Below are 56,237 nucleotides of genomic sequence, written 5' to 3'. Positions count from 1 at the left end.
GGGGACGAGGTCGTCGGTCCGATCGAGGGCGTCTCGGTGCCCGTGGTCGGGGCGGCCGGGCAGGCGAGCGAACCGCCGCCCGACAAGGAACTGACGCTGTAGCGATGGCTCGAATGGATTAGTGAGGTTGTCATGGCCGAGACGGCGAACTTCGCGGGCGTGTACTTCGACCCGGCGGCGGCTACCGATGCGGCCGCCCGCCTGGACGCCCTGGCGCAACGGCTGGAAGACGAACTGCGGGAGAACCAGACGGCGCTGACGGTTCCGGCTGCCGGCGCCGACGAGGTGTCCGGGCGCGCCGCGCAGACGATGAACGGGGTCGCGGACTCGTTCGCCGAGAGCGTGAGCGCGGGCATCCTCGAACTGCGCAAGCTGGCCGCGTCGCTGCGTGCCCAGGTGAACCACGTCGGCCGCGTCGAGAGCGACACCGCCGCCGCCGTCGGCGGCACGCGATCGGCCTGAGCGAGCCCGGGACAATCGACATGATCGAACCACCGAAGCCCGGATTCACCGGGGTGGTCTGGGAGGCGCGCGAGGCCGGGAAACTGGCCACCGACCTCACGACCGGCCCCGGTCCGGTGCCCATGGCCGAGGCGGGTGCGGCATGGGCCCGCCTGGCCGCGGCCTTCGGCGCGGCGGTGGTCGAATACGAGGTGATCCTCACGGCGTTGCGCGGGGCCTGGCAGTCCAGCGCGAGTGACGCGGTGCACGAACGCATCACGACCCTGCGGGACTGGCTGGGCGATACGGCCGGTGCGGCCGCGAACAATTCGGCGCGCGCCGAGGCGCAGGCCGCGGCCTACGAACTCGCGCGGCTGACCATGCCCAACGCCGGGGAGATCGCCGCGCTCGAGGCGGTGCAGCGCTCGATCGAGCAGATCGGCACGGCGATGGGCGCGCCGATCAAGGCCGTGGCGGCGGCGACCGACACCGAGGCCGACGCGGCCAAGGCGACCGCCTCCCGCGTGATGCGCACCTACGAGGCCGCCACCGAACCGCTCGCGACGCCGTGGACGCACGTCGATCCGCCGGAACTGACCGCGGGTACCTCGCTCGCCGCCGAGCAGGCGGGCGCCCCCGCCGCCGGGCCCGCCGCGATCACCGGCATGAGCGGTATGCCGACGCTGCCCACCGGCGGCTTCCCCGCGGGCGGCTTCGCGATGCCCGCGCCGATCAAGACCGCCTACCGCGCCCCGCTGCCGGTGCAGGCGGTCGAGACCACCGAAGTGCCCGTCACCCAACAGGTTTCGACATCCTCGCCGTATTCCTCCACCATGCCCGGCGCGATGGGCGGTCCCGCCGGGGCCGCCGCGTCCGCGCAGGGCGAGGAGGAACACCGCGCCGGACTCGCGCTCGAGGGCGCGGACGAGATCGGCCTCGAGGGCGGAATCGTCAGCGCCCCGGCGGTATTGGGCGCGCCCGCCACCGACACCGCCGCGCCGCGCGCGACCGGATCGGGGGCGGCCTGATGGCGACCCTGACCAATGACGAACTGTTCGCGGTGGCCCAGCGGCTCGGGGTGCAGACCCTGCCGCTGGTGCTGGCCGTCGCGCCCGCGCACGAATCGTTCGACGACTGGACCGCGGCGCAGGAGCGGGCCGTGACCACGCTGACCGACACCGGCGTGTTCGACTCCTACGGTGAGGTCGAATCCGATCTGGCCCTCGCCCTGCACGCGCTGACCCAGCCCGAGCGGGAGCTGGTCGCTCGAATCTTCCTGGCGGGCAACGACTCCGGCGAACCCGCCCGGGTCGTGCGGGTGTGCGTGGTGCGGCGCGGGGAACAGCACGCGTTCGCGGTGCGCACCGGCGACAGCTTCGCCATCGAGCCGGTGTGGGCGGACGGATCCGGCGCCGCGCTGGCCCGGCCGATCCTGACCGCGCTGGGCGCGTGCGCCCCCGCCGAGGTGGCCAACTTCAGCGCGCCCGCCGACGAACTGAGCGAGCGGCTCGACGCCGCGGCGACCGCGAGCGACTACGCCGACACGTTCTACGCCCTCGGCGTGCCCGACCGCGACGCCACCGTGCTGGGTTCGGCCTTCGCGTCGTGTCACGCCTTCGCCGAGATCGTGGCCTACGCCCACGACGACGGCATCGCCACCGGATCCTCCGGCGCGGTCGCGGTGTACGACACCGACCGCGGCCGGATCGTCGCCGCCCCGGGGCTGGCTCCGGATCAGCGGATCTGGTCCACCGTCACACCGGGCACGGATCACCGGATCGCGCAGGCGATTTCGGCCCTGATCGAAATGCTGCCCGGGGGGAGGTGGCTGCAACCGTAATTGTCGCGAATCCAGACGTGATTTCCCCGATTCGGTGGAAACGCACCGACCATTCGAAAAGTACATCCATGACGAAAGGGTCTGAAAAATGGCAGGCGCAGTAGGTGTAGAAGCTGGTGGCGTAGACAAAGTCGTCAGCAATATGGAGTCCTCGATCAACAACCTTCGCACCTCGGTGAAGGCGATCGACGACGCCGCTCAGGCGGTTCGGCGTGGCTGGAAGGGCGACGCCAACGACGAGTTCATGAAGGTTTCGGCGGACTGGCACGACGAGGCCGAGGCGCTGAACAAGAAGCTCGACCAGCTGCAGGACGCGGTCAACTCGGGCAAGAACACCATCGTCAGCATGGACCAGCAGGGCCTCAGCGGCGCCGGGGCCAGCAGCGGCGGCGGCTACACCAACCTGTAAATCGCTGCCCCGGTAGCGGTTCGGTCAACCATCGACAGAAGGAACTGAGCATGACGATTCTCTACGATCCGGGCGCGATGAACGAGCTGTTCAGCGACCTGCAGAACCACGGCGGCAAGATGCGCGGCGAGATCGACGCGCTCGAGGGCGCCGCCAACGATTTCCGCGCGAACCTGCAGGGTGACAACGCCATCGAGAACTTCAACACGGCGCACAAGAACACGTCGACGGAGTTGGGCGACACCCTGGACAAGCTGGACCGGCTGGCCGCCGCGGTCGAGAACGCGCTGCACCGCGCGCTCGAGGCCGACGGCAAGGTCGGTGACGGCTTCGCCGGTTTCTGAGTTCGCCGAACCACTCGGCGGCCCGGTCGGAGGAGACTCCGGCCGGGCCGCTGTCGTTCCCGGGTTACCGTGTGGCAACCAGGGATTCGCCGATGTACTGCATCTCGTCGGGCGTGGTGACCATGTAGACGGTCGCGGCCGCGGCGGGGGTGCGCACGGTGATGAGGTTCGGCGTGGCCGCGTCTTGGGTCAGCGTCACATCCGCCTCGAACGGGGCGGCGGCGTCGTGCGGGCCGCGCACGTAGAGGATTGTCGCTCCGCCGGGCAGGGCGGTGGGCGCGATCCCGTCGAACACCACCACCGTGGTCTGCGGATAGGGCGAACCGGGCTGCGCGGGCGGGGTGGGTGGCCGCTGGCTCGCCGCCGCCGAGCGTGGCGCGATCGAAAGGGCGTGCGGCGCCGCCACTCCCGAGACCATGGTGTGCCACGCCTCGGGACGCACGGTGTGTACGACGGTGGTGGCGCCCAGCGCGATCGCCCGCAGCACCACCTGCTGCGCGAGGTCCAGCGCGCCGACGACCTCCAGGTGGCGGGTGCCCTCACCGATCAGCGGCACCGCGATGGCGCGACCGGTCTGGTCGGCGCCGATGAGCTGGCCGCAGCCCGCGGTGGGCACGGTGATGTCGGCGAGCGCGTCCAGGGGACCGCGATTCTCGTCGCCCTGGGCGCGGCCCGGGGTGCCGGTGGGCAGCGTGTCCAGCAGGGCGCGCAGCTGCTGGCCGGGCAGGCGGCGCAGGCCCGGCAGCGGCGGGCCGTCCGGGGCGGCCACGGTGTCGAAGCGGACCACGGCGGTGAGGGCGATCAGGGTGCGCTCGTCCTCGCGGTGGCCGGGCCGCGGCTCGATCGGCCGCAGCCGCAACGTGATCGTCGTCGACAGGCTCGGGGTCGCCCAGATCTCGGCGAAGCCCCGCGAGGTGATCAGCTCCTTGCCGATGGCGTAGCTGGTGAGATGCATTCCCTCCGAACGCAATGAGCCCGGGGTCTCGGTGAGCCGGTCCAGCGCGACCGCGCGGGTCATCTGGCGCACCGCGGAGTTGATCTCGCCCGCGGTCAGGACCGCGGTGGTGATGTCGCGGGCGGCCAGCCGGTTGGCCACGCGGCGGGTCGCGATGATGGCCGTGCGCAGCGCCCCGCCGCCGCCCCCGCCGCGGTTGTCCACGGCCTCGGCGTTGGCGAGCGGGTCCAGCCGCAGCACCAGCCACACCGTGCGCCGGGCGACGGCGGGCAGCGGGCCGAGGATGCGGTCGTAGAGCCAGGCCACCGGGCCGTTGCTCGCGGTCCGCGCGCCGGTGCTGATGATGTCGATCGACGACAGCGTGATGTCGAATTGGGTGAGGCTGCCGGCGATCTCGGTGAGCGGCAGCATCTGCTCGGTGCCCAGCGAACCGGGCCGCAGGAACGTCATGGTGTCCGGCGGCGGCTCGATGCGCAGCATGGTCACCACGTGGTCGCCGTCCCAGCGCACGCCGTAGCTGCCGCCCTCGGGCAGCGGCACGTCGAAGGCCGGGGCCGGTTCGGCGCCCGGATCGTGTTGCAGCCGGTACCAGCGGAAGGCCAAGGCGGCGGCCACCATTCCGGCCAGTGACCGAGGGGCCTTGCGGCGCACCGGAACCAGGCCCAGCGCCACCACCACGACGCCGATCGCGGCGATCGCCCACAGCGGCAGGTCGAAAACCGTTGCCACCCAGGTGGCCAGGGCCGCCAGCAGCAGCACCGGCAGCACCACGTGCAGCGGGAAGTCGCGGAACAGCCAGAAGTCCTCGTCGCGCAACGCCGCCTGTGATCGTGCGGCGCGACCCGGGCCCTCGGGCGATCCGGCGGGGGGAATGGGATCTGCGGCGCGCGGGCCGGTGTACACGATCGCTTCTTCGACCACGGTTACCGGTCTTTCACAGTGTCGTTCAGAGGGTTCGCGAATACGTTACCCGTTCCCGCCGCGGGTGGCGGGGTGGCTCCGGGACCACATAGTCTGATCCCGTGCCCGCACAGTTGACCACTCGTCAGCAGGTCAACGGCTACCGTTTCCTGTTGCGACGGCTCGATCACGCTCTGGTCCGCCGGGATGTGCGCATGTTGCACGACCCGATGCGGTCCCATTCCCGTTCCCTGATCATCGGCGCGATCCTGGGCCTGCTCGTGGTGGCGGGCGCGGCGATCCTGGCATTCCTGCGCCCGCAGGGTGCGATCGGCGACGCGCACATCGTGATGGGCAAGGACAGCGGCGCGCTCTACGTCGTCATCAAGGACAAGAGCGGCAACACCACGCTGCATCCGGTGCTCAATCTGGCCTCGGCGCGGTTGATCAGCGGCAGCAACGAATCGCCGACCTCGGTGAAGGACAACAAGCTCGGTTCGCTGGCGCGCGGCCCGCTGCTCGGCATTCCCGGTGCGCCCGTGGCACTTCCGGGTTCCGGGCAGGGCGCGCGATCGGACTGGACGCTGTGCGAATCGGTGAAGCTGTCGGCGACCGGGTCGCTCACCAGCGGCGCGGGCACCACCACGACGGTGCTGGCGGGATCGCCGGAGTTGGGTCAGCGCTCGCGCGCGGCGAATCCGGGCGAGGCGGTGCTGGTGCGCCACAACGACAAGACCTATCTGGTCTACGACGGCAAGCGGGCCGAGATCGACACCGCCAACTCGGTGGTGGCCCGCACGCTGAACCTGGGCGCGCGGGCGGCCCGGCCGGGCGGCACGGGGCTGCTCGACGCGGCGGTCGCGGTGCCGCCGATCGCGCCGCCCGCGATCCCCCGGGCCGGGGAGCCGGGGCCGGGCAAGTTGTCGAATGTGCCTGTCGGCGGGGTCGTTTCGGTGGCCGCGGTCGAGGGCGGCGGGCGTCCGGACCTGTTCGTGGTGCTGGCCGGCGGGGTGCAGCGCGTCGGGCCGTTCACCGCGCAGCTGCTCCGCAACGCCGACTCGCACGGGATGAGCGAGATCAAGACGGTGCCGCCGGACGCGCTCGACGGGGTGCCCACGATCTCCGACCTGCCGATCGCCCACTTCCCGACCGAGGTCCCCAAGGTGATCACGGCCGAGGAGGCGCCCGTGGCGTGTGTGGCGTGGGGCAAGAGCGCGGGCACGGTCTCGCCGCAGGCGCAGACCGCCGATCCGACCGATCGCGCGGAGGTGCGCCTGCTCGTGGGTTCGCGTCTGCCGCTGCCGGATTCGGCCAAGCCGGTCGAGCTGGCCTCGTCCTCCGGTTCCGGCGAGCACGTCGACAACGTCTACATCCGCCCGTCCACCGGCGAATTCGTGCAGACCACGGGCATGGAGTCGGGCAGCGTCCGCCGCGACAGCCTGTTCTACATCGGCGACAACGGCGTCCGCTACGGCGTCCCCGACATGAAGACCGCGCAGGTCCTCGGTCTGGGCACCAGCCCGCACCTGGCCCCGTGGGCCATCGTCGGCCAACTCGTCCCGGGCCCCACCCTGTCCCCCCAGGACGCGTTGACCAGCTACGACACCCTGCCCGCGAGCCGCTGAGGGCCTACCCCCGGCCTTTCGGTCCCAAGCCCCTGGTCCTGGACCGCTCCTCCTGGTCCTGGACCGCCCCTTCTGGTCTTGGACCGGGCGAAGCCCGGTTCAGGAACGGTTCCCCAAACCCAAAGAGGTGAGGACGGTTTCGAGGGCCGTGCGCATATCGGGCTCCTCGATGCGCATGAGGACGGATTCGTCGACCTGACTCAGGTCGAGGGATTCGTCGTTGGCCAGGCGGAATTCGCGTTCCTCCTCGGCGGCCTCGATGACGTTGCGGACGAAGCGGCCGTTGCCCGCGAGGTCGACGCCGCGCCGGGGCTGGCCGCTCTGGTCGGTGCTCTCCATCGCGTAGAGGCGGGAGCAGACCTCGACGAGGGCCGACTGGGCCTCGGCGGACAGTTCGGAGTCGCGGGCCTTCGCGATGACCTGACCGATCCGGCCCAGCTCCTCGGCGGTGTAGGAGGGGAATTGCAGGCGCTTCGAAAAGCGGGACGCCAGACCGTCGTTGGCGGCCAGCAGGCGATCGATCTCGCCGTCGTATCCGGCGATGATCACCACCAGGCGGTCGCGGTCGTTCTCCATCCGGGCCAGCAGGGTGTCGACGGCCTCGCGGCCGAACGCGTCCCCGCCGGAGAGGCCGGTCTGGATCAGCGTGTACGCCTCGTCGATGAACAGCACGCCGTCGATGGCGCTGTCGATGAGCTTGTCGGTCTTGATGGCCGTGCTGCCCAGGTGCTCGCCGACGAAGTCCATGCGCTTGGCCTCGACGACTTTGTCGGTCTTGAGCAGGCCCACGCCGCAGTAGATCTTGGCGACGATGCGGGCGATGGTGGTCTTACCGGTACCGGGCGGGCCGGTGAACGCCAGGTGCTGGCCGCGCGGCGCGCTGGCCAACCCCTTCTCGGCGCGGATCTTCGCCAGCGTCGCCGACGATTGCAGCTTGGCCACCTGGGTTTTCACCGCTTGCAGGCCGATCTGCCGGTCGAGTTCGGCGCGGGCCTCCTCGAGGATGCGCTTGGCGCGGTCCTGGGTCTCGGCCTGTTCGATCGACTCCAGCGACGGCGCGGACGCGGGATCCCAACGGTCGGTGCGGGATTCGATCGACTCCTTGGTGGTGACGGTCAAGCGGTAGGTCCGGTCGCGCATGGCCTCGGTGTTCGCGGCGAAGTCCGGCGCCTGCGAGTACACCTTCTCGAACAGTCGCTGCGCCTCGTCCTCGTTGCCCATCTCGCGCAGGCACAGACCGCGGCAGAACATGGCCGTGGTGCGCGCGGCCGGAATCGGGCCCTGCTCGGCCAGTTCCATGCGGCGGATCGCCTCGGCGAACAGGCCCAGCTGCGCGCAGGCCGAACCGACCATGACGTGCGCGCCCGCCGCCATGTACGGATCGTCCCAGTCGGCCGAACCCGACAGCACGCTCATCACGTCGGGCCAGCGCTGGGTGTTGTAGTGCAGCACGCCGCGCACGTACGCGGCGATGCGGCCGTCGGCGACCGCGTCGGCCCCGCCGCCCGCCCGGCGCTGGTACTCGGCCAGCTCGTCGAGGACCCGCACGGCCTCGTCGTATTCCTTGTCCGCGATCAGCTGCGCGGCCTGGGCGACCCAGATCTCGGTGTAGTTGGACAGCGGGTAGTCGATGTAGAGCCCGGTCATGAAGCGCCCGGCCAACTCTCGCGGGCGCAGCCCGAGGCGGCGCTGCTCGCGGTACAGCGACGAGCCGCTGGTGCGGAAGAGGTTGCCCAGCACCTCCCTGGTTACCTCACCGGCCGCCGCCCGGCCGAGCCAGGCGTCGCACATCGTGGGATCCCATTCGGTCGCCCGTTGGAAGGCGAGCTTCGCGTAGTCGAGATCGCGCGTCGACTCCTGCCCGTCGATGGCCAGACCCAGCGACAGGACTCCCGCGTCGAAGGCGCGTTGTGCTTGGCGGTTGCCGGTCATTGCTGTCGATCCCCGAATTTTTCTGTTGTCGGAACGATTTCCTACACCTACCGACCAGCCTACCGATAGCGCAGGTCCGGGCTGTCCGATACAGTAGTTTTCGCGGCCGGAGGGTGGCAATGTGAGATCGTCGACGGGGTGAAAGTGATTCTGCCGGTACGGAGATCGTTCAGCGCACGACAAGGGTCGGTCGAGACTCCGGAGTTGGCGCGGAATTGACCACGCCAGCCATCGGCGGCCGAGCCGCCGTCGAACCCGAATTGTGCCGAGTTTCCGTCATCGGTGGGAATACCCAGCTCGATGTCGGTTTGCCCGCGTCGGTGCCGATTGCCACATTCATCGGTGAGCTTGTCGCGCTGATCGATTCGCGCAATCCCGATCCCACCGAGGCCGACGAGGACTCGGCGACGCTGCGGACCGAGCACTGGACGCTGGCCCGGCTGGGCCGCGAACCGATTCCCCCGCACCGCACCCTGACCGAGGCCGAGGTCTACGACGGCGAGCTGCTGGTGCTGCGGTCGGTGTCGGCCAAGGAATCTCCCGCGCTGTTCGACGACGTCATCGACGCGGTGTCGCGGCTGACCTCCGATTCGTTCCGCGGCTGGTCGCCCGCGTCGGCGCGGTGGACCGGCCTGGTGGCCGCGGTGGTCGCGGCCGTGCTGGCGGTGCTGCTGCTGGCGGCGAGCCGCGGGGACGGCCAGGAACTGGTTCCGGCGCTGCTGGCCACGGGCGTCGGCATCGGCGCGATGGTCGCGGCCGCGATCGCCGCCCGGCGCTACGCCGATGCGCTCACCGGCACCTGGCTCGCGCTCGCCGCGCTGGTGCTGCTGTTCGCGGGCGGCGGATTGTTCGCGCCCGGGGCGTTGGGCAGTCCCCATCTGCTGCTGGGCTTTTCGGTGCTGCTGGTCGCAGGGGTGGTGGGTTACCGCGCGACCGGGGTGGGCGCGACGCTGTTCGCGATGGCCGTCACCGGATCGGTGTTCGGCGCGGTGGCCGCAGCGGTCCGGATGATCTGGGAGCCCGCGTTCCCGCGCATCGCGGCCGGGCTGTTGGTCGGCGCGCTGATCGTGATCTCGTCGGTGCCGCGGCTGGCCGCGGTGCTCGCCCGGCTGCCCGTGCCGCCGGTGCCGACCGCGGGCGCGGCCATCGATCCGGCCGACCACGAACCGCGTCCGACCATCGAGGGCATCGGCGCGATCGGCGCCACCGCGCTGCCGTCGGCGGTCGGCCTGGGCCGACGTGCGGAGGCCGCCAACCGATTCCAGTCCGGCATCCTCGCGGGCGCGACCGTGGCGGCCGTCGTCGGGGCGGTCGGCGCGGCCGATCCGCTGGGCGAGGCCCGTTGGCAGGGCGTCGCGCTGGCCGTCATCACCGCGATCATCCTCGCGCTGCGCGGGCGCGCGTTCGCCGATCTCACCCAGGCGGGCACGCTGATCGCCGGGGGCGCGGTCACTTTCGCGGGGGTGTTCACCGGGCTCGCGCTCGGGGACTCGCGCATGCTGGTGCCCGCGGCGGCGGTGTTGCTCGCGTTCGCGGCCGCGGTGGTGTTCTTCGGCGTGGTGGGACCGCACATCGAGATCTCGCCCGTGCAGCGCCGCGCCGGGGAGCTGTTCGAGTATTTCCTGATCATCCTGGTGATCCCGCTGGTGCTGTGGATCATGGGCGTGTACGCGATGGCCCGCAACATATGACCGTGCCGGTCCGCGGTTGGGGGAGGATCGGCTGTGCGGCAGCGGTTCTCGCGGTCGCGTTGCTCGGCTCACCGAATCCGGCGGTCGCGGTCGCGCCCCCGGCGGTGGATCCCGGCGCGCTCGGTCCCGCGCTGGGCCTGAGCGGGCGGCCCGCCCCGCTCGAACCGACCGAGCAGCGGCTCATCTGCGCCGAGCCGATTCTGGTGGGCGGCCCGCCGCAGGAACCGCCGATCGCCCAACGCGTGCTGGATCTTCCGGCCGCGTGGCAGTTCAGCCGGGGCGCGGGGCAGAAGGTGGCGGTCATCGACACCGGCGTGAACCGGCATCCGCGGCTGGCCGCGTTGCAGTCCGGCGGCGACTACGTGGCCGACACCGACGGAACCGTCGACTGCGACGGGCACGGCACGATCGTCGCCGGGATCATCGCCGCGAGACCCGCTCCCGAGGACGGATTCGCGGGGGTCGCGCCCGACGCGGAGATCCTCAGCATCCGTCAGCTGAGTCTGGCGTATCAGCCGAAGAACCGCGGCGGCGGCCAAACCCCCGGCGCCATCACCGATTCCGGCTACGGCAATGTGCTCACCCTCGCCGCGGCGGTGGTGCGGGCCACCGACATGGGCGCCTCGGTCATCAACATCTCCGAGGTCGCCTGTTCGCCCGCCGGGGCCGACACCGCGGACGGCGCGCTCGGCGCGGCGGTGCAATACGCCTACGATCACAATGTGGTCGTCGTGGCGGCCGCGGGCAATCTACAGTCCGACGGGCCCTGTAAGACGCAGAACGAATCGACGGGATGGGCTGGGGTACAGACCATCCCGAGTCCCGCCTGGTTCGACAAGTACGTGCTGACCGTCGCCTCGGTCGATCCGGACGGCAGCCCCTCGGAACTCACGTTGCGCGGGCCGTGGATCGGGGTATCGGCGGTGGGCCGCCAGATCACCTCGCTCGACAGCAAGCCCGGCGGCGCGGGCCTGGTCAACGGCGTGCAGACCAGCGACGGCATCCGGCCCATCGAGGGCACCAGTTTCGCGGCCCCGTACGTGGCCGGGCTGGCCGCGCTCGTGCGGGCGCGGTTCCCCGAGCTGAACGCCGGACAGGTCATCGATCGGATCGTGCGCACCTCGCACGGTCCGGGTCGCGGTCGCGACGACGGCGTCGGGCACGGCATGATCGATCCGCTGGCCGCGCTGACCGCCCAGTTGCCCGCGCGCCCGGTGGACGCCGACGCCGACAAGCCCCGGGCCATCGCCGCGCCGTACGCGCCGCCGCCGCCGGACCCGCGCCCGCGCCGCTACGCGATCATCGGATCGATCACCTGCCTGGCCGCGTTGGGAATCGGTCTGGCCGTGGCGATTCCGTACCGCCGCCGGCGCGACGACGAGCCCGACACCCAGCTGTAGCACCAGAGGAGCCATGGTTACCGAAGGTTATGTGCGCCGCCCCCGGATCGCCCCGCCGCGGGCGCCCGGCGGTGAGGTGACGCTGAGCCCGCCTCCGGAGATCAGCCGCCCGATGCCCGCCCCGCTGCTGGCCCGGCTGATGCCGGTGGTGATGGTCGTGGCCGTGGTCGGCATGCTCGCCATGTTCGTGATGATGGGGAAGTCGTTGCTGGCCAACCCCTTCATGATGATGTTCCCGATGATGATGCTCATGTCGATGGTCGGCATGATGATGGGTTTCGGCCGGGCGGGCGGCCCGAAGTCGGCGGCCGAACTCAACGAGGAACGCAAGGACTACTTCCGCTATCTGGACCAGGTGCGCCGGGATGTGCGCCGCACCGGGCAGAAACAGCTCGAGGCCCTGTCGTGGAGTCATCCCGAACCCGCGGACCTGGAATCGGTGGTGGGCACGCGGCGGATGTGGGAGCGGCGGCCCAACGATCCCGATTTCGGCCACGTCCGGGTGGGGGTCGGCAGTCATCGCCTGGCCACCAAGCTGGCCCGGCCGGAGACCGGGCCGCTCGAGGATCTGGAACCGGTCTCGACCGTGGCGTTGCGCCGGTTCGTGCGCACGCATTCGGTGGTGCACGGGCTGCCGACGGCGGTGTCGCTGCGGGCCTTCCCGGCCATCAACATCGAGGGTCCGGCCGAGGACGCGCGGATGCTGGTGCGCGCGATGATCATGTCGTTCACCGCTTTTCACGGACCGGATCACGTCGCGGTGGCGATCGTGTGCGCGAATCCGGACGGCCCGGCCTGGGCGTGGGCGAAATGGCTTCCGCACCTGCAACATCCGACCATGCGCGACGGGCTCGGCTCGGCGCGCATGATGTACGGCTCGCTGGGCGAACTCGAGACCGCCCTGCAGGCCGAGCTGATGGAACGCGGTCGGTTCATGCGCAATCCGCAACCGACACAAGGGCGTACGCATCTGCTGGTCGTCATCGACGACGGTTATGTCAACGGCTCCGAGCGGCTGGTCAGCGAGTCCGGGCTGGACTCGGTGACCGTGCTCGACCTCACCGCGCCGGAGAACGGCCTGGCCGCGCGGCGCGGCCTGCAACTGGTCGTCAACGGGAGCGCGGTGAGCGCGCGCAGCGCCGCCGGTGTCGAACGCTTCGCCACCGCCGACGACGTGAGCATCGCGGAGGCCGAGACGTTCGCGCGCACGCTCGCGCGGTACCGGATCGCCACCGCCGCGCAGATCGTCAGTCTCGGCGACGAGACCCGTACCGATCCCGGACTGATGGCGCTGCTGAAGATTCCGGACGCGGCGCAGATCGAACCGGCGAAGGTGTGGCGGCCGCGCACCCCGCGCGAGCGGCTGCGGGTGCCGATCGGCGTGACGCCGGACGGCACGCCGGTGGAACTGGACATCAAGGAGTCCGCCGAATACGGCATGGGCCCGCACGGATTGTGCATCGGCGCAACGGGTTCGGGTAAATCGGAATTCCTGCGCACGCTGGTGCTGTCCATGGTGACCACGCATTCGCCGGACGCGCTGAACCTGGTGCTGGTCGACTTCAAGGGCGGCGCGACCTTCCTGGGGCTGGATCCGCTGCCGCACGTCGCGGCGGTCATCACCAACCTGGAAGCCGAACTGTCCATGGTCGACCGCATGCGCGACGCCCTGGCCGGTGAGATGAACCGGCGGCAGGAGCTGCTGCGGTCGGCGGGCAACTTCGCCAATGTGACCGACTACGAGAAGGCGCGCGCGGCCGGGGCCCCGCTGGATCCGCTGCCCGCGCTGTTCATCGTGGTCGACGAGTTCTCCGAATTGCTCTCGCAGAAGCCGGATTTCGCGGATCTGTTCGTGATGATCGGCCGGTTGGGCCGGTCGCTGCACGTGCATCTGCTGCTGGCCTCGCAGCGGTTGGAGGAGAACAAGCTGCGCGGGCTGGACTCGCATCTGTCGTATCGGATCGGGTTGCGGACGTTCTCGGCCAACGAGTCCCGCGCGGTGCTGGGCATCACCGACGCCTACCACCTGCCGAGCATTCCCGGTTCGGGCTATCTGAAGACCGACGCGGCGGATCCGTTGCGGTTCAACGCGACCTACGTGTCCGGGCCCTACGAGTCGCCGCGCGGCGCGGGGCAGGTCGGACTGGACGGGCGGGTCGCGGGCGGTCGACCCACGGTGTTCACGGCCGCGCCGGTCGAGGCGCTCGAGTCGCCGGAGCCGGACGAGGCGCCCTTCGATCCGCTCGCGCTGCCGGAGCCGCCGCCGCAACCGACCGCGGAGGAGGGCATTCCGAAGTCGTTGCTCGAGGTCGTGGTGAGCCGGTTGACCGGGCACGGTCGGCCCGCGCACGAGGTGTGGCTGCCGCCGCTCGACGAATCGCCGTCGGTGGACATGCTGCTGCCGGATCCGGATTGGCGGTCGCCGGTCAACCGGCACGGGCAGCTGTGGATGCCGATCGGCATCATCGACAAGCCCTATGAGCAGCGCCGCGACGTGCTGACGATCCAATTGTCCGGCGCGCAAGGGCATGTCGCGGTGGTGGGCGGCCCGCAGTCCGGTAAGTCGACCGCGCTGCGCACGATCATCATGGCCGCGGCGGCCACGCACACGCCCGAGCAGGTGCAGTTCTACTGCCTGGATTTCGGTGGCGGTTCGATGGCCGGTCTGGTCGGGCTGCCGCACGTGGGTTCGGTGGCGGGCCGCCTCGACACCGATCGGGTGCGGCGGACCATCGCGGAGCTCACCAGCCTGATGCGGCAGCGCGAGGAGCGGTTCGCCGAGCTGGGCATCGAATCGATGGCCGAGTTCCGGCGGCGCAAGTTCGCCAAGATGCGCCCGGACGGCACGCTGCCCGCGGAGGATCCGCTGGCGGAGGACCGCTTCGGCGACGTGTTCCTGGTGATCGACGGCTGGGCGACCATCCGCGAGGAGATGGACACGCTCGAACCGCAGATCAACGCCATTGCGGGACAAGGGCTTTCGTACGGCGTCCACCTCATGATCGGCGCGGCGCGGTGGGCGGAGATCCGGCCGGTGGTCAAGGATCAGATCGGCACCCGGCTCGAGCTGCGCCTGGGCGATCCGTCGGACTCCGAAATGAACCGGCGCACCGCGGCTCTGGTGCCGGTGGGGCGGCCCGGTCGCGGTCTGACGCCCGATCAGCTGCACATGTTGATGGCGCTGCCGCGGCTGGACTCCAGCACGGACGCGACGACCATGTCCGAGGGCGTGGCCGTCTCCCGCGAACAGCTCACCCAGCTGTGGGGGCCGCGGCGGGCGCCCGAGGTGCGCATGCTGCCCGGCCAGTACCCGCGCGAGGCGCTGCTCGCGCTGGCCGCCGAACGCGGCATCGTGCAGACCCCGACCCGGGTCGTCGTGGGTCTCGGCGAGAGCGAATTGGAGCCGCTGGTCCTGGATTTCGGCGCCGAACCGCATCTCATGGCGTTCGCCGACGTCGAATCCGGCAAGACCACGCTGCTGCGCAACATCGCCATGGGACTGGTCGAGAGCGCCACCCCCGAGCAGGCTCGCATCATCATGATCGACTACCGCCGCACCATGCTCGGCGTGGTCGAGGGCGATCAGCTCGCGGGCTACTCCACCTCGTCGCAGACCTGCGGCCCGATGATCGCCGAGGTCGCCGCCTACCTGTCCAAGCGCATTCCCGACGCGAACATCACCCCGCAGCAGCTGCGCGAACGCAGCTGGTGGAGCGGCCCGGAGATCTACATCCTCGTCGACGACTACGACATGGTGGTCGCGGCGAGCAACAACCCCTTCGCCCCGCTGTTGGAGTACCTGCCCCAGGCCCGCGACATCGGCCTGCACATGATCGTCACCCGCCGCATCGGCGGCGTCTCCCGCGCCCTCTACGACCCCATCCTCGGCGGCATGAAGAACATGTCCGTCGACACCCTCATCATGAGCGGCCCCCGAGACGAGGGCAAACTCATCGGCGACGTCCGCCCCACCAAACTCCCCCCGGGCCGCGGCATCCTCGTCTCCCGCAGCCGAGGCCAGGAAATGGTCCAAATCGCCTACCTCCCCCCGCTCTAGCCACCCCAGCCGCACCCCTTATTCGAATCCGCACCCCCTACAGGGCCTTACAAGAGGTGCGGATCCGGATAAAGGGTGCGGCTGGGGGTGGTGGTTACCAGTGGGGGGTGCAGCCAGGCGTCGGCTCGGCGTTCGAAGAGGGCGGTGGAGGGGCCGTCGGCCTCGGGGCCCGCGATGCGGGCGAGGCGGAATCCGGCGCGGTGGTAGTAGGCGTGCAGGTCGGTGTTGGTGGTCCAGGCGTCGAGGCGGACCCAGGTGCGGTGGGTGGCCCGCGCCTGGGCGGCGGCGTGGGAGAGCAGGGCCGAGCCGACGCCGTGGCCGGAGTGGGCGACGTCGACGATCATGTAGTGGACGATCACGGCGTCCGCCAATTCGCCTGGGGCCCACAGTCCTTCGTCGGCGCGGTCGTTGATCGTGACGGTGCCTGCCGGTTCGCCGTCGACCTCGGCCATCCAGGTCTCCCCGGCGCGCACCGCCCGACCCACCTGGCGGGCAAACCGTTCGATGGGCAGTCCCCGTCCCTGCCGTGTCCACTGATCCGAGCCTCGTTCCGCAAGCCAGGCCGTTCGCTGGAGACGAAGTCGACAGATGGTGCCGAGATCGGCCATACGGGCCTGGCGGATGCGGACGGTCATGGCGGCCCCGGCACCAACGAGTTACCGAAGGAATGCGAATTGCCCGGCGGCTGCGGCGCTCCCAGCACCCGGCGGATGGTCTCGGTGCCCGCGTCGTCGCCCAGTTCGTAGGCGAGCCGGTTGCGCGCGGCGATCGAGCGGGTGCGCGTGACGCGCGTGATGCGGTCGGCCGTCGCGCCGATCCGCAGATGGTCGAGCAGCATCGTGCCGATGCCGACACCGAGGACCGCGGCCTCCTCGGCGCTCGCGGGCCGGGCCACCACCGTGTCGCGATGGGCGATCTCGCCGTAGCCGCGCTCGGCCAGCCGCCGCGTCGTGCCCTGCGGGATGTCGTGCGGGGCGTCCACGCCGGTGGCCTCTGCCAAGTCCCGTGGATAGAAACTCACTTCCCACGACCAGGGCTCGTTGTCCAGGTACTGGACGACCGTTCGAGACACCACCCAAGAATTCTGCGGCACACCGAGCCAGAGCGCCACCTCCGCGCCCGCCGGTTCCATCCGCGCGGTGAACTGTTTCGACGGTTCGCGACCGGCCGCCCGGGCGATCTCGGAGAAGATGTCCTGCGTCGAATTGGGCCGATCCGGCCGGATATGGTTGGTCACAACCGATTCCAGAACCTCCCGGCTGCGCACGATCGTGCCCCGGGAAGTCGCTGTGTAGAGCAGGTTTTCGGTCACCAGGACCTGAATCGCGTTGCGGGCGGTGGTGATCGACACCTGCATGCGCTCCGCGAGTTCGGAGTGGCTGGGTAATCGGTCGCCGGGTTTCCAGGTACCGACCCGAATCTCCTCGCGAAGGATGTCTGCGATCCGCTGGTACCTCGGACCGTCCGCCGCCATTGCGCTCCTCGGTTGTGCCTCGGGGAATGGATTTTACTCTGCCGGCCCAGCGGGCGTGTGACCCTTGACACAGGCCTTCAGAGGTTTATTGTAATGAAGTCCTGAACGGGTGTTGTAACGGCGATGACGGCGAGGCAACGTGGCGGGTTCGGAGACATCTCAGACGGTGGTCGTGGCAGTGCCCGACACACCGCACAGCTCAACCGCGGTCCAATCCCTGACGGCAGGTCTGCTGCCGAGCTCGGATCTACTGCTCCGCGCGTGTCGCGGTCACCGCGTGATCGGCGGGCCCATGTTGTGGTTCGCGCGCGATCTGGCGGTGCTGCACGAACGGCGGTTGATCGGCCGGGGCGGTTCGATCCCCGACAACGATCCCGCCACCATCGTCGAAATCGAGCGGCGCCGAACGGAATTGGTGATGGCGATCGACGACTGGATCGTTCGCACGATTCCGCAGCACCGGCTCGGCGCGACGCTGCACACCGAGACCATCGGGTCGGTCGTCGACCGGCTCGCCGAGGCGTCCGTGCGCGCCCATCACGCGCTGATGACCCTCGACGCCAATGACGAGATCCTGCACGGCGCGTGGCATCACCTCGCCGAATTGGCCGACGGGTACGACGATCTCGTCGACGAGGTGCTCGCGGGGCGGCGTCGGCTTCCGGCCTGGTAGTTCCGTTCGCTGTCGGCGAGGGGCGTTCCTCAGACCGGGTAGGGCCGGTGGTCGGTGGCGAAATCGTCGGCGACCGTGGCGGCCAGTTCGACCAGGGCGCGTTTGGTGTTCTTGTGCAGCCGGGCCAGATCGATCTCGGCGCCCTCGGACAGGTGCGCGTCGTAGGGGATGATGTGCACGGCGCGGCAGCGGGACAGGAAGTACTCGCGCAGCTGCTGGATGCCCACGTTCGGGGAGCCCGGCCGCGGCAGGTTGATCACCACGACGGCGTTGCGCACCAGGTGATCGTGGCCGTGCAGCGACAGCCAGTCCAGCGTGGCCGCCGCGCTGCGGGCGCCGTCGATCGCCGAGGACGAGATCAGCACCAGCGAATGCGCCAGCTCCAGCACGCCCGCCATCGCCGAATGCATCAGCCCTGTACCGCAGTCGGTGAGGATGATGTTGTAGAACCGCTGCAGAATCCGCGCGACCTGCCGGTACTCGTCCTCGCTGAACGCCTCCGACGCGGCCGGATCCCGTTCGCTGGCAAGCACTTCCAGGCGGCTGGTCGCCTGCGAGGTGTGCCGCCGGACATCGGAGTAGGACCGGATGGCCTGATCCAGCAACAGATCCCGCACGGTCGAGCGGGTCTGCAACGGCACCCGCTGCGACAGCGTGCCGAAGTCCGGATTGGCGTCCACCGCGATCACCCGGTCCCCGCGGATGGAGGCGAAGATCGAGCCGATCCCCATGGTGGTGGTCGTCTTGCCGACCCCGCCCTTCAGCGAGAGCACCGCGATCCGATAGTCACCGCGCACCGGCTGCCGAATCCGCGCCACCAGCTCCTGTAGCCGCCGCTCCTCCGCCGACATACCCGGATTGATGGCACCGCCCGACATGTGATGCACGGCCCGCCGCCACCCCGACCCCGGCGGCTTCTGCGCACGCCGGACGGGGACGTTGTCCAGCGACGGCGCGGGCTGGCCGTGCTGCGGCGACGTTCTCCACTGGCCCGGCTGGTGCCAGGTCGGGGCCATGTACTGCGGGCCCGCGAAAGGCGCTGGGGCCTGGGGGGTTTGGTGGTACTGGCTGAGGGCCTCGGGTGGGGGCTGCTGGGGGAGGTGGGGGTTGCTCGGCTGGAAGCCTTGGGCTGGGGGTGCGAGCGGCGGGGTGGAGTAGGGAGGTTCCCCGGTGGTGGGCCATCCGGTCACCGGCGGTGCGGCGTTGGTTTCGGGAGCCTGGGGGAAAGGCGGTTTGGCGTAAGGGTTTTCGCCGGTCGTGGGTCGCCCGGTTGTTGCGGCGTTCGAGGTTTCGGGCTGGGGGCCGAAAGATGGAGTGGCGTAGGGATTCTCGCCGGTTGTCGGCCGTCCTGTTGCCGGGCCGTTCGGAGACTCGGGTGCCGTGGGCTGGGTGCCGAAAGGTGGTGCCGGGTACGGGTGTTCGCCCGTTGTCGGGCGCGCGGCGTTCGGGGGTGCGAGGGGTGGGGTCTGGGCCGCTCGCGGGTCGAAAGTTGGGGAGGGGTACGGGTGCTCGCCGTTCGCGGGGGCGGAGGACGGCTCGGTACGGGGGTCGAAACCGGGGGATCGGTAAGGGATTTCGGCGGCCGGTGGTGCGGAGTCGAAAGACCTCGCGGGCGGAGCCGGGAGCCGCTGGCCTTCGCCGGAAGCGGGTGCTTGGGGGTCGCTCGCGGCGAAACCCGTTGGGGCCGTGTCGGTTTCGCCGGGTGCGGCGGACAGGGGCGCGTGCGGTCCGGGGCCGCCGTGCGGGTGGACCAGGGGTGTCGCGGAACCGTCGGGGCCCGGCTGGGTCGGGACCGGGGTTTCCAGGACATGGTGGCGGCCCCCGCTGGGAAGGGAGGTCCCGTTGCGCGGCTCGGCGGGCAGGCTCCACGCGGCGGGAGCCGACGACCCATTGGCCGGACCGGACCCCGGCAGATCCGGCAGGCGAGCCGGGCCCTCGGCGCGGGACAGATCGGGCAGCCGTTCGGGCGCGGGACGATCGGCCGAACTCGGCGGCTCCGGCAGCGGCGGCCGATTCGGCGTGCTCGGCGGCGGAGGCAGATCGGGGCGGCCGCTGTGGCGAGTGGTGGCCTCGTCGGGCGCACCCGGATTCCCTTGCGGGACAGGCGACTGCCATGCCGTCGGCGCGGCGGGTGGCTCGCTGCCCTGCCGGGCGGCGGGGTCCTCGGGCTGATTCGTCGGCGGGACAGGCGACTGCCACGCTGTCGGCGCGGCGGGTGGCTGGCCGCTCTGTCGCGTGGCGGGGTCGTCGGGCGCGTTCGGGTTGGCTTGTGGGACAGGCGACTGCCATGCCGTTGGCGCGGCGGGTGGTTGGCCGCCCCGCTGGGCGGGGTCGTCGAGTGCGTTCGGGTTCGCTTGCGCGGCGAGCGACTTCCATGTCGTCGGCGGGGCGGGTGGTTGGCCGTTCCGCTGGGGTGCGGGGTCGTGTTGCGGGGGCGTCGTGAACTTGTGTGCGCCGGGGCGGGGGAGGTCGCCGCCGTTGGTGCGGGTTGGTTCGCCCTGGGGGGTGCGGCCACTCTGGTAGGGCAGCTGGAATTCGCCGCCCGTTCGCTGGGGGAGGGGCGGGAGTTGTTGCGGCGGTTCCGGGGGCGCGGGGGTGACGGGTGGGGCCGGGTCGGGGTCGTCGGTTTCGGGGCGGTCGCGGCGCCAGCCGAGGCGGCGCTTTCGGCCGGGCTCGGACTCGTCCTGTTTGCGGCGGCCCTTGCGGCGCGACGCGGGCTCGTCGGCGATGAGCTCCTCGTGCGGCAGGTTCTGGACCGGGGCCTCGTATCCGACCTGCGTGACGTCGCTTTCGGACAGCCACGGCGGCAGCATCGGCAGGCCGTCGTCATTACGACTCACAACGCACCTCGCAGACGCTCGAGCTCGGCTCCGCGGTGCCCGAGGGCGCCGCGCTCAGCTCTCGCTCGCTGCGCTCTCACGGATCCCCCTGGATCTGCTGGTACCGGATTACCTGGACAGCCGGTAGTTTACGCGAGCGAAATCGGCCATGACGGACCTGCCGCCCGGTCGAGCGGCCACGGCGACGCGGGGGCGTTTGCCGGAATATCGCGAGCTCGGGAGCGGGTAGAATCGCACGGGACGAACGCGTGATCGACCCCATTTGGCCGAAGCCGACGCTCGCGGGTAAGCTTGACCGGCGGTGCGCCTACCGTCGGTCGTGTCATGTCCGCATGTCGCTTCCGTGAGTATGGCACCCGGTCGACAGACGTGCACGACGAACTGTAGTGACAGCTAGCCGAAAGTCGAGCCAACCAGGCTCGGCCACAGGCGGGATCGCGGAGGATATGGCGAAGAAGGAAGGGGCCATCGAGGTCGAGGGCCGAGTTATCGAGCCGTTGCCCAATGCGATGTTCCGGATCGAGCTGGAGAACGGCCACAAGGTTCTCGCGCACATCAGCGGCAAGATGCGCCAGCACTACATTCGCATCCTGCCCGAGGACCGAGTGGTCGTGGAGCTGTCGCCCTACGATTTGACCCGCGGGCGGATCGTCTACCGCTACAAGTGAGGTTCCGAGTTCGGAGCCAGAAGACTTCCCCGGTCAGATGGCCGGGGAAAACCTGTGTTCACACCCCGTGAACCGCAACCAGATTGGACGGACGTGAAGGTTCAGCCGAGCGTCAAGAAGATCTGCGAGAAGTGCAAGGTGATCCGCCGTAACGGGCGGGTCATGGTGATCTGCGACAACCTGCGCCACAAGCAGCGCCAGGGCTAGTTCCCACAGCACGATCGCAGTTCTGCTTGACAGAACGAAGAAGACCTCCCAGCGCCACTGGTCGTCGACGAGCCCGCGAGGGCGGACGGCCACCCACCCCCGGTACGGAGGCCGGGGCCCCACACGAGGGGACGGACAGGGAGCAGACCTCCGCAACTATTAAGGAAAGCCACCATGGCACGTCTGATGGGCGTCGATCTCCCGCGCGAGAAGCGCATGGAGATCGCACTGACCTACATTTTCGGCATCGGCCGTACCCGGGCCAAGGAGATCCTGGACAACACCGGTGTCAGCCCCGACATCCGGGTGCGGGATCTGACCGACGACGACGTCACCAAGCTGCGTGACTTCATCGAGGCGTCGGACTTCAAGGTCGAGGGTGACCTGCGCCGCGAGGTGCAGGCCGATATCCGTCGCAAGATCGAGATCGGCTGCTACCAGGGCATCCGCCACCGTCGCCACCTCCCGGTGCGTGGTCAGCGGACCAAGACCAACGCGCGCACGCGCAAGGGTCCGAAGAAGACCGTCGCCGGCAAGAAGAAGTAGGGATAACCGATGCCTCCGAAGAGTCGGGCCTCCGGCCCCAAGAAGACCCAGAAGTCGCGTCGCCGGGACAAGAAGAACGTTCCGCACGGCAACGCGCACATCAAGTCCACGTTCAACAACACGATCGTGTCGATCACCGACCCGCAGGGCAACGTCATCTCCTGGGCGTCCTCGGGCCACGTCGGCTTCAAGGGTTCGCGCAAGTCGACCCCCTTCGCCGCCCAGCTCGCCGCCGAGAACGCGGCCCGCAAGGCGCAGGAGCACGGCGTCAAGAAGGTCGACGTGTTCGTCAAGGGCCCGGGTTCGGGCCGTGAGACCGCGATCCGCTCGCTGCAGGCCGCCGGCCTCGAGGTGGGCACGATCTCCGATGTCACCCCGCAGCCGCACAACGGTTGCCGTCCGCCCAAGCGGCGTCGCGTCTAAGCGGGAAGGAAGGTAGAGAATCATGGCTCGTTATACCGGCCCCATCACCCGCAAGTCGCGTCGTCTCCGCGTCGACCTCGTCGGCGGTGACCAGGCGTTCGAGCGTCGCCCCTACCCGCCCGGCCAGCACGGCCGCGCGCGGATCAAGGAGAGCGAGTACCTGGTCCAGCTGCAGGAGAAGCAGAAGGCTCGCTTCACCTACGGCGTCATGGAGAAGCAGTTCCGCCGCTACTACGAAGAGGCGAACCGCCGCAAGGGCCAGACCGGCCACAACATGTTGCAGCTGCTCGAGACCCGGCTGGACAACGTCGTGTACCGCGCCGGCCTGGCCCGGACCCGCCGGCAGGCCCGTCAGCTCGTCTCGCACGGCCACTTCCTGGTCAACGGCATCAAGGTGAACGTCCCGAGCTATCAGGTGTCGCAGTACGACATCATCGACGTCAAGGACAAGAGCCTGCCGACGCTGCCGTTCCAGGTGGCGCGCGAGACCTACGGCGACCGCCCGATCCCGGGCTGGCTGCAGGTCGTGCCGAACCGGCTGCGAATCCTGGTGCACCAGCTGCCCGAGCGCGCTCAGATCGACGTGCCGATCAACGAGCAGCTCATCGTCGAGTACTACTCGAAGTAAGCGTTAGCGAGTACCGCTGACAGGGGGCGGCCTCCCGGCCGCTCCGCTCCCAGCAACGGGCGTCAAATAGCGGGCGCCCCGAAGGAGGATCTCACCCATGCTGATTTCACAGCGACCGACGCTGACCGAAGAGGTCGTGACCGAGAACCGGTCGCGGTTCACCATCGAACCGCTCGAGCCGGGCTTCGGTTACACCCTCGGCAACTCGCTGCGCCGCACGCTGCTGTCGTCCATTCCGGGCGCGGCTGTGACGAGCATCCGCATCGACGGCGTGCTGCACGAGTTCACCACCGTCCCGGGCGTGAAGGAGGATGTCACCGACATCATCCTGAACCTCAAGGGCCTGGTCGTGTCGTCCGAGGAGGACGAGCCGGTCACCATGTACGTCCGCAAGAGTGGCCCGGGCGCGGTCATCGCCGGGGATATCGTGCCCCCGGCCGGTGTGACCGTGCACAACCCGGACATGCACATCGCCACCCTGAACGACAAGGGCAAGCTGGAGATCGAGCTCGTCGTCGAGCGCGGTCGCGGCTACGTCCCGGCCGTGCAGAACAAGGCCTCGGGCGCGGAGATCGGCCGGATCCCGGTGGATTCGATCTACTCCCCGGTGCTGAAGGTGACCTACAAGGTCGAGGCCACCCGTGTCGAGCAGCGCACCGACTTCGACCGGCTCATCCTGGACGTCGAGACCAAGAACTCGATCTCCCCGCGGGATGCGCTGGCCTCGGCCGGTAAGACCCTCGTCGAGCTGTTCGGCCTGGCGCGCGAGCTGAACGTGGAGGCCGAGGGTATCGAGATCGGGCCCAGCCCGGCCGAGGCGGATCACATCGCCTCGTTCGCGCTGCCGATCGAGGACCTGGACCTCACCGTGCGGTCGTACAACTGCCTCAAGCGCGAGGGCGTGCACACCGTCGGCGAGCTGGTCGCCCGCACCGAATCGGATCTGCTGGACATCCGCAACTTCGGGCAGAAGTCCATCGACGAGGTCAAGGTGAAGCTGCATTCGCTGGGCCTGTCGCTCAAGGACAGCCCGGCCTCCTTCGACCCGTCGAGCGTGGTGGGTTACGACTCCTCCACCGGGACCTGGAGCGACAGCGGCTCGTTCAGCGACACCGACAGCGGCGAACAGGATTACGCCGAGACCGAACAGCTCTAGGCCGCCGGGGCGCAGCCCCGTTGGCCTTTCCCCAAGGAGAACAACCAATGCCCAAGCCCAAGAAGGGTGCTCGCTTCGGCGGGTCGGCGTCGCACCAGAAGGCGATCTTCGCCAATCTGGCGACGGCGCTGTTCGAGCACGGTCGGATCACGACCACCGAGGCCAAGGCCAAGGCGCTGCGCCCCTACGCCGAGAAGCTCGTCACCAAGGCCAAGGCCGGCACGCTGGCCGACCGCCGCGAGGTGCTCAAGGTGATCCGCAACAAGGATGTCGTCCACGAACTCTTCGCCAACATCGGACCGTCGTTCGAGGGCCGCGAGGGTGGCTACACCCGGATCATCAAGACCGTGCCCCGCAAGGGCGACAACGCGCCGATGGCCATCATCGAGCTGGTCCGGGAGAAGACCGTGACCAACGAGGCCGAGCGCGCTCGCCGGGTGGCCGCGTCGCAGAAGAAGACCGAGGCACCCGCCGCCGAGGCTCCGGCCGCCGAGGCGACCGAGGCCGAGGCGACCGAGGCCCCGGCCGCCGAGGAGAAGGCAGCCGAGGACAAGAGCGAGTAGTTCGCTTCGCACTCGATGGGCGAGCCCGTCGTTCCCTCCCCGGGGCGGCGGGCTCGCTCGTATCTCGACCGGAGAGGTTGGCTGTGGTTCGGGTACGGCTCGACATCGCCTACGACGGAACCGATTTCATCGGGTGGGCCCGTCAGCCCGGCCTGCGCACCGTGCAGGGCGTGCTCGAGGAGTCGCTGAGTACGGTGCTGCGCGAACCGATCCAGCTCACCGTCGCCGGACGCACCGACGCGGGGGTGCACGCCGAGGGGCAGGTGGCCCATTTCGACGCGACCGCGGACATCGACGGGCCGAGACTGCTGCACCGGCTGGCCCGATTCCTTCCGAAAGACGTGCGGGTCACCGGGATTCGCCTCGCGCCACCCGACTTCGACGCCCGCTTCTCGGCGATCCGCCGCCACTACGTCTACCGGCTGACCACCGCGCCCTACGGTGCGGATCCGCTACGGGCGCGCAGTGTGGTGCCGTGCCGGACCGAGGTGGATCTCGACGCGATGCGGTCGGCGTCGCGAAAGTTGTTGGGGCTGCACGATTTCGCGGCGTTCTGTCGTCGGCGCGAGGGCGCGACCACGGTACGGGAACTGCAACGGTTCGACTGGGAGCGCGACGGTGTCCTGCTGACCGCGCACGTCAGCGCGGACGCCTTCTGCTGGTCGATGGTGCGCAGCCTGGTCGGGGCGATCCTGGCCGTGGGGGAGGGCCGCCGGACGCCGGAGTGGGTGGCCAGGCTGCTCGACGAGCGGGAGCGGTCCAGCTCGGTCACCGTGGCCCCCGCGCACGGGCTGAGCCTGGTCCGGGTCGACTATCCGCCCGACGCCGAACTCGCCGCGCGCAACGCCCAGACCCGGGAGACGCGCACCGCGCCGACGGGTTCGGGCTGCTGCGGCGATTGAGGCGCGTGGCGACGGGAATCGCGGCTCACATGATGGCAGACTCGCTTGTCATGAGTCCGGTGAGCCGAGGTCGCAAGAACAAGAAGCGGGAGCCCGAGCGGGCGGAGCCGCGGGAGGAATTGGATCCCGACCACCCCGCGGTCCGGGAGATGCTCGACAACGTCGTGGCCGCCCTCGCCGACTTCGAGCGCGTGGACGATCCCCTGGACGGCGAATACCTCGCCGCCTCCCTGCTCGCCGTCGGCTACGGCACCGGCCCCGAGGGCACGGAGACCTTCGCCCGCCTGTTCATCGCCGAGGCGGAGAATTTCGCCGCCCCCGGCGGCCTGGCCTTCCTGCGCTGCGTCGCCGCGTTGACCGACGACCCGATCGCGGGGCTCGCCACCGAGGCGGCGGAACATCTTGCGGCACAGGGCGTTTCGGCTCCCGCCTGGGTGGACGAGCTGGCCGAGCCGACCACCGCCGGTGAGTACTTCCGCTGGTCGGAGGACGACGGCGCGGGGGCGGTCCTGTACGGGAGCTTCCATCGCGCGGGCCGCACGGACGGGTTCCTGCTGTTCGTGGACGATTCGGACTGTGGCTCGGCCAACGATCTCGCGCCCTTCGTCAGCGCCGAGGCGCTGGCCGAGGCCCGGCGCATGACCAACGAGGAGGAGTCGGCGTCCGAATCTCCCATGGCGCCCGAGGAATTCCGCTGGCTGGTCGAATCGGCCCTGGATGTCCGGGAATCCCACGACCGCGAGGTCATCGAGCTGGGCATCGAACCGCCGCAGCCGGAGGAGGACGATATCCCGTACGAGGTGACGGATGTGGTCCTGCGCGCGCGGCTGCGTGCGCTGCCCACGCTCCCGAAACCGGCTCCGGTGCACGCTCATCCGGGGTAGGTCAGTCCTCCACGAGGTGGTTGAGGATTCGGGTGGCGGTGCGGCGGTGCCAGCGGTTCTTGGATTTGGTGAAGGGTTCGATGACGTCGCGGATGCCTTGGGTGCGGAGCTGAGCGAGCGCTTCCAGGGCGTGGCCTTGGACTGTCTCGTCGTCGAGAAGGCTGAGGGCGGCTTCGGCCGCTTCGTCCTTGCGTTGGGACCGGCCGAGCCAATCGACGACCATTTCGCGGCCCGAACCCCAGCTGGGGTCGAGCGCGATTCCTACCAATTGGTCGAAGTACGTGTCGTCGGCTGGGATTCTGTAGAGCGAGTTACCCGCTGCCCAAAGGGTGTTTACGCTCAGGCCCTTCGAGTGGTCGAATTGAGCGATGAGCGCCGGAATCGCGGCCGTTTCTCGTGAGGACGGCGTGCCGAGTGCTTCGATAAGCAGGATCCTTGCCAGCTCCCGCTCCTCGACGTCCTCGTTCTCCCATCTCTCCTCGAGGTGGTCGAGCCAGTCGACGAGGACGGGTATCGCCTTTTCGGGTTGTCGGTGCTGCTGCGTGAGCCAGGACAATTCCTGACCCGACCCGCCCGACAACCGGTACTCGTACATCAGCTTGCGGGCGACTTCCGACTGCTCGCTCAACTCGAGAAATCCATTCTTACGACGTTTGCGCCCGCGCGCATTGCCCATGCTTGCGAAACCGCTTCCGCCGCATGTGCATCCGGGCTAGGTCAGTTGTCGACGAGGTGGTTGAGGATTCGGGTGGCGGTGCGGCGATGCCAGCGGTTCTTGGATTTGGTGAAGGGTTCGATGCGGTCGCGGATGCCCTGGGTGCGGAGCTGAGCGAGTGCTTCCAGGGCGTGGCCTTGGACTGTCTCGTCGTCGAGGAGGCTCAACGCGACCGAGGCGGCCTCGTCCTTGCGCTGTGATCGGCCGAGCCCGTTGACGATCATTTGGCGGTTGATGCCCCACGTTCGATCGAGTGCGATGCGCACCAGATCATCGAAGTAGGCGTCGTCGGCGGGGATGGTGTAGAGCGAGTTGCCCACGGCCCACAGGACTTTGTCACTCAACTTCTTCGAATGATCGAACTGGCCGATGAGCGCCGGGATCGCCGTCGTCCTGCGCGAGGACGGGCTACCGAGCGCTCGAACCAGCATGAGCCTCGCCAGTTCTCGTTCCTCGACGTTCGTGTTCCCCCACCGAGCCTCGAGGTCGTCGAGCCACTCGGCGAGGACGGGGACGGCGGACTTGGGCTGACGATGGAAATGCGCGATATCGGACAACTTCTGGCCAGCGCCTCCGGCCTTGCGGTAATCGGACAACAGCGCGCGGGCGACTTCCGATGGCTCGTTCAACTCGAAAAATCCATTCTGAAAATGGTCGTCTTGCCCTGTCCTGCGCGGTCTTCGACCCTCGGATCGAGGACGGTGAGGTGCGTCCGGAACCGCTGGAGGCGCATTCGGAGATGCAGCGTATCTGGAGTTGACGGGACGAGGGGGCCGCGTGAAATACGCGGCCCCGGTTGATCATTGCACGGTCATTACTTCTGTTGTCGAGGTCATCACCGGGTGGCCACCACCTCCTTCGAATCGGGTTGCGGGGATTCAGCTCTGATGCGAGCTGGCCTCGATCGTCCTGGGGCCCTGGTTCATTCCGCTGATCTCGATGCGGCGCGGCTTGGCCTTCTCGGCGATGGGGAGGGTGACGGAGAGGACGCCGTCGTTGTAGGTGGCCGAGATGTTCTCGGTGTCGATGCCCTCGCCGAGGGACAGCTGGCGCATGTAGGTGCCCGCGAAGCGTTCCGAGGCGACCCACTGGACGTTCTGGTCGCTGGGCAGGCTGCGCTGGGCCTTGAGGGTGAGGGTGCCGTTGTCGACGCTGACCTCGACCGAACCCGGGTCCACGCCCGGCAGGTCGGCGTTCAGGACGTAGTGGTCGCCCGTCTTGAACAGGTCCATCGGCATGAAGCGCGGCGCGCGTGCTGAGCCTGCGGACTCGCCGAGGAGCTGGCGGGCGACGGTATCGATGTCGTGGAACGGATCGAACCTCAGCACTGGAAATCACCTCCAGATTCGTGGTGGCGACCACCCCGGCGGCGGTCGCCGTGAGCTTTTCCGATACCCAATTTAGCACTCTCGTCTCGAGAGTGCCAGATCCTGCGCGTGTCGGAATAGGCACCGGCACACCGGGGTTCGGACCGAACATGACGATTCAGGGTCTCGGAAAGTACGGCGTGTGGGCACACTCCTCGGCGTTCACCGCGGAGGGCGTGCGTGAGCTGGAGGAACTCGGATACACGGCGTTGTGGTTGGGCGGCTCGCCCGCCGCGGCGCTGGCGGAGGTGGATCCGCTGCTCGAGGCGAGCGAGAACATCCTCGTCGGCACCAGCATCGTCAATATCTGGTCCGCGCCCGCGAAGGAGGTCGCGGAATCCTTCCATCGCATCGAGCAGCGGTTCCCGGGCCGGTTCATCCTCGGTGTCGGCGTCGGTCATCCCGAGCACACCAGCGAGTTCCGCAAGCCCTACGACGCCCTGGCGGATTACCTCGACGCGCTCGACGAGGCCGGTGTGCCCGTCGAACGCCGGGCCGTCGCCGCCCTCGGCCCGCGCGTGCTGGAACTGGCCCGCGATCGCAGCGCCGGCGCCCTGCCGTATCTGGCGACCGCCGAACACACCCGCCGCGCCCGCGAGATCCTCGGCCCCGACAAGCTGCTGGTCGCCGAGCACAAGGTGGTCCTCGACGAGGATCCGGTCCGCGCCCGGCAGACCGCGCGCCCGCGCGTCGAGTTCTATCTGAATCTGCGCAACTACGTCTCGAACCTGAAGCGTCTCGGCTTCAGTGACGAGGACGTCACCCCTCCCGGCAGCGATCGCCTGATCGATGCCCTCGCCCTGCACGGCAACGCCGACGAGGTGGCCCAGGGTCTGGTCGCCCATCTGTCCGCGGGCGCGGATCAGATCGCGGTCCAGGTCGCGTCGCAGGAGTTCCTGCCGACCCTGCGCGCGCTGGCTCCGGTTCTCGCCGAACGGGTCTGACGGATCAGGAGCGCACCAGGCGGGCGATCGCCTCGGTGGCCTCCTTGATCTTGGCCTCCGCCTCGGGGCCGCCCTGGACGGCGGCGTCGACGACGCAGTGGCTGATGTGGTCCTCGAGCAGGCCCATCGCGACGGCCTGTAGCGCCTTGGTCATGGCCGACACCTGGGTGAGGATGTCGATGCAGTACTTCTCCTCCTCGACCATGCGCTGCAGGCCGCGGGCCTGACCCTCGATGCGGCGCAGGCGCTTGAGGTAGTCGTCCTTGGCGGTGATGTAGCCGTGGCCGGCGTGGTCGTGGCCGGACTGGTCCGCCGTGATGGTGTGGTCCTCGGTCACGGGTGCTCCTGCCGTCCGCTCTGCCAAATACCCCCCTAGGGTACAGCAGTCGGGGCGCGATGTCAGGGTTGGCCTGCGCCGATTGGCCCGGGGAAACGATGGTAGGCGAGAATTCGGGCATGACCTCGGTTCCCCGGCCCGCGCTGGCCATCATCGGTGGCAGCGGCTTCTACGATTTCTTCGGCGACGACGCGACCACCCTGGACATCGAAACTCCCTACGGTTCCCCGAGCGCCCCGATCACCGTCGGCGATGTCGACGGCCGCCAGGTCGCCTTCCTGCCACGGCACGGGCGCAAGCACGAGTACTCCCCGCACACCGTGCCCTACCGGGCCAATATGTGGGCGCTGCGGTCGATCGGCGTCCGCCGAATCCTCGCGCCCTGCGCGGTCGGCAGCCTGCGCGCCGACTGGGGGCCGGGCACCGTGGCCGTACCCGATCAGTTGGTGGACCGTACCTCGGGCCGCGGGGCGACCTACTTCGACAACGGCGGCATCCACGTGTCCTTCGCCGATCCCTACTGCGACGAACTGCGCGGGGCCGCGATCGCGTCGGCCGTCGAGGAACTGCCGATGAAGCCGAGCGGGACCATGGTCGTGGTGGAGGGGCCGCGGTTCTCCACCCGCGCGGAGAGCCGCTGGTTCGCCGCGCAGGGGTGGGAGCTGGTGAACATGACCGGGTACCCGGAGTCGGTGCTCGCCCGGGAACTCGAGATGTGTTACGCGGCAATCGCTCTGGTGACCGATCTCGACGCCGGGCTGGAATCGGGCGAGGGCGTCAGCGCCGCGGCGGTGTTCGCGGAGTTCGAGCGGAATCTGGTGCCGTTCAAGACGTTGGTGCGGGGGTCGATCGCGGCGATCGAGGGGACCGAGACGTGTGAGCGTTGCCGCGTTCACGCCGGAGTGGCGCTGCCGTTCGACCTACCCTGATGCGATGCGGGTGTTGGTGACCGGCGCGGCCGGGTTCGTCGGTGCGCAGGCGCGTCGGGCGCTGCGGGCCGCCGGTCACGATGTCGTCGCGATCGACGCGGTGGCCGGGCCGGAGGATGTCGCGGTGGTCGACGTGCGGGATCGGCGGGCGCTGGATCCGGTGCTGCGCGGGGTCGAGGTGGTGTGTCATTTCGACGCCACGGTGCCGGTCGTGCGGGCCGAGCCCGGCGGGGACGAGGAGTCCGACGGCGAGCGGGGGACCGAGCCGACCACGCGACCGACTGCCGAAACGCCACGGGGACAACGGGATCCGCGGCGGACCGATATCCAGGACGCTCCCGTATTCGCCGAGCGCGACGATGTCGGTACAGCCGTCTTGCTGGCGGCCATGGAGCGGGCCGGGGTGCGCCGGTTGGTGCTGGCGTCGTCGGTGGCGGTGTACGGGGAGGGGCGGTATCGCGGGACGCGCGGTGGGCCGTACTTTCCCGGGGTGCGGCGGCGGGCGGATCTGGATCGGGGGATGTTCGATCATCGGGCGCCGCGGACCGGGGAGATTCTGACCTGGGAGCCGATCACCGAGGACGCCGCGCTGCGGCCGCGAACCGCCTGGGCGGCAAGCAGAGCCGCGCAGGAGCATTACGCGCTGGCGTGGGGGATGGGGACCGGGGCGGGGGTGACGGTGTTGCGGTTCCACCATGTGTACGGGGAGTCGGTCGGGGCGGCCGATTCCGGGGTGATCGCCCGGTTCTGGGACGAATTGCGTTCCGGGCGGGCGCCTTTCGTGTTCGAGGACGGTGGGCAGGTCCGGGATTTCCTGCACGTGCGCGACGCGGCGGCGGCGACGGTGCTCGCGGTGGAGCGGGCGCTGCCCGGATTCGTTCCGTTGAACATCGCGTCCGGTCATCCGATCACGCTGTGGCGGGCGGCCTCGCTCATGGCGCGCGCGTGCGGCGGGCGGGAGCCGGTGGTGAGCGGACAGTACCGGCTCACCGATGTGCGGCATATCGTCGCGCATCCCGAAAGAGCTCGCGCCGCTTTGGGTTTCAGTGCGCGGATCGCTCCGGCCGAGGGGTTGGCCGAGTACGCGGCGCCCCGGCGTGAATCCGACGCGCCCCGGCCCGATTAGGCTCGCTCCATGGACAATCCGCTGCGGCTCGAGGTCATCGTCGCCAGCGTGCGGCCCCAACGGTTCGCGCCCGTGGTCGCCGACTGGTTCGTGGGCGTCGCCCGCGCGGATCCGCGCTTCGACGTCGGCGTCATCGATCTGCTGCACACCCCCCTGCCGATCGATCTGACCGCCACGCCCGAAAGCGACGCGTTCCGCGAGCGCCTCGCCGCGGCCGACGCCTTCGTCGCCGTCACCTCCGAGTACAACCACGGCTACCCCGCGTCCCTGAAGACCGCCCTGGACTCCGCCAAACACGAATGGCGCGCCAAGCCGATAGGTTTCGTCGGCTACGGCGGCCTCTCCGGCGGCCTGCGCGCCATCGAACAACTCCGCCAGGTGGTAGCCGAGATCCACATGGTCTCCACCCGCGAATCCGTCAGCTTCCACGAGGCCAAACGCAAATTCGACGCCCACGGCACCCCCCACGACCCCGCCGCCACCGACGCCGCCACCCGCCTCCTCACCCAACTCGCCTGGTGGGCAACCCACCTCCGCACCGCCCGAACCACCGACCCCTACCCCACCTGACCGGGCTGGGGGCTTGCTGAGGGGGCTGGTGGGGGTGGGGTTATTGGTGGGCCAGGGCTCGGCGGCCTCGGGGGTGGCCTATGTAGGTGGTTTCTCGGGGGATGGAGACCAGGTTGAGGTCTACCTGGGCGGTGCCGGTGCGGAGGACTACGTGGTTGCCGATCGCGCCGGGTTGGTGGATGGCGAGGTCGGGGCGTTGGGCGGGCCAGCCCATGGGGTCGCCGGAGACGTAGATGGTGGTTACGCCCGCGTGGGGTGGGGGAGCGAGGACGCCGTCGACCACGGCGGCGGTGAAATCGGCGTCGCTCTGGTGGGTTTCGACGGCGATGGCGAGGCGTTGGGGGTTGCCGATGGTGGTGACGAGTTGGTCCCAGGCCTGGGGGCGGTCGGTGCGGATGAGGATGCGCTCGCCCACGGCGAGGGCGCGGAAGACCAGTTGCTGGGCCAGATAGAGTTCGCCCGCCACGTAGACGGTCGAAATGCCTTGGCCGACAAGGCGGATCGCGACGCCGTTGCCCTCGTCGTCGGAGCCGATCAGCTGACCACAGCCGGAGGACGGCAGCCGCAGGGCGTCGATGATCTCGATCGGATACTCCGCCAACGGCATCACGTTCTCCACAGACGGGGAGGCCAGCGGGAAGTGGGCGAGCAGGCCCTCGCGGTGCCGGCCGTTCATCGAGACCATGTGCTTGCGCTTGGTCTTCTCGGGCAATTCGCGCGCGGTCAGCCGCCAGGCCGCGCCCACGCGCACCGTACCCGGGGTCCGGCCGGGCCGCAGCCGCACGCCGACGGTCGTGCCGCGCGACGGCGCGACCCACAGCTGGGCCAGCAGTTCGGAGTCCAACTGCGCGGGATCGATTGCGGCGCCGATGTTCACGCTGTTGCCGAGTTCCGCGTAGCGCCACTTGTGCTTGATCGTGCGCGGAGCGTTGCCCGCGGTGATCTGATAGACGGCCGTGCGCATTTCGGGCGCGGTCAGAATGCGCGAGGCGCAGTCGGCGTCCTCCAACGCCCGCACGATGCGCTGGGTGGCGATGGTGACCGCGCGCGACGCGCCCTCGGTGCCGCCGCCGCGCCGATCCGCCGCGTCCGGACAGGCCAGCATGTCGAACGCGATCGCCAGCCACACCGTGCGATGCGCGGTCGCGGGCAACGGGCCCAGCAGCGATTCGTAGATCGGCCCGGCGGGCGTCCCGGACCGGCTGCGGTGCCCGTGGCTGATGATGTCGATGCCGCTGAGCAGGATGTCGTGCTGGGTCAGGCATTGCGCGAGTTCGGGCAGCGGCAGCAGATGCGAGGCGTGCACGGTGCTGCGATCGATCCGGGTCAGCCCGCCGCGCGGCGGCAGCACCTCGACCACGGCCACGACCCGGCTGCCCTCCCAGTACAGACCGAGCGAACGACCGTCCGGCCCACGGAAATCCACGGTGTCGCCGATCTCGTAGCCCCCGCGCGAGGAGAACCGCCAGCAGGTGGCGAGCCAGTCCGCGACGGTCCGCTTACCCAGCGGGATCACCAGCAGCAGCCCCGCCACGAGCGCGGCGCCCAGCGCGTACCACCACGGCAGGCCCACGGCGAGCACGATCAGCGCGACGACGAGCCCCAGCAGCTGCGCCGCCAGTAGATTGGGCAGCGAGATCCGCCCGAACAGCGGCCGGTTGCCGGGCCCTCCTGATGCGGCCATCGTCGTCGTCCCCCAAGTACCCCGTGTCGGCCTGTGATTCGGCGGCCGAGCTGAACTTCGGTCCTGGTGAACTGTACTGTGTCAGGCGAACGCGAGCACTGTTCGGGGGAGGACACATGCCTTCAAAACCCACCACCCGATGGCAGATCAGCGGCTACCGCTTCCTGGTCCGTCGGATGGAGCATGCCCTGGTCCGGCGGGACGTGCGCATGCTGCACGACCCGATGCGCTCCCAATCGCGCGCCTACACCGCGGGGATCGTGCTGGGTGTGCTGGTGCTCGCGGGCTGCGGGGTGCTGGCGCTGCTGCGCCCGCAGGGCGCCATCGGCGACAACAAGATCCTGGTCGGCAAGGAGTCCGGCGCGGTGTACGCGGTCGTCGACGGCGTGGTGCATCCGGCGCTGAACCTGGCCTCGGCGCGCCTGGCGACCGGGGATCCGGCGAAACCGGTGTCCATCAAGGAATCCGAGCTGTCCAAGAAGCCGCTCGGCGCGCTGATCGGCATTCCCGGCGCGCCCGCCTCGATGAACTTCGACACCAGCGGTAAGGGCCGCGCCTGGACCATCTGCGACGAGTTGAAGAACGACGGCAGTAATTCGGTCACCACAACCGTTGTGGCGGGCGATCTTTCGCTCGGCGACAAGGCGTCGGTGATGGGCCGCGGCGCCGGGCTGCTCGTGCAGGGCCGCGACGCCGCGTATCTCATCTACGACAACAAGCGGGCCCGGGTGAACCTCAAGGACGCCGCGGTCCTCGACGCCCTGAAGATCCGCGGCATCACCCCGCGCCCGATCAGCGAGGGCCTGCTCAACGCGGTCCCGGAGGTCCTCGAGATCAAACCGCCGACCATCGACGATCCGGGCGGCCTCCCGGCCCGCTACACCCTCGGCGATCACCGCATCGGCGACGTCGTGCACGTGGCCACCAAGGACGAGTACTTCGTGCTGCTGCGCGATGGCATCCAACAGATCTCGCCGCTGACCGCCGACATCATCCGGTACTCGAATCCGTCGTCGAGCCCGAATCAGGAGGTCGGCCAGTACGAGACCTCCCAGGGCGGCCCGCCGCACATCAACACCCTTCGGGTGGAGCACTATCCGGACACCGCGCCGACCATCGTCGCCGCCAAGGATCAGCCGGTGGACTGCCTGTCGTGGCGGCCGTTGTCCGGCGCCGCCGACAAGTCCGACGGCAGCAAGCGCGCCGAACTGTCCGTGGTCACCGGGCGTTCGCTGCCGATTCCCGATGGGGCGCAACCGGTTCGGCTCGCCCAGGCCGACGCCGGTCAGGGCGTGAGCGCCTTCTACAAGACGCCCGGTTCGGGAGCGTTCGTGCAGACCACCGGCATCGAACCGGACAGCCAGCGCAAGGACGCCATGTTCTTCGTCTCCGACACCGGCGTGCGCTACGGCATCAAGGACGGCGAGGCGGCCAAGGCGCTCGGCATGGATTCCGACCACGCCAAACCCGAACCCGCGCCGTACCCGATCGTCGGTCTGCTCGCGCCCGGTCCCGCGCTGGGGCGGGAGGAGGCGATGGTCGCCCACGACGGTGTGGCCCCGGACGCGAATCCGGCCAAACAGCTGGTGAAGCCCAAGGATTCGCAGACCCCGCAGAACTGATCAGCCGGAATCGCCGCGCGGCAACGAGCTTTCGCCGGTGCCGAATCGAATTCCCTTGGCCTCCTTGCCGATCAGCGTGAGCGTCGCGACGACGAGCAGCACCGGGACGATGGTGGCGGCCAGCGCGAACGGATAGCCGTGGCTGGTGGCGAGCCGTTCCTGGATCGGCAGGTTCAGTGAGGCGAGCAGATTGCCCAGTTGATAGGTGACGCCGGGATAGAAGCCGCGGATTGCGTCGGGCGACATCTCGGTCAGATGCGCCGGGATGACGCCCCACGCGCCCTGCACCATCACCTGCATGAGGAACGAGCCCAGGCACAGCAGGGCCGCGGCCCGCGAATAGGCGAACAGCGGCACGATCGGCAGGCCGAGCAGCGCGCAGAACACGATGGTGTAGCGGCGGCCGTAGCGCTGGGACAGGGTGCCGAAGACGAGGCCGCCGATGATCGCGCCGATGTTGTAGACGACCGCGATCCACTTCGCCGTCGCCGTGGACAGTCCCGCGCCGCCGTGCTCGGTGGCGGACAGGAAGGTCGGGTAGACGTCCTGGGTGCCGTGGCTCATCCAGTTGAAGGCGGTCATGAGCAGCACCAGGTAGACGAACCGCCGCACGACCAGCGGGCTGGTGAGGATGTCGCGAAAGCTTGTGCGCGTCACCCGCATTCGCTCCCGGGACTTCTCCCACACCTCCGATTCGCCGACCCGGGTGCGGATGATCAGGATGATCAGCGCGGGAATGATCGACAGCGCGAACAGCCACCGCCACGACAGGCCCAGCCAGTTCATCACCAGCAGCGACGCGAGCGAGGCCAGCAGGTAGCCGAAGGAATAGCCCTCCTGTAGCAGGCCGGAGAAGAAGCCGCGCCGCTCGACGGGGATCTTCTCCATCGCCAGCGCCGCCCCGAGCCCCCATTCGCCGCCCATACCGATCCCGTAGAGCAGCCGCAGCAGGAGCAGCACCGTGAAGTTCGGGGCGAAGGCGCAGGCGAATCCGACGACCGCGTAGAACGCCACGTCGACCATGAGCGGGATGCGCCGCCCGATCCGGTCGGCCCACAGCCCGAACAGCAGCGCCCCGACCGGACGCATGATCAGGGTGGCGGTGGTGATGAAGGCGACGTCGGCCTTGGCCATGTGGAAGCTCTTCGCGATGTCGGCGTAGACGAACACCACGAGGAAGAAGTCGAAGGCGTCCATGGTCCAGCCGAGTTGCGCGGCGATGAAGGCATTGCGCTGATCGGCGTCGAGTCGCCGGGTTGGTGCAGTTGACATCGGTTCGCCTCCGCTCGCGGCCACGACGGTAGAAATTCTGCGCCGATTTCCGTCCGCGCGCGGCGTGTCGAGCGATGAATTTCCGATCCTTTACGCGTCCATTGGCATATGGAGACGAAGAACCTCGCCGATCTGTACGAGCTGCCGCCGCTGACCTGGTCCGACGTCACCGCCCGGCTGGAGCGCGGCTTCCCGCAGGCACCGGGCGCGGGCGGCCCCGATCGGCACACCTGCTGGCTGAGCACGATCAACCCGGACGGCAGCCCGCATCTGACCGCGCTCGGGATGCTGTGGGTCGACGGCGCGTTCTACTTCGAGACCGGCGAGCGAACCCGCAAGGCGCGCAATGTGCTTCGCGATCCGCGCTGCGCGGTCAGCCTGTCCACGCACGAATACGACGTGGTGGTGGACGGTGTGGCCGAGCGCGTCACCGATCCGGACCGGGTCGCGGAGCTGGCGCGGCGGTGGGCGGGGGAGGGCTGGCCGTGCCGCGTCGACGAGTCGGGGCAGGCACTGACCGCCGAATTCAGCGCGCCCTCGGCCGGACCGCCGCCGTGGCACGTCTTCCGCATCACCGTGCGCGGCGCGACGGCATTGCAGACGGTCGAACCGGGTGGTGCGACGCGCTGGCGATTCGATTAGAGCCCGGTCGGCGGAAATGCTCGAATTCGACGCTTATCGCTTTGGACGCAGCGCACTCGCATTTCGTTCCGTGTTGTGATGCGAATCACTTTGCCCGAATTCTATTCGCGCCGAACGAATCTCATGCCTTGACAAGGAAACCTCCCTGTGGGATTTTCGAATTCGAAATCCATGGTTCGGCGCGCGAACGGGGGAGGGCCCATGCGGATGGACGTCCCGGCGATGCAGGGCATCGCCGGTGATCTGACGAGGTCGGCACAGGCGGTCAACGACGCCGCACGCCGGGTGGCCACGGCCGCACAGGGATTCGACCCGACCCACGCGGGCCGGGACTACACGGCTCAGGGCGCCCGGGTGGCGCAGGCCCTGGCGGGGGTGTCGCAACGCCTGTTCGCGTGGGCCAACTGCGTCAACGACACCGGCGGCGTGCTCGGCACGGTCGTGAGCGCGCACACCGCGACCGATCGGGACTCGGCCGCCGAACTGGGCCCGAGCGGCGAGGTGCGGGTGTGACCGGCGAGCAGGGCGCCGCGACCGGCGTCGACAAGATCCTGGAGACCGGGCGCGCGGGGCTGCGGTTCTTCACCGACTACGTGCCGCGCTATCGCGACTGGACGGGCCGCGATCCCGCCGGACTCGACGAGAACGCCCTCCTCGCCCGGTACGACCAGCAGCGCGGAATGGACGTCGAACCGCTGCGCGCGTTCGCGGGTGTGCTCAGCGGAATTCTCACCGAATCCGTCGGCGATCACGTCGGAACGCAGCAGTCCCGTTTCGCGGAATTGCCCGCCCGCTGGACCGATTCGGCCGCCGCGGACAACGCGGCGCAATACGTGCGGCGGGTCGGGAATCAGATCGGGCAGGATCACGAGACCCTCGGTGTGGTGGCCCAGGCCGTCTCGACCGCGGCCGACACGCTGGAGGAGATCGTGCGCACCAAGGCCGATGCCGTGCGCACCGACCTGACCACCAAGACGGTCGCGGGCAAGTCGGGCGAGCAGGTCGCGAGCATCGCGGCCTACGCGCGCGGGAATTTCGGCACCGCCACCGACGACGACGCGCGGGCCGAACTGGTGCGGCAGGTGCTGCCGGAGTTCGTTTCCGGTGACCCGCAAGCGTTCTGCGGGCAATGGATGAACACGGTCTTCGTGCCCGCCGTCGACAACACGGTGAGCGCCTATGTGGGGCTCAACGACGCCACGCACACCGCGGTGGGCGGGTTGTACGAGCAGCTGGCGGGGGCGTTGGAGAGCGTCGGGTCGGAGGTGTACCGTTCGCCGGACGGAACCCCCTCCGCCACAACGGATCTCGGGACGAACGCGGCGGACGCGTTGTACAGCGGGCAGCGGCTCAGCGGAGATCCGGTGGCGGCGACGCCCGTGGCCGCGACCACGGCGGCTCCGGCGGACGCGGCGACCGGGGACAAGACGGGTTCCGGTGCGCCGGACCAGGGTTCGAAGACGTCGAGCGCCGGAGAGGGGCAGACTCCCGCGCCGAACACCCCGGTCACGCCCGGCACCCCGGCCACGCCCGTCACCCCGACGGAGCCCGCCACGCCGAGCACCCCGACGGGTACGGCGAGCACGCTGACCACCACGGTCACCGGCGATATGGGTCAGCAGGGGGTGTGGCGGCCCGGCGACATCACCAATGTCATCACCGCGGCGAGTCAGATCACGGGCAATGTGCCCGACATCCTCACCCACCTGGGCGATCCCCTCAAAGCGGTCGGAGCCACCGCCGAGAGTTTCGGCAACGCCGCCAAGGGGTTCGGCGAGGCGTTCAAGGATATCGTCGGGAGCGACGGCATCACCGGTCTGGTGAAGGAGGGCGTCGACGCCGCGGAGCGCATCGACAAGATCGTCGAGCATCACGCGAATCCCGCCGACACCACCGAACCCGCCACGCCCGGACAGAACATCGATACGGGCCGCGAGACCGGCACCGATGCCACCGCGAAACCCGTCGAGAACCCGCCGACCGACAAGTCCGGGCAGCAGAACCCGCCGACGAATTCCGCACCAGCGCAGTCGAATCCGGCCCAGCCGGTGATCTCGACCCATTCCGCGCCGCCGGTGGAGACGCCAGCGCATCCGGGTACCGCCCCGACACCCTCGAACGGTCCGGTCATCGGCCCGTCCCTCGCGTCGGTCTCCGACGACGACGAGACCGAACACCGCTCCAAGGTCAACTACACCACGAGCGCCCTCGCCATGGACCCCGACGAATTCCACTACGAGACGATTCAGCGATGAACTGGGCCGAACGCATGGAGAAGATCGCCGCCGACCACGCCACCGCGATCCGCTCGGTCCGGCTGCGCCTCGAGGAGATCGACGACGAGGCCCGGCGCGCCGCCGCCGAGAATTCGACGGAACCGAACGATCCGCCCGCGCGTCCAAACAAGTGACGGGCCAAGGCTTTTCGAGCCGATCCGGGCCCGCCACCGAACAAGGAGTGTGCATGAGCAAGAGGATCTCGGCCCTGGCCACGTTCGCCGCGTCGGCCGCCGTCATCGGGGGGATCTGCGCCGCCAACGCGGGCGTCGCGTCCGCGGCCCCCATCGCCAAATACGGCACCCCGCAGGCCTGCGACCAGGCCGCGGCCCAGAAGAACGCGGAATACCGCCGCGATCACGCCGATTCCACCGCCCCCGGCCTGACCTACTACTGCGAGCCGTACGAGTGGGTGGAGACGAAATCCTGGGGGCTGTTCGTGCGGAGCAACGCCTAGCCGCGAACGCCGAAAACGCTTGTGGCCCGTCGCGAGACGGGCCACGGTCGTTTCCGGCTCACAGGTCGTCGCGCACGCCCAGCCTGCGGCGGATCGGGAACGAGGCCAGATAGCCGAGCACACCGAGCACGGCGATGACCGCGGTGCCGATCAGGGCGACGTCGCGGGAGGTGCTGTCCGGTGGGGGTGGGTTCGGGGGGACGGGGAGTTGTACGGAGCGGCCGGTGATGCTGCTCGGCTTCTTCTCCAGCACGAGATTCGGATCGACCGCGTGGGTCAGCGCCGCGACCGGATCGACGATGCCGAAACCCTCCCAGGCGTTCCAGCCGTCCGGCGGCCGATGGGCCGTAGCCTCGATGCGCCTGATCACGTCCGCGGCGGACAGTTCGGGGAAGCGTGCGCGGACCAGGGCGGCCACCCCCGAGACGTAGGGTACGGCGAAGCTGGTGCCGCGCAACGGATTGTCGCCGTTCCGGCCTATGGTGGCACGGGCCAGGCCCCCGCCGCGCGGATCGAGAGAGATGATCTCCTCACCGGGCGCGGCCACTCCCACCCAGGGACCCGGGACGGTGAATTGGGAGGGTTGGCCGTTGAGGTTCACCGAACCGACCGACAGGACGTACTTGTCGTACCACGCGGGGGTGACGGCCACCGTGAGATTGCTCCACGGGTCGGCGTTCGGGTGGATCGGGTCGACGCCCGAATTGCCTTGGCACTGTTGGTTTCCGCCCGCGGCCTGGGGATCCGCGTTGCCCGCCGCGGCGACGATCACGACGTCCTTCACCTCGGCCGCGTACTGCACGGCGGCACCCAGCTGATCGTCGTTGATGCTCGGCGACGTGCACGCGACGAGACTGATATTGATGATCCGCGCACCGGCGTCGGCCGCGTGCCGGATCGCCGCCGCGAGCGTTTTGGTGGTTCCGACGCCACCGCCGTTCTTCGGATCGTTCGGATCGGGCTGGGTGCCCTTTTCCCGGTAGAGCGTGGAGGTTTGGCGAATGGAGATGATCTGCGCGTCCGGCGCCACCCCCGAGAAGCCGTCTCGATCCGACGGTTGAGCGCCGATCAGGCCCGCGACGATGGTGCCGTGGACATCGCAGTCCTCGGTTCCGTCCCCGGCGGCCACATAGTCGCCGCGTCCCGACAGATTCGGTAACCGGGGATGCCGGGCGACGCCGGTATCGATGACGGCGACCGTCTGCCCCTCGCCACGACTGAACTGCCAGGCGTCGGAGATCCCGAGAAATTGCTGTGCCGGTGGGTGGGCCGGGGATTCGACGGTCCGCGTGTCCGTGCACGGGTTTCCGGCGGGCTCGGTGGGATTGAGCGGGGCCGGGTTTCCGTCCGGCGGCAGCGCACCGGGATTGATAGGCGGCGGACCGACCGCCGACGCGCCGGGCGCGCCGATCGTCGCGGACAGACCGGCGATCGAGCACGCCAGGACGAGACGCGCGACGCGTTGAGCGAAGACGGGCACAGTCATCGCGGACCTAGAGCGCGCGCACGATCGCGTACAGTTCCGCCACCCAGAACACCAGCGGCACAACGGCGGCCACGAAGCCGTACTCCAAAAGTTCGACCGCGCGGCGCATCGGGGGTGTGGCCTGTTGGTTGGGGACGATGATGCCGAGGACGAGGGCGCCGACCAGCATGACCATCGCGGCGCCGAAGACGGCGAGGGGCTGGTCGAGGGTGACGGCGGCGCCGATCATCATGAGCAGCAGGATCGCCGCGCCTCCGGCGATCAGGACGACGGCCTGTTCGGCTCCGGCGTAGGTGCGGCTGCGGAACATGAGCACGGTCGCGCACACCAGGGCCAGGGCGATGCCGGGCCAGTAGGGGTCGGCGGCCCTGGGGTCGGTGGCGGCGAGGGCGCCGACCGCCGTGACGAGGGTGGTGGCGGCGACCAGACCGGCCAGATACATCCGGGCGCGTTCGGATTTCGCGCGCAGCGCCTCCATCGACGGCAGCGCGCGATGGTCGTCGGGATCGTCCTCGGTCGGATCGATGGGGGTGCCGGGGGCGGGCACCGGGGGCAGCGGCAGCTTGGCCAGCAGCATCGACACCCGCGGCGCGAGCGAGAGCGCGCCGAGGGCCACCGCCGCCGCGACCGCGCCGATGGCCTTGTTCGGCTGCGCGGTGAGCAGACCCACCAGGCTCGCCGGAATCGCGAAGACCGACAACGTGGTAACGCCGATGAACAACGCCAGACCCACGCCGCTGACCCGCCACGCGAGCACCGCGGTCGCGCCCACCAGCACCCAGCCGAGCAGCAGATTCGCCCAGCCGTAATGGTCGGGCACGATCAACATGCCCGCGGTGAACGCGGTCGGCAGCGCGCAGCCGCCCAGCACCAGGGCCGTCGCCTTGTCGCCGTACATGCGGCTGAGCACGGTGCCCGCGACGACCAGCAGAATCGTGATGACCGCCGCCACCGAACCGGGAATCCAGCCGGGCAGCGCGTCGGGTGCGGCCAGCAGTCCGGTGCAGCCGACGAGCATCGTCGCCACCGCGATCACCGAACCGGTGACGCGCGCGATCGTCGGCGACCACGATCGGAAATGGTCGGTGTCGGCGATCGCGACGTTGTACATGATGTCGTCGAAAAGCGGTGTGGGCGCGACATGGTCGGCGCTTTCCAACATCAGCAACTCGCCGTCGCGCACACCGTGTTCGCCGAGACTCAGCGAATTGGAAAAGGGCGGTTGACCGATCCGCGCGAGCACCCATTCCGCGGGTTCGAATTGTTCGCCGGTGTTGTCGAATTCGTTGGTGCGACTGTGCTGGGCGACCATGTCGACGACGCTCGGAATGACAAGTGCGACGGGCACATCCACCGGAATGGCCATATCGACCTGCGTGTGTTTGGCGAGAATGGTGACGCGGGCCAGGTCCGGCGCGCGGACGATGCCGCGGCTCGCATCTTCCTCGATGTGATCCAGTCGCGCGTGCGTCACGCTTCCCCCAACCTCGTCTCTACCTCGTGTTTCCGCAAGCGCACCGGTTTGCGGAGGCGCGGTCCGTCCGTGCAGAATGCTGCCCGAACTGTACGACATGTCGGCGGCGCCCTCTACACTGAGGCCGCAGTACAGTCGCCGAAGGGGGAACTTCAGTCGATGAGCACAGTCCGGTTCCAGCGCCGCCAACGCCGGGAGGTTCCGCGCTCTCCGGGCGGTGAGGTGACGCTGCAGCCGCCTCCCGAGATCCCCCGCGCGGTACCCGGCAGCCTGTTCGGCAAGCTCATGCCCGTCGTCATGGTGGTGGGCATGGTCGGGATGATGGCGCTGATGTTCACCCGCGGCGGTGGTATCGCGTCGAATCCGATGTCGATGATGTTCCCGATGATGATGATCTTCTCGATGGTCGGCATGTTCGCCGGTCAGGGCGGGAAGGGTCAGAAGGCGGCCGAGGCCAACGAGGATCGCAAGGACTACCTGCGCTACCTCGACCAGGTGCGCAAGGATGTCGACGAGACCGCCGCCCAGCAGCGCGCGGCCGTCGAGTGGAGTCATCCCGAGCCCGGCCTGATCTGGATGCTCGCGGGCACCAGCCGCATGTGGGAGCGCCGCCCCGGCGACAAGGACTTCTGCCACGCCCGAATCGGTTTGGGCGGGCAGCGTTTGGCGACCCGGCTGGTCGCGCCCGAGACCGGGCCGGTCGAGGAGCTCGAGCCGATCGCGGCGGTGTCGTTGCGGCGCTTCGTGCGCACCCATTCCACGGTGCCGGATCTGCCCACCGCCATCGCGGTCAAGGGGTTCGCCACCATCCAGCTCAACGGCGACCGGACCCAGGCCCGGGACATGACCCGGGCGATGTTGTTGCAGCTGTGCATGTTCCAGGCCCCCGACCAGGTGCTGGTCGCGGTGGTCTGCGGCGCGGACACCTCGCGCGAGTGGGAGTGGACCAAATGGCTGCCGCACAACCAGCATCCGGAGGCGCAGGACGGCGTCGGCGCCCAGCGCATGGTCTACGGTTCGGTGCGCGCCCTGGCCGCGGGGCTGAACCCGTTGCTGCACAACCGCGTTCGGTATTCGCGGAACCAGCCCGCGAACCAGAATCTGGTGCACATCGTCATCGTGGTCGACGGCGGCCTGCTCGAGGCCGAGGAGGACCATCTGCGCGAATCCGGGTACGAGGGCGTCACGATCATCGATCTGTGCAATTACGCTCCGCGCCTGGCGGTTTCGCGCGGGATTCAGATGGTGGTCGAGAACGGTGAGTGCGTCGGCCGCGGCGCCACCGGGAACATGGAACGGTTCGCGCTGATCGATCGGATCAGCGCGCGGCAGGCCGAACAGGTGGCCCGGCGGCTCGCGCCGTTCCGGGTGGCGCTGCAACGCGGGGGCGACACCGCGACGGCCGAGGAGGCCGAGGTCATCTCGTCGTGGGCGCAGCTGATGGGCCTGGGCGATATCGGCACGTTCAATCCGGAGAACGCCTGGAAGCCGTGCTACGGCCGCGATCGGTTGCGGGTGCCGTTCGGCGTCGGCACCGACGGATTGCCGGTGTATCTGGACATCAAGGAGGCCGCCGAGGGCGGTATGGGCCCGCACGGCCTGTGCATCGGCGCGACGGGTTCCGGTAAGTCGGAATTCCTTCGGACCCTGGTGCTCTCGCTGTTGGCGACGCATTCGCCGGATCAGCTGAATCTGGTGCTGGTCGACTTCAAGGGTGGTGCGACCTTCCTGGGGCTCGAGGGGGTGCCGCACGTCGCGGCGGTCATCACCAACCTCGAGGAGGAGGCCGACCTCGTCGACCGTATGGCCGACGCCCTGCGCGGCGAGATGAATCGCCGCCAGGACATGCTGCGTAAATTCGGCAACTTCAAGAACGTCTCCGAATACGAGGAGGCGCGGGCCGCCGGCGCGGATCTCGACCCGCTGCCCGCGCTGTTCGTGGTGCTCGACGAGTTCTCCGAACTGCTCGCCCAGCACCCCGACTTCGCCGACCTGTTCGTGATGATCGGCCGCCTGGGCCGGTCGCTGCACGTGCATCTGCTGCTGGCCTCGCAGCGGTTGGAGGAGGGCAGGCTCAAGGGGCTGGAAACGCATCTGTCCTACCGCATCGGCCTGAAGACGTTCTCCGCCAACGAATCTCGTCAGGTGCTGGGCGTGCCCGACGCCTACAACCTGCCCAACAATCCCGGCGGCGGATATCTCAAGACCGACGCCGGGGAGATCGTGCGCTTCCAGGCGGCCTATGTGTCCGGCCCCTACATCGGCGGCGGTTCGCAGCGCGAGGTCACCCAGGCGGGCATCGCCGGGGGCGAGATCGATATCAACGCACGTAGTTTCACCGCCAACCAGGTGCCGTTCCGGCCCAGCGACCGCATTCCGGTGCCGGATCAGATCGTGATCACCGAGGCCGCGGACGACGGCGAGAAGACCTCCAATCTGGAGATGCTGGTCTCGCGGATTCGGGGCCACGGCCGTCCCGCGCACGAGATCTGGCTGCCGCCGCTGGACGAGCCGTCGACGCTGGACCAGCTCATCCCGCGGTCGGTCCTCACCGGTGAGCACAATCTCGTCGCCACCCTGTCCGCGCCGATCGGCATCGTGGACCGGCCGTTCGATCAGCGGCGCGACCCGCTGGTCGTGGACCTGTCCGGCAGCCGCGGCAATGTGGCGGTCGTCGGCGGTCCGCAGTCGGGTAAGTCGACCGCGCTGCGCAGCCTGATCATGGCGATGTCGATGACCCACACCGCCGAGCAGGTGCAGTTCTACTGCCTGGACTTCGGCGGCGGCACGCTCGGCAGCCTGGAGGGGTTGCCGCACGTGGGTTCGGTGGCCGGTCGGTTGGACCGCGACAAGGTGAGTCGCACGGTCCAGGAGATCACCTCGGTGCTGCGGCAGCGCGAGATGCGGTTCCGGCAGCTGGGGATCGAGTCGATGGTCGAGTTCCGCCGCCTGCGCGCGAGCGATCCGGCGAGCAGTCCGGCCGCGGCGGGCGTGCACGAGGATCCGTTCGGCGACGTGTTCCTGGTGATCGACGGATTCCTCAGCATCCGGCAGGATTTCGACACCCTCGAGCCCGCCATCCAGGCGCTGGCCGTGCAGGGCCTGTCCTACGGTGTGCACCTGGTGCTTTCGCTGAGCCGCTGGGCCGACGCCCGGCCCGCGATGAAGGATCAGATCGGCACCCGCATCGAGCTGCGGCTCGGCGATCCGATGGATTCCGATCTGGGCCGCAAGAACGCCTCGCTGGTGCCGATCGGCCGACCCGGTCGCGGTATGACGCCCGAGACCCTGCACATGCTCACGGCACTGCCGCGGGTCGACGGCAACTCCGATCCGAACTCGCTGAGTTCCGGTGTGGCCCAAGCGGTCGAGGCGATCGCGCGCACCACCCCGGGCCGCCGCGCGCCCGCGGTGCGCATGCTGCCCGAGCAGTTGCCGCGCGAACAGCTGCTGCACTTCCTCGGCGGCTGGCCCAACGGCCTCGATCCGCGGGTGAAGAACCTCCAGATCCCGATCGGCATCAACGAGGCCGAACTCGCGCCGGTGTTCCTCAATCTGGTCGAGCAACCGCATTTCCTCGTGTTCGGCGACAGCGAATGCGGCAAGACGAACCTGTTGCGCACCGTGATTCGCGGCATCGTCGAGCAGAACACCGCCGACAACGCGAAACTGATCATCGGCGACTACCGGCGCACCCTGCTCGGCGTGGTCGAGGGCAGGCACGTCGCCGGCTACGCGCCGTCGGCCCAGATGCTCGAGACGATGATGGGCGAGCTGGTCGCGATCCTGCGCCAGCGTCTGCCCGGCCCGGACGTGACCCAGCAGCAGCTGCGCGATCGGTCCTGGTGGTCCGGCCCCGAGATCTACGTCATCGTCGACGATTACGATCTGGTCGTCACCTCGCAGGGCAACCCCCTGTCGGTGCTCACCGAATATCTGGCCCAGGCCAAGGACATCGGCTTCCACCTCATCATCGCCCGCCGCTCGGGCGGCGCCTCGCGCGCGATGTACGAACCCCTGATCTCCCGGATGAAGGACGTCGGCACCGCGGGCCTGATCATGAGCGGCAACCGAGACGAGGGCATGCTGCTCAGCACCGTCCGACCCAGCGAAATGCCGCCCGGCCGTGGAACTTTTGTGACACGCTCGGGCAACCACCTCGTCCAGACGGCATGGACCGCCGCACCATGAACACGCTGGCGGTTTTCCGAGGGAGATGGCACGCTCTAGACCAAGTCGATCGGCTATCGACATGTGAGAGGGGGACGTGACACGACATCCGTACCGCATGCCCGGAGGTCATGCGAGCCCTTCGTTCGCGGTCAGGGGTGACCGGAATACGACGGAGGGAACCAGAGACGCGACCCATGCGTCCAAGGATCAGAAGAACTCGACCACTTGCCCACCGCATCCCGCGGTGAGCGATTCGAAGGAGTCACCACATGCCATTCCATGCCGAAGCCGCGGAGTTGGAGCGGTTCGTCCAGGAGATGCAGCAGAAGCACCACGACATCGCGGAGATGATCAAGAAGTCCTCCGGACACGCGAACACGTTGCAGGGCGGGACCTTTCAGGGCGCCGCCGGTACCGCGTTCCAGTCCACGTTCGAGCACTTCCTCACGGCCGCGAACAAGATGAACGACGCGCTGATGACCAACGCCGACAACCTGAAGAACGTCGGTGAGCAGTACGCGCAGATCGAGCGGGAGAACCTCGACAACCTGAACAAGGTCGGCGGCACGCTCAACATGTCCTGACCGTTCCGGTCACTTTCGAACTTCGGAGGAATATCAATGTCTGACTTCGGTGAAATCTCATACGACTTCGGCGCGATCAACGACGCGGGTACCGGCCTGAAGGCCGAGGCCATGAACATCACCTCCGCGCTGGAGGATATGGAAAAGAAGTTCCGCGACTTCGTCACCTCGCACTGGACGGGAAGCGAGGCCTCCGAGGCCTTCAGCCACGTGCAGGGCAACTGGCGTCAGCAGTCGGACGAACTCATGATGACGCTGGCCCAGCTCGGTACCAAGACCGTCGATTCGGGTGCGGGCATGCAGGATACGGACATCCTGGCCGCCAAGATGCTGATGGGCTGATCATCGGTTCCGGTCGGTCGGCCGTAACCCGAATCGGGTTGCGGCCGACCGATTTTCGCTATTTGACGCGCGAATGCAGCAGCGGCACCAGCTTGTCGAGCATGGCCTTCTCGGAGTCCGCGTTCCAGTTGCGGAAGGCGTCCACCGTGGCCGGGTCGTCGACCACGATGATCGTCGCCCGGCTGTTGGAGATATCCGAGGGCAACCCGGAGAAGCCGCCGTTGCCCGCGTTGGCGTCACTGCGGATCAACAGCATATAGCCGGTGGAGACGGTGTGGGAGAAGTCGAATCTGTCGTTCTTGCCGATCTCCCTCGGCGAGGGCTCGTCGCCGTTTCGCGCGTATGAGGTGTTGTAGTTGAATCCCAGGTGCTTGAGGAATGTGGTCTGGTCCGAGGGATTCAGATAGACCTTGACCGAGTTGTTGTTGTACGCGTCCGCGCCTGTCAGGTCGACCGCGGTGATCGTCGTCCCGGCGAAGGCGGGATTGTCCTTGCGCGCCTGATCGAGTGGTGCGAGCGCCGTCGTGGTCGTGTTCGGCGTCTCCGGCGAACCGCTCCCGCGCCACATCCAGATGCCGCCGCCCGCGACCACGGCCACCACCACGGCCGCGGCCGCGAGTAGGGCGAACCGGCGTCGCCTCGGTTTCGCGGGGGTGAGCGCCGCGAGACTCGCCTCGGTGGCACGCGGGTGAAAGGCCGTGGCGGACCCGGACTCCGGGGCCAGCCCGTAGCGCGGCCACGTCGGTTCCGCGGTGGGCGCCACGCCGCGCACGAGTGCCCCGGTGGCGGCGTCGGTGAACTCGCGGCAGGAGTTGAAGCGATCGGCCGGATTCTTGGCGAGCGCTCGCTGGAACACCACATCGATCGCCGACGGGAGTGCCGGGTTCACCGCCGTGGCCCGCGGCGGTGGCTGATGCAGATGTCCCATCATCACCATCGCGGGTTGCGTTGCGGGATAAGGGTTTTGGCCGGTCAGCAGCTTGTAGAACGAGCACGCCAGACTGTAGACGTCGGCACGATGGTCCAGTCGCTCGCCGGACAGCTGCTCCGGCGCGGCGTAGGCGATGGTGGCGACGAAGCTGCCGGTCTGGGTCAGTTCGGTCGCGTCCTCGGAGGACTTGGCGACGCCGAAGTCCGTGAGCAGCACCCGCTCCTCCTCCTCACCTTCGGAGAGCAGGAAATTGGCGGGCTTCACGTCCCGGTGCAGCAGACCTTTGCGATGCGCGTAATCCAGCCCCTTACCTACCTCGGTGACGATGCGCAGCGCCCGCATCGGGGTCATGGTGGCCGGTTGGCGGGCGAGTACGGCCGCGGCGTCGGTGCCCCGGACGTACTGCATGGCGATCCACAGCTGGCCGTTCTCCTCGCCGCGGTTGTAGACCGACACGATATTCGGGTGGTCCAGTCCGGCAGCGAGATTCGCCTCGCGTTCGAAGCGGCCACGGAACTCGGCGTCCGCGCTCAGGTGTGGGCTCAGCACCTTGAGCGCGTCCATGCGCGGCAGGCTCGGGTGTTTGGCCAGGTAGACCGTCCCCATCCCGCCCGCGCCGAGCACGCTCTGGATGAGGTAGCCGCCGATGACGGTGCCGGGGCTCAACGCCATTCTCCGAGATCTCCTGTTCTCACCAGCTGTTCGCGAGCTGGGCGTATTGCGCGGCGGCTCGCTGTTGCGCGTCCGCCAGCTGAGAGCTGTTCACCCTGGCGATGTAGCGCCCGTAATGCACCATGCACCGAAAGCGGTTGTCGTTGAAGGTCGTGTTCTTCTCCGAGTCCGGATCCTCCGCGCAGAGGACATCCGGGACATCGGCCGGACCGTCGACGGGGCGGGCGGTTTTCTGCCGTTTCTTGGCGACGTAGTCCTGGGCGGCGGCCGCGTCGCGGGCGCGCAGCACCACGGACTTGTCGACGACTCCCGCCACGTCGATTCCGCTGGCCTCCAGGTCGCTCTTCGTGGCCGACGTGTCACCACCCGCGAAGGCCAGAAAGGCGTGCGAGGTCACGCTCATGGTGATCGGCACGAACGGGCTGTAGGTGCTCAGTTCGTTCTTGGTGAAGATCCGGCGCAGAATGTCGTCCGGATCCATGGGAAGGTGAAGGATCTCCCGTTTCGTCAGCGGCTTCAGCGAATCGAGCGGCGGCAGTTGAACGTCGTAGATGTGCTCGGTCAACGCGGTGAGGTCCGGCAGCTCGGTGCGGGGTGTGCGGGCGAAGATGTTCACCACATACGACCCGCGGGCCAACCAGGAACCCAGCGTCCGGATTCCGGGCCGCCAATGTGACCGCGCGGCAGGATATTTCGCGAGTTGAACGCTCTGGTTCTGGTCCTTGGCGACATCGAAGTCGATGGTCTCGAACGCCTGTGCCGCGGCCGCCGCGCTCGCCTCGTCGGGATACTGCATGACGAGGACCGAGGCGTAGGTATCGCCGGCCTTGGCGAAGTCGACCTCATCGTGGTCGCTCGAGGATACGGAGAAGCCGTAGAGCAGGCCGTACTGGGTGGCGGCGGCACTGAAATGATCCTGGAAGAAGGAAGGGGCGTCGCTCAACTCGGCCAGGCGTCCGGCGGCGCTGTATTTCAGTTTCGGATCGATGTCCAGTCCGTTGACGACCTTGTCGGCCAGCCGCATTATCGCGAGGTGCTTTCCGCTGCTGAGGCCGGGATAATAGTTGTAGCGCATATCGTTCGGGTCGGTCGAGTAGCTTCCCACGTCGAGTTTCCGAACATCGATCTCACCTGCCGCGGGATGTCCGGAAACGCTTCCGCAGGCCGAGATCAGCAGAGATACGGCGGCGGCGACCGCGGTGGCGGCGATTCTTCGAGAAAGACTCATGTGCGCGACCTACTTGCTGTTCACGAGGAGGGCGTACTGGGCCGAGATCCTCTGCTGTGCGTCCTGGAGTTGTTGCGATCCGGTGCTCGACGCATAACGGCCGTACCGTACGAAGCAGGTGAAACGCTGAAAAGGCTTGGGTCCCTTGTATTGAAAGCACTTGGCGATCGGCAGGCCCTTCGGGGAGTTCACCGTCTGCGTCATGCGGTCCGGCTTGGCCATATCGTCGAAGATCTTCTGCGCGGCCTGTGCGTCCCGCGCCCGCGTGACCGACGCGCCGTCGAAGGCCACGAGGTCGACGCCGTTCTCGTTGTACGCCTTGGCGGTGAACTCGACATCGTCGACGAAGTTCAATGCGCCGTGCTGGTCGTAGACGCCCGGCACGTTCTCGTAGGAGTCGCCGTCCGGACGTTTCAAGGCTCGTCCACGCATGTTCTCGCGGTCCACGGGGACGGTCATCAATTGGTCCGGCGGGGTCGGCCGGTAGTTCTTCAGCCGGGCCTCGGTGACGTCGATCGCTTTCTCGGCGAGATTGGTGAGAAAGGGAAGGTCGGACTCGCCGATCTCGGCGTTCTCGTAGTGGGAGACTATCGTGACCAAGACGATTCGATCGACCGGCGTCCAGGCGACGATGATTTGCTTGGCCGGTTGCCATCGCGCGACCGTATTCGGATGGTTGCTCAGCGGCACCGGTTCGACCGGATCATCGTGGATGAAGTCGCCGCGCGAGAGCGCCGCGGCGGCCTCACGGGCCGAATTCTCGTCCTTGAACAGGAGGGCGGTATTGACCAGATCGTGTGAGAGTTTCAGTGACTGGTCCGAGGTTCCCAGTGTGGAAAATCCCCCGATATAGTTCTTGGCCGCGTCGGCGAAGCCGGTCTCGCTCACCCATCGGAACATCGGACTCAAATGGGAGTTGTCGGTGTCGAGGAAGGCGTGCACGTTCGACTCGCCGAATTTCAGCGCCGGATCGATCTCGTACGGCAGCGGCAGCACATTGCCCAGCCGCTCGGCTTCCATGAACCGCGCCAGCCCCTCACTGTTCGGCACCCCCAAATCCCGAGGCTGAGTCGAGTACTTCCCCACATCCAACTGCCCCAGATCCACCACCGGATCACTCACCCCCGCCCCCGAACTGTCCGATCCGCACGCCGACAACCCGACCGTCGCCACCATCCCCGCGGACATCACCGCCCGCGCTGCCAGCCGTCGGAGGCGCCCGTTTTCCCTGTCAGGCCGCACGCCCTCCCCCTCTCGTTAGGTCTCGCGGCATACTACTTCAGCCGTTGAACGGGTTCAGGGGGCGAGTTGGGGGCCGTCAGGTTAGTCGGGGAAGTAGGACGGGTCCGGCTGGCAGGTGGTGTCGGCGGTGGGGAGGGTGCCGGTGGACAGGTAGGCGTTGACGTGGTCGTTGACGCAGGGGCTCAGGCCGACGCGGAAGGTGCCGTGGATTCTGGTGTCGGCCAAGGTGATCAGGCGGGAGGCGGGCAGGCGGCGGTGCAGGGCAAGGCCTTCCGCGTAGGCGGTGCGGGTGTCGCGGGTGGCTTGGAGCATGAGGACGGGGACGTCGTTGTGGACGTCGGTGGGGGGTTCGAGGGGATCGGGCCAGAAGGCGCAGGCGGTGATGTTGTTGGCGAAGGCGCCGAAGACGGGCTGGGTGGGGCGGGCGCGGTCGATGTTGGCGTAGTACCAGGCGGGGTCGTGCGGGGCGGCGCGGTCGTCGCACATGACGGCGGCCATGCCGGAGGTTTCGAGGGGGACCGCGGCGCTGATCTTGGATTTGAGGCGTTCCATGTCGAGGGGCAGGCCGGAGACGCCGTCGGCGACCATGCGGACGACCTCGGCCAGATCGGGATTCAGCCGCGGGTTCAGCAGCAGCGCGAGCAGCATCATGGGGACGGTGTGTTCGTCGACGAGGTAGCCGTCGGACGCGATGGGGTGGCTCGCCGCGCGGCGGATGACGTCCTCGACGAACGCGCGGACCTGCGGGCCGGTCGTGCCGAAGTGGTAGTCGGCGTCGTGGCGGGCGGCCCAATCGGCCCAATCGTCCAGTCCCGCTTCATTGGCCGGGCCCATGTCCTGGAACATGCCGAGCCAGTACCGATCCGGGTCGACATTGCTGTCGAGCACGATGCGGCCGCTGCGCTCGGGGAACAGCTGGGTGTAGACCGCGCCGAGATAGGTGCCGTAGGAGACGCCCAGGTAGTTGAGCCTCGGCTCGCCGAGCGCGCCGCGGATGACATCGATGTCGCGGGCGGTGTTGCGGGTGGTGATGTAGCGGACCTTCTCCGGATCCGGCGCGAGACACGAACCGGCGAGGGCGGCGGCCAGTGTCGTATCGCGGGCGTAGCCGAAGACGTCGAAGCCCGCCGAGAACAACATGGTCGGCAGCGGCACCGCGCAGTTCACCCGATCGGATCGCCCGATGCCGCGCGGATCCATGCCGATGAGGTCGTATCGCGACCGCACCTCCGGGGAGAGGCTCGCACCGAGATTCAGCCACATCCGCAGCCCCGGCCCGCCCGGCCCGCCCGGATTGGACAGCAGGATGCCCTCCCGCCGGTCCGGGTCGGTCGCGGGCAGCCGGGAGATCCCGACGGTCAGCGTGCGCCCGTCCGGCCGCGAATAGTCCAGCGGCACAACGATTCCCGCACACTGCGCGCCCGCGTCATCGAGCGCCCGGTCCCCGCACGCCGTCCACTCCACCCGCTGCCGATAGAACCACGGCTCGGCCTCGGCCGTCGCCCCTGGCGCCCCCCACACGAGCGCGGCGACCGCCAAGACTCCCGCCACCACCAGACGAACCCGACCGACCACGACCACCCTCCCTCCGCAACCCTCCGACGGCCGCCCCGCCGGACCCGCCCAGACGTTACCCCGCCACCCCAGCCGCACCTCTCTATTCGAATCCGCAAGCCCCAGACCCGCAGCGGCGCGGACGGTGCACAGCAACCCAGCCGCACCCTCTATTCAAATCCCACCCGCCCCAGACCCGCAGCGGCCCAGACGTTGTACAGCAACCCAGCCGCACCCTTTATTCGGATCCGCACCCGTTTCGGGGCCCTGCAAGGGGTGCGGATTCGAATAAGGGGTGCGGCTGGGTTAGTGGGCAGGGGGGTGGTGGTGCCAGATGAGGTCGCCGCCGCGGCGGGTGTGGGAGCGGTGGATGAGGGCTTGTACTCGGTGGGGGCCGCCCAGGGGGGTCAGGTCGGTGCGGTGTTCGGTCAGGGCTCGGAATTGGGTGGATTCGTGGTGGGGGGTGGTGGGGAGGGTTGTGCAGGACCAGGTTTCGGGGTGGGCGGGGCGGTGGAGGGTGGTGAGGGGGTCGGGGCCGGTGGGGAGGAGGGAGCGGGTGGCGAGATGGTAGGCGAGGCGGGGGTTGGCCCAGCCGGGGGTGTCGCGGAGGCGGAAGGGGTGTAGGCGGGTGACGGGGTGACGGCGGCGGCAGCGTTCGGAGAGGGCGGGGAAGTCCTCGTAGAACAGGAGTCGGGGGGAGGGGGTCAGGGCGAGGGCGGCCAAGGCGACCAGGACGTGGTCCACGTGGTTGCCGATGGCCAAGGGGGCCAGCACGATCGAGCCGCAGGCGAGGGCCTCCTCGAGGCCGTGGCGGACGGCGGCGATCTCGGGGCAGGCGAGGATGTCGCGGGGAGTGTGGAACAGGCCGAACGGGCGCAGCGGCGGGGGCTCGCGGAAGATGCGGCCGAACAGACCCAAACGGTGGGTGCGGGCCCCCAGGATGCGCAGGGCGCGGTCGTCCTCGGCGCGCCGGACGACCAGATCGGCGAAGGCGTCGCGGCGGCCGTCGTGCCGGGCGTCGTCGCGGCCGCCGGTGAAGACGGTGAGAACCTCCACCTCCCGGCCGGATTCGGCCTGCGCGGCGATGAGCGCGCCGAGGGCGAGCGCGGCGTCGCCGAAGTGCGGGGACACGACGACCACTCGTTCGGCGGCGGCGAAGGCGCCCGCCACGACTGACGAACCGGTCACAGGGCGACTCCTTCGCGCGGCGCGAGAGCCCTACCACCGTACCGATGTGTCCGGATCGGCTCGCCGGATTCGACTATCGGTATCGTCGATCGGTGAAATATGTTCCGCGTGTAGCGCTGTTCCTGGCGATTCCCGCCCTGCTGTTCGCCGTGCCGTGGTGGCTGCTCGTCTACACCACGACCAGCGGTTCGTCGTTGTGGATCGGGTCGGCGGTGTTCCTGCTCGCCTTCCTCGCGCTGCCGGGCTCGATGATCCTGGGGCACGGGCGAACTCATTCGGACACGGCGGCCGTGGTGGGCGACACGCTGCTGGGGACGATCTGGGTGTTGTTCAGCTGGTCGGTGTTCGGGGCGCTCGCCCGCGCGGTGCTGATCGTGGCGGGAGTCGAGGATCCGGTGCGATCGCGGGTGGTCGCGGTGGCGGTGCCGGCGATCGCGGCGGCGCTGCTGGGCTGGGGCGCGGTGGAGGCGCGGCGGGTGCCGCGGATCCGGACAGTGCCGGTGCCGATCGCGGGTCTCGGTGCGGGACTGGACGGTCTGCGGCTGCTGGTGATCACCGATACCCATTACGGGCCGCTGAATCGGCGGCGCTGGTCGGAGCGCGTGGTCGAGGCGGTGAACGCGCAGCGGCCCGATATCGTCGCGCACGCGGGCGATCTCGCGGACGGCCCGCTGGAACGGCGGCGCGCGCAGGTGGATCCGCTCGGCAAGGTGGAGGCGGAACTGGGCCGGTTCTACATCACCGGCAATCACGAGTACTACGGCGACGCGCCCGGCTGGATCGAGTACATGACGGGCCTGGGCTGGCAGCCGCTGCACAACGAGCATCGCGTCGTCGAGCGCGGCGGCGACCGGCTGGTGATGG

At 69.0% G+C, this 56,237-nt stretch carries 52 protein-coding genes (2 of these 52 only partly in view); 34 read left to right on the top strand and 18 right to left on the bottom strand.

Annotated elements, in window-relative coordinates; genetic code table 11:
* The 6 genes from ACFYTQ_RS20105 to ACFYTQ_RS20080 all read left to right on the top strand — a co-directional run.
* A protein-coding gene (locus ACFYTQ_RS20105) for a hypothetical protein (RefSeq protein WP_387362802.1) crosses the window boundary here: on the top strand, positions 1-102 show its 3' portion. 1,272 nt of this gene lie to the left of the window's left edge; 102 of the gene's 1,374 nt are visible here — the last part of the coding sequence; its start codon lies beyond the left edge, outside the window; it ends in the stop codon at positions 100-102.
* A 30-nt stretch (positions 103-132) separates the two neighbouring features.
* Positions 133-462: a PE domain-containing protein gene (locus tag ACFYTQ_RS20100; protein WP_387362800.1), complete on the top strand. Its 330-nt coding sequence runs from the start codon at positions 133-135 to the stop codon at positions 460-462.
* Positions 463-482: 20 nt separating this feature from the next.
* The gene (locus ACFYTQ_RS20095) at positions 483-1,469 is read left to right on the top strand and encodes a PPE domain-containing protein (protein ID WP_387362798.1); all 987 of its coding nucleotides are present in this window, start codon (positions 483-485) and stop codon (positions 1,467-1,469) included.
* Positions 1,469-2,281, top strand: a complete 813-nt coding sequence (locus ACFYTQ_RS20090) for an ESX secretion-associated protein EspG (RefSeq protein ID WP_387362797.1) — start codon at positions 1,469-1,471, stop codon at positions 2,279-2,281. Before ACFYTQ_RS20095 ends, ACFYTQ_RS20090 begins: the two co-directional genes overlap by 1 nt.
* A gap of 88 nt (positions 2,282-2,369) precedes the next feature.
* On the top strand, positions 2,370-2,690 hold the full coding sequence (locus ACFYTQ_RS20085) for a WXG100 family type VII secretion target (protein WP_387362795.1): 321 nt from the start codon (positions 2,370-2,372) through the stop codon (positions 2,688-2,690).
* Positions 2,691-2,740: 50 nt separating this feature from the next.
* Positions 2,741-3,034 carry a WXG100 family type VII secretion target gene (locus ACFYTQ_RS20080; protein ID WP_387362793.1) on the top strand — a complete coding sequence of 98 codons (294 nt, stop codon included), beginning with the start codon at positions 2,741-2,743 and terminating at the stop codon, positions 3,032-3,034.
* Between the two features lie 64 nt (positions 3,035-3,098).
* On the opposite strand, the gene eccE (ACFYTQ_RS20075) is transcribed toward ACFYTQ_RS20080, so the two are convergent.
* Positions 3,099-4,910, bottom strand: coding sequence for a type VII secretion protein EccE (gene eccE / locus ACFYTQ_RS20075; RefSeq protein ID WP_387362792.1), 1,812 nt, complete (start codon positions 4,908-4,910; stop codon positions 3,099-3,101).
* 101 nt (positions 4,911-5,011) lie between these two features.
* Between eccE (ACFYTQ_RS20075) and eccB (ACFYTQ_RS20070) the strand changes: the two genes are divergently transcribed.
* Complete coding sequence (gene eccB, locus ACFYTQ_RS20070) at positions 5,012-6,514, top strand: type VII secretion protein EccB (protein WP_387362790.1); 1,503 nt, start codon at positions 5,012-5,014, stop codon at positions 6,512-6,514.
* A 99-nt stretch (positions 6,515-6,613) separates the two neighbouring features.
* Here the strand turns inward: eccB (ACFYTQ_RS20070) and eccA are convergent, their stop codons facing one another.
* Entirely contained in the window at positions 6,614-8,446 is a 1,833-nt protein-coding gene (gene eccA / locus ACFYTQ_RS20065) for a type VII secretion AAA-ATPase EccA (protein WP_387362788.1), read from the bottom strand.
* A gap of 215 nt (positions 8,447-8,661) precedes the next feature.
* On the opposite strand from eccA, the gene eccD (ACFYTQ_RS20060) reads away from it, so the two are divergent.
* From eccD (ACFYTQ_RS20060) to eccCa (ACFYTQ_RS20050), 3 genes are read left to right on the top strand one after another with little or no spacing between them, the layout of a single operon-like run.
* The gene (eccD, locus tag ACFYTQ_RS20060) at positions 8,662-10,137 is read left to right on the top strand and encodes a type VII secretion integral membrane protein EccD (protein WP_387362786.1); all 1,476 of its coding nucleotides are present in this window, start codon (positions 8,662-8,664) and stop codon (positions 10,135-10,137) included.
* Entirely contained in the window at positions 10,134-11,537 is a 1,404-nt protein-coding gene (gene mycP / locus ACFYTQ_RS20055; protein WP_387362784.1) for a type VII secretion-associated serine protease mycosin, read from the top strand. The genes eccD (ACFYTQ_RS20060) and mycP (ACFYTQ_RS20055) overlap by 4 nt, the downstream gene beginning before the upstream one ends.
* 13 nt (positions 11,538-11,550) lie before the next feature.
* On the top strand, positions 11,551-15,594 hold the full coding sequence (eccCa, locus tag ACFYTQ_RS20050; RefSeq protein WP_387362782.1) for a type VII secretion protein EccCa: 4,044 nt from the start codon (positions 11,551-11,553) through the stop codon (positions 15,592-15,594).
* 47 nt (positions 15,595-15,641) lie between these two features.
* Here eccCa (ACFYTQ_RS20050) and ACFYTQ_RS20045 read toward each other — a convergent pair whose 3' ends face one another.
* Positions 15,642-16,202: a GNAT family N-acetyltransferase gene (locus tag ACFYTQ_RS20045; RefSeq protein ID WP_387363094.1), complete on the bottom strand. Its 561-nt coding sequence runs from the start codon at positions 16,200-16,202 to the stop codon at positions 15,642-15,644.
* A 23-nt stretch (positions 16,203-16,225) separates the two neighbouring features.
* Positions 16,226-17,068: a GntR family transcriptional regulator gene (locus ACFYTQ_RS20040; RefSeq protein ID WP_387362780.1), complete on the bottom strand. Its 843-nt coding sequence runs from the start codon at positions 17,066-17,068 to the stop codon at positions 16,226-16,228.
* Positions 17,069-17,360: 292 nt separating this feature from the next.
* Between ACFYTQ_RS20040 and ACFYTQ_RS20035 the strand changes: the two genes are divergently transcribed.
* Positions 17,361-17,741, top strand: a complete 381-nt coding sequence (locus tag ACFYTQ_RS20035; protein WP_387362778.1) for a DUF4254 domain-containing protein — start codon at positions 17,361-17,363, stop codon at positions 17,739-17,741.
* Between the two features lie 29 nt (positions 17,742-17,770).
* Here the strand turns inward: ACFYTQ_RS20035 and ACFYTQ_RS20030 are convergent, their stop codons facing one another.
* A complete protein-coding gene (locus tag ACFYTQ_RS20030) occupies positions 17,771-20,581 on the bottom strand; it encodes an AAA family ATPase (protein WP_387362776.1) in 2,811 nt (936 codons plus the stop codon).
* 446 nt (positions 20,582-21,027) lie between these two features.
* Here ACFYTQ_RS20030 and infA point away from each other — a divergent pair, with 446 nt between their 5' ends.
* The 9 genes from infA to ACFYTQ_RS19985 all read left to right on the top strand — a co-directional run bounded on the left by infA (position 21,028) and on the right by ACFYTQ_RS19985 (position 26,558).
* Positions 21,028-21,249 (top strand): translation initiation factor IF-1, encoded by a 222-nt coding sequence (gene infA, locus ACFYTQ_RS20025; RefSeq protein WP_040804562.1) that lies wholly within the window; start codon positions 21,028-21,030, stop codon positions 21,247-21,249.
* A 93-nt stretch (positions 21,250-21,342) separates the two neighbouring features.
* Positions 21,343-21,456, top strand: coding sequence for a 50S ribosomal protein L36 (rpmJ, locus tag ACFYTQ_RS20020; protein ID WP_025347279.1), 114 nt, complete (start codon positions 21,343-21,345; stop codon positions 21,454-21,456).
* Positions 21,457-21,630: 174 nt separating this feature from the next.
* On the top strand, positions 21,631-22,002 hold the full coding sequence (gene rpsM / locus ACFYTQ_RS20015) for a 30S ribosomal protein S13 (RefSeq protein ID WP_387362774.1): 372 nt from the start codon (positions 21,631-21,633) through the stop codon (positions 22,000-22,002).
* A 9-nt stretch (positions 22,003-22,011) separates the two neighbouring features.
* The gene (gene rpsK, locus ACFYTQ_RS20010; protein ID WP_019929497.1) at positions 22,012-22,425 is read left to right on the top strand and encodes a 30S ribosomal protein S11; all 414 of its coding nucleotides are present in this window, start codon (positions 22,012-22,014) and stop codon (positions 22,423-22,425) included.
* 22 nt (positions 22,426-22,447) lie between these two features.
* Positions 22,448-23,053, top strand: coding sequence for a 30S ribosomal protein S4 (gene rpsD / locus ACFYTQ_RS20005; RefSeq protein WP_387362772.1), 606 nt, complete (start codon positions 22,448-22,450; stop codon positions 23,051-23,053).
* Positions 23,054-23,150: 97 nt separating this feature from the next.
* Positions 23,151-24,209 (top strand): DNA-directed RNA polymerase subunit alpha, encoded by a 1,059-nt coding sequence (locus ACFYTQ_RS20000; RefSeq protein ID WP_387362770.1) that lies wholly within the window; start codon positions 23,151-23,153, stop codon positions 24,207-24,209.
* A gap of 47 nt (positions 24,210-24,256) precedes the next feature.
* On the top strand, positions 24,257-24,772 hold the full coding sequence (rplQ, locus tag ACFYTQ_RS19995; protein ID WP_387362768.1) for a 50S ribosomal protein L17: 516 nt from the start codon (positions 24,257-24,259) through the stop codon (positions 24,770-24,772).
* Positions 24,773-24,849: 77 nt separating this feature from the next.
* Complete coding sequence (truA, locus tag ACFYTQ_RS19990) at positions 24,850-25,674, top strand: tRNA pseudouridine(38-40) synthase TruA (protein ID WP_387362766.1); 825 nt, start codon at positions 24,850-24,852, stop codon at positions 25,672-25,674.
* Positions 25,675-25,724: 50 nt separating this feature from the next.
* Positions 25,725-26,558, top strand: coding sequence for a hypothetical protein (locus ACFYTQ_RS19985; protein WP_387362765.1), 834 nt, complete (start codon positions 25,725-25,727; stop codon positions 26,556-26,558).
* A gap of 1 nt (position 26,559) precedes the next feature.
* Here the strand turns inward: ACFYTQ_RS19985 and ACFYTQ_RS19980 are convergent, their stop codons facing one another.
* From ACFYTQ_RS19980 to ACFYTQ_RS19970, 3 genes are all read right to left on the bottom strand, one after another.
* Positions 26,560-27,234 carry a HEAT repeat domain-containing protein gene (locus tag ACFYTQ_RS19980; RefSeq protein ID WP_387362763.1) on the bottom strand — a complete coding sequence of 225 codons (675 nt, stop codon included), beginning with the start codon at positions 27,232-27,234 and terminating at the stop codon, positions 26,560-26,562.
* A 41-nt stretch (positions 27,235-27,275) separates the two neighbouring features.
* Positions 27,276-27,902, bottom strand: coding sequence for a HEAT repeat domain-containing protein (locus ACFYTQ_RS19975; RefSeq protein WP_387362761.1), 627 nt, complete (start codon positions 27,900-27,902; stop codon positions 27,276-27,278).
* A 249-nt stretch (positions 27,903-28,151) separates the two neighbouring features.
* On the bottom strand, positions 28,152-28,601 hold the full coding sequence (locus tag ACFYTQ_RS19970) for an Hsp20/alpha crystallin family protein (RefSeq protein WP_387362760.1): 450 nt from the start codon (positions 28,599-28,601) through the stop codon (positions 28,152-28,154).
* A 149-nt stretch (positions 28,602-28,750) separates the two neighbouring features.
* Here ACFYTQ_RS19970 and ACFYTQ_RS19965 point away from each other — a divergent pair, with 149 nt between their 5' ends.
* Positions 28,751-29,584 carry an LLM class F420-dependent oxidoreductase gene (locus ACFYTQ_RS19965; protein ID WP_387362758.1) on the top strand — a complete coding sequence of 278 codons (834 nt, stop codon included), beginning with the start codon at positions 28,751-28,753 and terminating at the stop codon, positions 29,582-29,584.
* A 4-nt stretch (positions 29,585-29,588) separates the two neighbouring features.
* Here ACFYTQ_RS19965 and ACFYTQ_RS19960 read toward each other — a convergent pair whose 3' ends face one another.
* Positions 29,589-29,921, bottom strand: a complete 333-nt coding sequence (locus tag ACFYTQ_RS19960) for a metal-sensitive transcriptional regulator (RefSeq protein ID WP_387362756.1) — start codon at positions 29,919-29,921, stop codon at positions 29,589-29,591.
* A gap of 119 nt (positions 29,922-30,040) precedes the next feature.
* Here ACFYTQ_RS19960 and ACFYTQ_RS19955 point away from each other — a divergent pair, with 119 nt between their 5' ends.
* Genes ACFYTQ_RS19955 through ACFYTQ_RS19945 form a run of 3 tightly spaced genes read left to right on the top strand, consistent with a single transcriptional unit; the run spans position 30,041 to position 32,546 of the window.
* The gene (locus tag ACFYTQ_RS19955) at positions 30,041-30,850 is read left to right on the top strand and encodes an S-methyl-5'-thioadenosine phosphorylase (protein ID WP_387362754.1); all 810 of its coding nucleotides are present in this window, start codon (positions 30,041-30,043) and stop codon (positions 30,848-30,850) included.
* 4 nt (positions 30,851-30,854) lie between these two features.
* Positions 30,855-31,976: an NAD-dependent epimerase/dehydratase family protein gene (locus ACFYTQ_RS19950; RefSeq protein WP_387362752.1), complete on the top strand. Its 1,122-nt coding sequence runs from the start codon at positions 30,855-30,857 to the stop codon at positions 31,974-31,976.
* A 9-nt stretch (positions 31,977-31,985) separates the two neighbouring features.
* Positions 31,986-32,546: an NADPH-dependent FMN reductase gene (locus tag ACFYTQ_RS19945; protein ID WP_387362751.1), complete on the top strand. Its 561-nt coding sequence runs from the start codon at positions 31,986-31,988 to the stop codon at positions 32,544-32,546.
* 40 nt (positions 32,547-32,586) lie between these two features.
* Here ACFYTQ_RS19945 and eccE (ACFYTQ_RS19940) read toward each other — a convergent pair whose 3' ends face one another.
* Positions 32,587-34,230 (bottom strand): type VII secretion protein EccE, encoded by a 1,644-nt coding sequence (gene eccE / locus ACFYTQ_RS19940; RefSeq protein WP_387362749.1) that lies wholly within the window; start codon positions 34,228-34,230, stop codon positions 32,587-32,589.
* 116 nt (positions 34,231-34,346) lie between these two features.
* Here eccE (ACFYTQ_RS19940) and eccB (ACFYTQ_RS19935) point away from each other — a divergent pair, with 116 nt between their 5' ends.
* Positions 34,347-35,852, top strand: coding sequence for a type VII secretion protein EccB (eccB, locus tag ACFYTQ_RS19935; RefSeq protein ID WP_387362747.1), 1,506 nt, complete (start codon positions 34,347-34,349; stop codon positions 35,850-35,852).
* On the opposite strand, the gene ACFYTQ_RS19930 is transcribed toward eccB (ACFYTQ_RS19935), so the two are convergent.
* The gene (locus ACFYTQ_RS19930) at positions 35,853-37,124 is read right to left on the bottom strand and encodes an MFS transporter (protein WP_387362746.1); all 1,272 of its coding nucleotides are present in this window, start codon (positions 37,122-37,124) and stop codon (positions 35,853-35,855) included.
* Positions 37,125-37,232: 108 nt separating this feature from the next.
* On the opposite strand from ACFYTQ_RS19930, the gene ACFYTQ_RS19925 reads away from it, so the two are divergent.
* The 5 genes from ACFYTQ_RS19925 (at position 37,233) to ACFYTQ_RS19905 (ending at position 40,499) form a co-directional block, all read left to right on the top strand.
* Positions 37,233-37,766, top strand: coding sequence for a pyridoxamine 5'-phosphate oxidase family protein (locus ACFYTQ_RS19925; RefSeq protein ID WP_387362744.1), 534 nt, complete (start codon positions 37,233-37,235; stop codon positions 37,764-37,766).
* A 201-nt stretch (positions 37,767-37,967) separates the two neighbouring features.
* Entirely contained in the window at positions 37,968-38,279 is a 312-nt protein-coding gene (locus tag ACFYTQ_RS19920) for a hypothetical protein (protein WP_387362742.1), read from the top strand.
* Entirely contained in the window at positions 38,276-40,021 is a 1,746-nt protein-coding gene (locus ACFYTQ_RS19915) for a hypothetical protein (protein ID WP_387362740.1), read from the top strand. Before ACFYTQ_RS19920 ends, ACFYTQ_RS19915 begins: the two co-directional genes overlap by 4 nt.
* A complete protein-coding gene (locus ACFYTQ_RS19910; RefSeq protein ID WP_387362739.1) occupies positions 40,018-40,176 on the top strand; it encodes a hypothetical protein in 159 nt (52 codons plus the stop codon). Before ACFYTQ_RS19915 ends, ACFYTQ_RS19910 begins: the two co-directional genes overlap by 4 nt.
* Positions 40,177-40,229: 53 nt before the next feature.
* The gene (locus ACFYTQ_RS19905) at positions 40,230-40,499 is read left to right on the top strand and encodes a hypothetical protein (protein WP_387362737.1); all 270 of its coding nucleotides are present in this window, start codon (positions 40,230-40,232) and stop codon (positions 40,497-40,499) included.
* A gap of 58 nt (positions 40,500-40,557) precedes the next feature.
* Here ACFYTQ_RS19905 and mycP (ACFYTQ_RS19900) read toward each other — a convergent pair whose 3' ends face one another.
* Together mycP (ACFYTQ_RS19900) and eccD (ACFYTQ_RS19895) are read right to left on the bottom strand one after the other, a co-directional pair.
* The gene (gene mycP, locus ACFYTQ_RS19900; protein ID WP_387362735.1) at positions 40,558-41,985 is read right to left on the bottom strand and encodes a type VII secretion-associated serine protease mycosin; all 1,428 of its coding nucleotides are present in this window, start codon (positions 41,983-41,985) and stop codon (positions 40,558-40,560) included.
* Positions 41,986-41,992: 7 nt separating this feature from the next.
* The gene (gene eccD, locus ACFYTQ_RS19895; protein ID WP_387362733.1) at positions 41,993-43,459 is read right to left on the bottom strand and encodes a type VII secretion integral membrane protein EccD; all 1,467 of its coding nucleotides are present in this window, start codon (positions 43,457-43,459) and stop codon (positions 41,993-41,995) included.
* A 159-nt stretch (positions 43,460-43,618) separates the two neighbouring features.
* Here eccD (ACFYTQ_RS19895) and eccCa (ACFYTQ_RS19890) point away from each other — a divergent pair, with 159 nt between their 5' ends.
* The 3 genes from eccCa (ACFYTQ_RS19890) to ACFYTQ_RS19880 all read left to right on the top strand — a co-directional run bounded on the left by eccCa (ACFYTQ_RS19890) (position 43,619) and on the right by ACFYTQ_RS19880 (position 48,558).
* Entirely contained in the window at positions 43,619-47,650 is a 4,032-nt protein-coding gene (gene eccCa, locus ACFYTQ_RS19890; protein ID WP_387362731.1) for a type VII secretion protein EccCa, read from the top strand.
* Positions 47,651-47,901: 251 nt separating this feature from the next.
* Positions 47,902-48,216 (top strand): WXG100 family type VII secretion target, encoded by a 315-nt coding sequence (locus ACFYTQ_RS19885; protein ID WP_387362729.1) that lies wholly within the window; start codon positions 47,902-47,904, stop codon positions 48,214-48,216.
* 36 nt (positions 48,217-48,252) lie between these two features.
* Entirely contained in the window at positions 48,253-48,558 is a 306-nt protein-coding gene (locus tag ACFYTQ_RS19880; protein ID WP_387362727.1) for a WXG100 family type VII secretion target, read from the top strand.
* 58 nt (positions 48,559-48,616) lie between these two features.
* On the opposite strand, the gene ACFYTQ_RS19875 is transcribed toward ACFYTQ_RS19880, so the two are convergent.
* The 5 genes from ACFYTQ_RS19875 to ACFYTQ_RS19855 form a co-directional block, all read right to left on the bottom strand.
* Complete coding sequence (locus ACFYTQ_RS19875) at positions 48,617-50,161, bottom strand: serine/threonine-protein kinase (RefSeq protein WP_387362725.1); 1,545 nt, start codon at positions 50,159-50,161, stop codon at positions 48,617-48,619.
* Positions 50,162-50,180: 19 nt separating this feature from the next.
* The gene (locus ACFYTQ_RS19870; protein WP_387362723.1) at positions 50,181-51,389 is read right to left on the bottom strand and encodes a hypothetical protein; all 1,209 of its coding nucleotides are present in this window, start codon (positions 51,387-51,389) and stop codon (positions 50,181-50,183) included.
* 9 nt (positions 51,390-51,398) lie between these two features.
* The gene (locus ACFYTQ_RS19865) at positions 51,399-52,577 is read right to left on the bottom strand and encodes a hypothetical protein (protein ID WP_387362721.1); all 1,179 of its coding nucleotides are present in this window, start codon (positions 52,575-52,577) and stop codon (positions 51,399-51,401) included.
* Between the two features lie 135 nt (positions 52,578-52,712).
* The gene (locus tag ACFYTQ_RS19860; protein WP_387362719.1) at positions 52,713-54,206 is read right to left on the bottom strand and encodes an alpha/beta hydrolase; all 1,494 of its coding nucleotides are present in this window, start codon (positions 54,204-54,206) and stop codon (positions 52,713-52,715) included.
* Positions 54,207-54,491: 285 nt separating this feature from the next.
* Complete coding sequence (locus ACFYTQ_RS19855; RefSeq protein WP_387362717.1) at positions 54,492-55,373, bottom strand: PIG-L family deacetylase; 882 nt, start codon at positions 55,371-55,373, stop codon at positions 54,492-54,494.
* 92 nt (positions 55,374-55,465) lie between these two features.
* Here ACFYTQ_RS19855 and ACFYTQ_RS19850 point away from each other — a divergent pair, with 92 nt between their 5' ends.
* Positions 55,466-56,237, top strand: the 5' portion of a protein-coding gene (locus tag ACFYTQ_RS19850; RefSeq protein ID WP_387362715.1) for a metallophosphoesterase. The gene runs 350 nt beyond the window's last position; only the first 772 of its 1,122 coding nucleotides appear in the window; its start codon is at positions 55,466-55,468; its stop codon lies off the right edge, out of view.

This window comes from Nocardia sp. NPDC004068 (genome assembly GCF_042874315.1).
Taxonomy (GTDB): domain Bacteria; phylum Actinomycetota; class Actinomycetes; order Mycobacteriales; family Mycobacteriaceae; genus Nocardia.
This window is presented reverse-complemented; position numbering and strand designations above follow the sequence as displayed.

Excerpts from the sequence above, each read along its gene's own strand:
- ACFYTQ_RS19930 (WP_387362746.1), bottom strand. The coding sequence starts at position 37,124 with ATGTCAACTGCACCAACCCGGCGACTCGACGCCGATCAGCGCAATGCC.
- ACFYTQ_RS20040 (WP_387362780.1), bottom strand. The coding sequence starts at position 17,068 with ATGGCGGCGGACGGTCCGAGGTACCAGCGGATCGCAGACATCCTTCGC.
- ACFYTQ_RS19910 (WP_387362739.1), top strand. The coding sequence starts at position 40,018 with ATGAACTGGGCCGAACGCATGGAGAAGATCGCCGCCGACCACGCCACC.
- ACFYTQ_RS19920 (WP_387362742.1), top strand. The coding sequence starts at position 37,968 with ATGCGGATGGACGTCCCGGCGATGCAGGGCATCGCCGGTGATCTGACG.
- ACFYTQ_RS20100 (WP_387362800.1), top strand. The coding sequence starts at position 133 with ATGGCCGAGACGGCGAACTTCGCGGGCGTGTACTTCGACCCGGCGGCG.
- ACFYTQ_RS20000 (WP_387362770.1), top strand. The coding sequence starts at position 23,151 with ATGCTGATTTCACAGCGACCGACGCTGACCGAAGAGGTCGTGACCGAG.
- ACFYTQ_RS19985 (WP_387362765.1), top strand. The coding sequence starts at position 25,725 with ATGAGTCCGGTGAGCCGAGGTCGCAAGAACAAGAAGCGGGAGCCCGAG.
- eccCa (WP_387362731.1), top strand. The coding sequence starts at position 43,619 with ATGAGCACAGTCCGGTTCCAGCGCCGCCAACGCCGGGAGGTTCCGCGC.
- ACFYTQ_RS19955 (WP_387362754.1), top strand. The coding sequence starts at position 30,041 with ATGACCTCGGTTCCCCGGCCCGCGCTGGCCATCATCGGTGGCAGCGGC.
- ACFYTQ_RS20080 (WP_387362793.1), top strand. The coding sequence starts at position 2,741 with ATGACGATTCTCTACGATCCGGGCGCGATGAACGAGCTGTTCAGCGAC.
- rpsK (WP_019929497.1), top strand. The coding sequence starts at position 22,012 with ATGCCTCCGAAGAGTCGGGCCTCCGGCCCCAAGAAGACCCAGAAGTCG.
- ACFYTQ_RS19965 (WP_387362758.1), top strand. The coding sequence starts at position 28,751 with ATGACGATTCAGGGTCTCGGAAAGTACGGCGTGTGGGCACACTCCTCG.
- eccB (WP_387362747.1), top strand. The coding sequence starts at position 34,347 with ATGCCTTCAAAACCCACCACCCGATGGCAGATCAGCGGCTACCGCTTC.
- ACFYTQ_RS19875 (WP_387362725.1), bottom strand. The coding sequence starts at position 50,161 with ATGGCGTTGAGCCCCGGCACCGTCATCGGCGGCTACCTCATCCAGAGC.
- ACFYTQ_RS20085 (WP_387362795.1), top strand. The coding sequence starts at position 2,370 with ATGGCAGGCGCAGTAGGTGTAGAAGCTGGTGGCGTAGACAAAGTCGTC.
- ACFYTQ_RS19945 (WP_387362751.1), top strand. The coding sequence starts at position 31,986 with ATGGACAATCCGCTGCGGCTCGAGGTCATCGTCGCCAGCGTGCGGCCC.
- eccE (WP_387362749.1), bottom strand. The coding sequence starts at position 34,230 with ATGGCCGCATCAGGAGGGCCCGGCAACCGGCCGCTGTTCGGGCGGATC.
- ACFYTQ_RS19905 (WP_387362737.1), top strand. The coding sequence starts at position 40,230 with ATGAGCAAGAGGATCTCGGCCCTGGCCACGTTCGCCGCGTCGGCCGCC.
- ACFYTQ_RS20045 (WP_387363094.1), bottom strand. The coding sequence starts at position 16,202 with ATGGCCGATCTCGGCACCATCTGTCGACTTCGTCTCCAGCGAACGGCC.
- eccA (WP_387362788.1), bottom strand. The coding sequence starts at position 8,446 with ATGACCGGCAACCGCCAAGCACAACGCGCCTTCGACGCGGGAGTCCTG.
- ACFYTQ_RS20035 (WP_387362778.1), top strand. The coding sequence starts at position 17,361 with ATGTTGTGGTTCGCGCGCGATCTGGCGGTGCTGCACGAACGGCGGTTG.
- ACFYTQ_RS19880 (WP_387362727.1), top strand. The coding sequence starts at position 48,253 with ATGTCTGACTTCGGTGAAATCTCATACGACTTCGGCGCGATCAACGAC.
- ACFYTQ_RS19865 (WP_387362721.1), bottom strand. The coding sequence starts at position 52,577 with ATGTCCGCGGGGATGGTGGCGACGGTCGGGTTGTCGGCGTGCGGATCG.
- mycP (WP_387362784.1), top strand. The coding sequence starts at position 10,134 with ATGACCGTGCCGGTCCGCGGTTGGGGGAGGATCGGCTGTGCGGCAGCG.
- ACFYTQ_RS19870 (WP_387362723.1), bottom strand. The coding sequence starts at position 51,389 with ATGAGTCTTTCTCGAAGAATCGCCGCCACCGCGGTCGCCGCCGCCGTA.
- rplQ (WP_387362768.1), top strand. The coding sequence starts at position 24,257 with ATGCCCAAGCCCAAGAAGGGTGCTCGCTTCGGCGGGTCGGCGTCGCAC.
- ACFYTQ_RS20095 (WP_387362798.1), top strand. The coding sequence starts at position 483 with ATGATCGAACCACCGAAGCCCGGATTCACCGGGGTGGTCTGGGAGGCG.
- rpsM (WP_387362774.1), top strand. The coding sequence starts at position 21,631 with ATGGCACGTCTGATGGGCGTCGATCTCCCGCGCGAGAAGCGCATGGAG.
- infA (WP_040804562.1), top strand. The coding sequence starts at position 21,028 with ATGGCGAAGAAGGAAGGGGCCATCGAGGTCGAGGGCCGAGTTATCGAG.
- rpsD (WP_387362772.1), top strand. The coding sequence starts at position 22,448 with ATGGCTCGTTATACCGGCCCCATCACCCGCAAGTCGCGTCGTCTCCGC.
- eccCa (WP_387362782.1), top strand. The coding sequence starts at position 11,551 with ATGGTTACCGAAGGTTATGTGCGCCGCCCCCGGATCGCCCCGCCGCGG.
- mycP (WP_387362735.1), bottom strand. The coding sequence starts at position 41,985 with ATGACTGTGCCCGTCTTCGCTCAACGCGTCGCGCGTCTCGTCCTGGCG.
- ACFYTQ_RS19980 (WP_387362763.1), bottom strand. The coding sequence starts at position 27,234 with ATGGGCAATGCGCGCGGGCGCAAACGTCGTAAGAATGGATTTCTCGAG.
- ACFYTQ_RS19885 (WP_387362729.1), top strand. The coding sequence starts at position 47,902 with ATGCCATTCCATGCCGAAGCCGCGGAGTTGGAGCGGTTCGTCCAGGAG.
- ACFYTQ_RS19925 (WP_387362744.1), top strand. The coding sequence starts at position 37,233 with ATGGAGACGAAGAACCTCGCCGATCTGTACGAGCTGCCGCCGCTGACC.
- ACFYTQ_RS19950 (WP_387362752.1), top strand. The coding sequence starts at position 30,855 with ATGCGGGTGTTGGTGACCGGCGCGGCCGGGTTCGTCGGTGCGCAGGCG.
- ACFYTQ_RS20090 (WP_387362797.1), top strand. The coding sequence starts at position 1,469 with ATGGCGACCCTGACCAATGACGAACTGTTCGCGGTGGCCCAGCGGCTC.